This window comes from Acidovorax sp. GW835-FHT14B10 (assembly GCF_058793725.1).
The window spans coordinates 53,886-109,190 of the sequence record NZ_JBXAGC010000006.1 but is presented as its reverse complement, the minus strand read 5'-3'; the positions used below and the strand labels follow the sequence as shown (position 1 = coordinate 109,190).

General features: G+C 65.2%; 52 protein-coding genes, 1 tRNA gene, 1 other RNA gene, 1 pseudogene and 1 riboswitch (2 of these 56 running past the window's edge). Of the genes and pseudogenes, 41 read left to right on the top strand and 14 right to left on the bottom strand.

All coding sequences use genetic code 11. The annotated features are described in order from the left end of the window. The 5 genes from arsC to AC1Q5S_RS06850 all read left to right on the top strand — a co-directional run. Positions 1-55: the end of an arsenate reductase (glutaredoxin) gene (gene arsC / locus AC1Q5S_RS06870; RefSeq protein ID WP_003460267.1), read on the top strand. 368 nt of this gene lie to the left of the window's left edge; only the last 55 of its 423 coding nucleotides appear in the window; the start codon falls outside the window, past its left edge; the stop codon is at positions 53-55. Further along, on the top strand, positions 48-770 hold the full coding sequence (gene arsH, locus AC1Q5S_RS06865; protein WP_003460266.1) for an arsenical resistance protein ArsH: 723 nt from the start codon (positions 48-50) through the stop codon (positions 768-770). The genes arsC and arsH overlap by 8 nt, the downstream gene beginning before the upstream one ends. A 388-nt stretch (positions 771-1,158) precedes the next feature. Further along, positions 1,159-1,251 (top strand) — tRNA-Leu (locus tag AC1Q5S_RS06860). A gap of 283 nt (positions 1,252-1,534) precedes the next feature. Further along, positions 1,535-2,170 (top strand): DUF6806 family protein, encoded by a 636-nt coding sequence (locus tag AC1Q5S_RS06855; RefSeq protein ID WP_303833609.1) that lies wholly within the window; start codon positions 1,535-1,537, stop codon positions 2,168-2,170. Between the two features lie 76 nt (positions 2,171-2,246). Further along, positions 2,247-2,765, top strand: coding sequence for a M48 family metallopeptidase (locus tag AC1Q5S_RS06850; protein ID WP_303833610.1), 519 nt, complete (start codon positions 2,247-2,249; stop codon positions 2,763-2,765). A gap of 61 nt (positions 2,766-2,826) precedes the next feature. On the opposite strand, the gene murI is transcribed toward AC1Q5S_RS06850, so the two are convergent. After that, positions 2,827-3,687, bottom strand: coding sequence for a glutamate racemase (gene murI / locus AC1Q5S_RS06845; protein WP_303833611.1), 861 nt, complete (start codon positions 3,685-3,687; stop codon positions 2,827-2,829). Between the two features lie 98 nt (positions 3,688-3,785). After that, on the bottom strand, positions 3,786-5,354 hold the full coding sequence (locus tag AC1Q5S_RS06840; RefSeq protein WP_303833612.1) for a fumarate hydratase: 1,569 nt from the start codon (positions 5,352-5,354) through the stop codon (positions 3,786-3,788). A gap of 204 nt (positions 5,355-5,558) precedes the next feature. Here AC1Q5S_RS06840 and fumC point away from each other — a divergent pair, with 204 nt between their 5' ends. Next, positions 5,559-6,965 (top strand): class II fumarate hydratase, encoded by a 1,407-nt coding sequence (fumC, locus tag AC1Q5S_RS06835; RefSeq protein WP_303833613.1) that lies wholly within the window; start codon positions 5,559-5,561, stop codon positions 6,963-6,965. A 110-nt stretch (positions 6,966-7,075) separates the two neighbouring features. Here fumC and proX read toward each other — a convergent pair whose 3' ends face one another. The 4 genes from proX to AC1Q5S_RS06815 all read right to left on the bottom strand — a co-directional run bounded on the left by proX (position 7,076) and on the right by AC1Q5S_RS06815 (position 11,855). Further along, positions 7,076-8,089: a glycine betaine/L-proline ABC transporter substrate-binding protein ProX gene (gene proX / locus AC1Q5S_RS06830; RefSeq protein ID WP_303833614.1), complete on the bottom strand. Its 1,014-nt coding sequence runs from the start codon at positions 8,087-8,089 to the stop codon at positions 7,076-7,078. Positions 8,090-8,160: 71 nt separating this feature from the next. Continuing rightward, the gene (gene proW / locus AC1Q5S_RS06825) at positions 8,161-9,417 is read right to left on the bottom strand and encodes a glycine betaine/L-proline ABC transporter permease ProW (protein WP_303833615.1); all 1,257 of its coding nucleotides are present in this window, start codon (positions 9,415-9,417) and stop codon (positions 8,161-8,163) included. Beyond that, entirely contained in the window at positions 9,414-10,670 is a 1,257-nt protein-coding gene (gene proV / locus AC1Q5S_RS06820; RefSeq protein ID WP_303833616.1) for a glycine betaine/L-proline ABC transporter ATP-binding protein ProV, read from the bottom strand. The genes proW and proV overlap by 4 nt, the downstream gene beginning before the upstream one ends. A gap of 585 nt (positions 10,671-11,255) precedes the next feature. Next, entirely contained in the window at positions 11,256-11,855 is a 600-nt protein-coding gene (locus tag AC1Q5S_RS06815; protein WP_303833617.1) for a TIGR00645 family protein, read from the bottom strand. Positions 11,856-11,997: 142 nt separating this feature from the next. Here AC1Q5S_RS06815 and acs point away from each other — a divergent pair, with 142 nt between their 5' ends. Together acs and AC1Q5S_RS06805 are read left to right on the top strand one after the other, a co-directional pair. Continuing rightward, positions 11,998-13,992: an acetate--CoA ligase gene (acs, locus tag AC1Q5S_RS06810; RefSeq protein ID WP_303833618.1), complete on the top strand. Its 1,995-nt coding sequence runs from the start codon at positions 11,998-12,000 to the stop codon at positions 13,990-13,992. A 184-nt stretch (positions 13,993-14,176) separates the two neighbouring features. After that, the gene (locus tag AC1Q5S_RS06805; RefSeq protein WP_303833619.1) at positions 14,177-14,644 is read left to right on the top strand and encodes a LapA family protein; all 468 of its coding nucleotides are present in this window, start codon (positions 14,177-14,179) and stop codon (positions 14,642-14,644) included. A 140-nt stretch (positions 14,645-14,784) separates the two neighbouring features. Here the strand turns inward: AC1Q5S_RS06805 and AC1Q5S_RS06800 are convergent, their stop codons facing one another. Beyond that, the gene (locus AC1Q5S_RS06800) at positions 14,785-15,090 is read right to left on the bottom strand and encodes a c-type cytochrome (protein WP_303833620.1); all 306 of its coding nucleotides are present in this window, start codon (positions 15,088-15,090) and stop codon (positions 14,785-14,787) included. A 116-nt stretch (positions 15,091-15,206) separates the two neighbouring features. Here AC1Q5S_RS06800 and AC1Q5S_RS06795 point away from each other — a divergent pair, with 116 nt between their 5' ends. The 3 genes from AC1Q5S_RS06795 (at position 15,207) to lgt (ending at position 18,406) form a co-directional block, all read left to right on the top strand. Then, entirely contained in the window at positions 15,207-15,449 is a 243-nt protein-coding gene (locus tag AC1Q5S_RS06795; protein ID WP_303833621.1) for a TIGR04438 family Trp-rich protein, read from the top strand. A gap of 88 nt (positions 15,450-15,537) precedes the next feature. After that, on the top strand, positions 15,538-17,394 hold the full coding sequence (gene ilvD / locus AC1Q5S_RS06790; protein WP_303833622.1) for a dihydroxy-acid dehydratase: 1,857 nt from the start codon (positions 15,538-15,540) through the stop codon (positions 17,392-17,394). A 190-nt stretch (positions 17,395-17,584) separates the two neighbouring features. Next, positions 17,585-18,406 carry a prolipoprotein diacylglyceryl transferase gene (gene lgt / locus AC1Q5S_RS06785; protein WP_422202765.1) on the top strand — a complete coding sequence of 274 codons (822 nt, stop codon included), beginning with the start codon at positions 17,585-17,587 and terminating at the stop codon, positions 18,404-18,406. 58 nt (positions 18,407-18,464) lie between these two features. Here the strand turns inward: lgt and AC1Q5S_RS06780 are convergent, their stop codons facing one another. Beyond that, complete coding sequence (locus tag AC1Q5S_RS06780) at positions 18,465-19,259, bottom strand: plasmid replication/partition related protein (protein ID WP_422202764.1); 795 nt, start codon at positions 19,257-19,259, stop codon at positions 18,465-18,467. A 318-nt stretch (positions 19,260-19,577) separates the two neighbouring features. Between AC1Q5S_RS06780 and AC1Q5S_RS06775 the strand changes: the two genes are divergently transcribed. The 5 genes from AC1Q5S_RS06775 (at position 19,578) to AC1Q5S_RS06755 (ending at position 25,286) form a co-directional block, all read left to right on the top strand. Next, on the top strand, positions 19,578-20,246 hold the full coding sequence (locus tag AC1Q5S_RS06775; RefSeq protein WP_422202763.1) for a GntR family transcriptional regulator: 669 nt from the start codon (positions 19,578-19,580) through the stop codon (positions 20,244-20,246). Then, positions 20,243-21,724 carry a malonyl-CoA decarboxylase gene (locus AC1Q5S_RS06770; RefSeq protein WP_422202762.1) on the top strand — a complete coding sequence of 494 codons (1,482 nt, stop codon included), beginning with the start codon at positions 20,243-20,245 and terminating at the stop codon, positions 21,722-21,724. Before AC1Q5S_RS06775 ends, AC1Q5S_RS06770 begins: the two co-directional genes overlap by 4 nt. 50 nt (positions 21,725-21,774) lie before the next feature. Continuing rightward, complete coding sequence (locus AC1Q5S_RS06765) at positions 21,775-22,767, top strand: Bug family tripartite tricarboxylate transporter substrate binding protein (RefSeq protein ID WP_303833627.1); 993 nt, start codon at positions 21,775-21,777, stop codon at positions 22,765-22,767. Between the two features lie 143 nt (positions 22,768-22,910). Beyond that, on the top strand, positions 22,911-23,714 hold the full coding sequence (locus AC1Q5S_RS06760; RefSeq protein ID WP_422202760.1) for an enoyl-CoA hydratase/isomerase family protein: 804 nt from the start codon (positions 22,911-22,913) through the stop codon (positions 23,712-23,714). 6 nt (positions 23,715-23,720) lie between these two features. Next, the gene (locus AC1Q5S_RS06755; RefSeq protein WP_422202759.1) at positions 23,721-25,286 is read left to right on the top strand and encodes a malonate--CoA ligase; all 1,566 of its coding nucleotides are present in this window, start codon (positions 23,721-23,723) and stop codon (positions 25,284-25,286) included. 105 nt (positions 25,287-25,391) lie between these two features. Here AC1Q5S_RS06755 and AC1Q5S_RS06750 read toward each other — a convergent pair whose 3' ends face one another. Beyond that, entirely contained in the window at positions 25,392-25,835 is a 444-nt protein-coding gene (locus tag AC1Q5S_RS06750; protein ID WP_422202758.1) for a universal stress protein, read from the bottom strand. Between the two features lie 104 nt (positions 25,836-25,939). On the opposite strand from AC1Q5S_RS06750, the gene AC1Q5S_RS06745 reads away from it, so the two are divergent. The 9 genes from AC1Q5S_RS06745 to AC1Q5S_RS06705 all read left to right on the top strand — a co-directional run bounded on the left by AC1Q5S_RS06745 (position 25,940) and on the right by AC1Q5S_RS06705 (position 33,975). After that, complete coding sequence (locus AC1Q5S_RS06745; protein ID WP_422202757.1) at positions 25,940-28,381, top strand: heavy metal translocating P-type ATPase; 2,442 nt, start codon at positions 25,940-25,942, stop codon at positions 28,379-28,381. Continuing rightward, positions 28,381-28,518 (top strand): cbb3-type cytochrome oxidase assembly protein CcoS, encoded by a 138-nt coding sequence (ccoS, locus tag AC1Q5S_RS06740; protein WP_303833934.1) that lies wholly within the window; start codon positions 28,381-28,383, stop codon positions 28,516-28,518. Before AC1Q5S_RS06745 ends, ccoS begins: the two co-directional genes overlap by 1 nt. Positions 28,519-28,582: 64 nt before the next feature. Next, a complete protein-coding gene (gene ccoN, locus AC1Q5S_RS06735; RefSeq protein ID WP_422202756.1) occupies positions 28,583-30,022 on the top strand; it encodes a cytochrome-c oxidase, cbb3-type subunit I in 1,440 nt (479 codons plus the stop codon). Positions 30,023-30,040: 18 nt separating this feature from the next. Continuing rightward, complete coding sequence (gene ccoO, locus AC1Q5S_RS06730) at positions 30,041-30,673, top strand: cytochrome-c oxidase, cbb3-type subunit II (RefSeq protein ID WP_303833930.1); 633 nt, start codon at positions 30,041-30,043, stop codon at positions 30,671-30,673. A gap of 12 nt (positions 30,674-30,685) precedes the next feature. Further along, positions 30,686-30,823 carry a cbb3-type cytochrome oxidase subunit 3 gene (locus AC1Q5S_RS06725; protein ID WP_026435691.1) on the top strand — a complete coding sequence of 46 codons (138 nt, stop codon included), beginning with the start codon at positions 30,686-30,688 and terminating at the stop codon, positions 30,821-30,823. A 24-nt stretch (positions 30,824-30,847) separates the two neighbouring features. After that, entirely contained in the window at positions 30,848-31,762 is a 915-nt protein-coding gene (ccoP, locus tag AC1Q5S_RS06720; protein ID WP_303833925.1) for a cytochrome-c oxidase, cbb3-type subunit III, read from the top strand. Between the two features lie 70 nt (positions 31,763-31,832). Then, positions 31,833-33,278: a cytochrome c oxidase accessory protein CcoG gene (ccoG, locus tag AC1Q5S_RS06715; RefSeq protein WP_422202755.1), complete on the top strand. Its 1,446-nt coding sequence runs from the start codon at positions 31,833-31,835 to the stop codon at positions 33,276-33,278. 74 nt (positions 33,279-33,352) lie between these two features. Then, on the top strand, positions 33,353-33,625 hold the full coding sequence (locus AC1Q5S_RS06710) for a FixH family protein (protein ID WP_303833921.1): 273 nt from the start codon (positions 33,353-33,355) through the stop codon (positions 33,623-33,625). A 56-nt stretch (positions 33,626-33,681) separates the two neighbouring features. After that, positions 33,682-33,975, top strand: coding sequence for a hypothetical protein (locus AC1Q5S_RS06705; protein WP_303833919.1), 294 nt, complete (start codon positions 33,682-33,684; stop codon positions 33,973-33,975). A gap of 22 nt (positions 33,976-33,997) precedes the next feature. On the opposite strand, the gene fnr is transcribed toward AC1Q5S_RS06705, so the two are convergent. Then, positions 33,998-34,720, bottom strand: a complete 723-nt coding sequence (fnr, locus tag AC1Q5S_RS06700) for a fumarate/nitrate reduction transcriptional regulator Fnr (RefSeq protein WP_492238565.1) — start codon at positions 34,718-34,720, stop codon at positions 33,998-34,000. Between the two features lie 190 nt (positions 34,721-34,910). Between fnr and hemN the strand changes: the two genes are divergently transcribed. The 4 genes and pseudogenes from hemN to AC1Q5S_RS06680 all read left to right on the top strand — a co-directional run bounded on the left by hemN (position 34,911) and on the right by AC1Q5S_RS06680 (position 39,988). Continuing rightward, entirely contained in the window at positions 34,911-36,293 is a 1,383-nt protein-coding gene (gene hemN, locus AC1Q5S_RS06695) for an oxygen-independent coproporphyrinogen III oxidase (protein WP_303833917.1), read from the top strand. 31 nt (positions 36,294-36,324) lie between these two features. Further along, positions 36,325-37,053, top strand: coding sequence for a sulfite exporter TauE/SafE family protein (locus AC1Q5S_RS06690; RefSeq protein WP_492238564.1), 729 nt, complete (start codon positions 36,325-36,327; stop codon positions 37,051-37,053). A 248-nt stretch (positions 37,054-37,301) separates the two neighbouring features. Then, positions 37,302-37,559: pseudogene (locus AC1Q5S_RS06685) on the top strand (phosphohydrolase); the annotation flags it as partial. Further along, on the top strand, positions 37,556-39,988 hold the full coding sequence (locus AC1Q5S_RS06680) for a putative bifunctional diguanylate cyclase/phosphodiesterase (RefSeq protein ID WP_492238563.1): 2,433 nt from the start codon (positions 37,556-37,558) through the stop codon (positions 39,986-39,988). The pseudogene AC1Q5S_RS06685 and the gene AC1Q5S_RS06680, both read left to right, overlap by 4 nt. A gap of 68 nt (positions 39,989-40,056) precedes the next feature. Here AC1Q5S_RS06680 and AC1Q5S_RS06675 read toward each other — a convergent pair whose 3' ends face one another. From AC1Q5S_RS06675 to AC1Q5S_RS06660, 4 genes are all read right to left on the bottom strand, one after another. Then, positions 40,057-40,872 carry a sulfite exporter TauE/SafE family protein gene (locus AC1Q5S_RS06675; protein ID WP_492238571.1) on the bottom strand — a complete coding sequence of 272 codons (816 nt, stop codon included), beginning with the start codon at positions 40,870-40,872 and terminating at the stop codon, positions 40,057-40,059. Positions 40,873-40,946: 74 nt separating this feature from the next. Next, positions 40,947-41,126, bottom strand: a non-coding RNA gene (gene ssrS / locus AC1Q5S_RS06670) — 6S RNA. An 82-nt stretch (positions 41,127-41,208) separates the two neighbouring features. Further along, positions 41,209-41,568, bottom strand: coding sequence for a cell division protein ZapA (locus tag AC1Q5S_RS06665; RefSeq protein ID WP_303833911.1), 360 nt, complete (start codon positions 41,566-41,568; stop codon positions 41,209-41,211). Continuing rightward, complete coding sequence (locus tag AC1Q5S_RS06660; protein WP_303833909.1) at positions 41,565-41,786, bottom strand: DUF904 domain-containing protein; 222 nt, start codon at positions 41,784-41,786, stop codon at positions 41,565-41,567. The genes AC1Q5S_RS06665 and AC1Q5S_RS06660 overlap by 4 nt, the downstream gene beginning before the upstream one ends. 36 nt (positions 41,787-41,822) lie before the next feature. Further along, positions 41,823-42,059, top strand: a riboswitch (cobalamin riboswitch). Positions 42,060-42,140: 81 nt separating this feature from the next. Here AC1Q5S_RS06660 and AC1Q5S_RS06655 point away from each other — a divergent pair. The 12 genes in view from AC1Q5S_RS06655 to cbiB are tightly spaced (at most 29 nt apart) and all read left to right on the top strand, a layout consistent with a single transcriptional unit that may run on beyond the window. Further along, positions 42,141-44,039, top strand: a complete 1,899-nt coding sequence (locus AC1Q5S_RS06655; protein WP_303833907.1) for a TonB-dependent receptor domain-containing protein — start codon at positions 42,141-42,143, stop codon at positions 44,037-44,039. Between the two features lie 12 nt (positions 44,040-44,051). Beyond that, the gene (locus AC1Q5S_RS06650; RefSeq protein WP_303833905.1) at positions 44,052-45,419 is read left to right on the top strand and encodes a cobyrinic acid a,c-diamide synthase CobB; all 1,368 of its coding nucleotides are present in this window, start codon (positions 44,052-44,054) and stop codon (positions 45,417-45,419) included. Beyond that, the gene (locus tag AC1Q5S_RS06645; RefSeq protein WP_303833903.1) at positions 45,416-46,009 is read left to right on the top strand and encodes a bifunctional adenosylcobinamide kinase/adenosylcobinamide-phosphate guanylyltransferase; all 594 of its coding nucleotides are present in this window, start codon (positions 45,416-45,418) and stop codon (positions 46,007-46,009) included. Before AC1Q5S_RS06650 ends, AC1Q5S_RS06645 begins: the two co-directional genes overlap by 4 nt. Before the next feature lie 4 nt (positions 46,010-46,013). Beyond that, positions 46,014-46,949 (top strand): ABC transporter substrate-binding protein, encoded by a 936-nt coding sequence (locus AC1Q5S_RS06640; RefSeq protein WP_092697772.1) that lies wholly within the window; start codon positions 46,014-46,016, stop codon positions 46,947-46,949. Further along, positions 46,946-48,031, top strand: coding sequence for a FecCD family ABC transporter permease (locus AC1Q5S_RS06635; RefSeq protein ID WP_208859701.1), 1,086 nt, complete (start codon positions 46,946-46,948; stop codon positions 48,029-48,031). Before AC1Q5S_RS06640 ends, AC1Q5S_RS06635 begins: the two co-directional genes overlap by 4 nt. Next, the gene (locus AC1Q5S_RS06630) at positions 48,032-48,850 is read left to right on the top strand and encodes an ABC transporter ATP-binding protein (protein ID WP_092697773.1); all 819 of its coding nucleotides are present in this window, start codon (positions 48,032-48,034) and stop codon (positions 48,848-48,850) included. It begins immediately after the preceding gene. Beyond that, the gene (locus AC1Q5S_RS06625; RefSeq protein WP_492238562.1) at positions 48,847-49,314 is read left to right on the top strand and encodes a hypothetical protein; all 468 of its coding nucleotides are present in this window, start codon (positions 48,847-48,849) and stop codon (positions 49,312-49,314) included. Before AC1Q5S_RS06630 ends, AC1Q5S_RS06625 begins: the two co-directional genes overlap by 4 nt. Then, complete coding sequence (locus AC1Q5S_RS06620; RefSeq protein WP_092697775.1) at positions 49,311-49,661, top strand: DUF2149 domain-containing protein; 351 nt, start codon at positions 49,311-49,313, stop codon at positions 49,659-49,661. The genes AC1Q5S_RS06625 and AC1Q5S_RS06620 overlap by 4 nt, the downstream gene beginning before the upstream one ends. Then, on the top strand, positions 49,658-53,782 hold the full coding sequence (gene cobN / locus AC1Q5S_RS06615; protein WP_422204025.1) for a cobaltochelatase subunit CobN: 4,125 nt from the start codon (positions 49,658-49,660) through the stop codon (positions 53,780-53,782). Before AC1Q5S_RS06620 ends, cobN begins: the two co-directional genes overlap by 4 nt. A gap of 29 nt (positions 53,783-53,811) precedes the next feature. Continuing rightward, positions 53,812-54,381, top strand: coding sequence for a cob(I)yrinic acid a,c-diamide adenosyltransferase (gene cobO, locus AC1Q5S_RS06610; RefSeq protein ID WP_303833894.1), 570 nt, complete (start codon positions 53,812-53,814; stop codon positions 54,379-54,381). A 5-nt stretch (positions 54,382-54,386) separates the two neighbouring features. Next, complete coding sequence (gene bluB, locus AC1Q5S_RS06605) at positions 54,387-55,094, top strand: 5,6-dimethylbenzimidazole synthase (protein WP_303833892.1); 708 nt, start codon at positions 54,387-54,389, stop codon at positions 55,092-55,094. Next, positions 55,091-55,305: the beginning of an adenosylcobinamide-phosphate synthase CbiB gene (cbiB, locus tag AC1Q5S_RS06600; RefSeq protein ID WP_303833890.1), read on the top strand. 772 nt of this gene lie beyond the right edge of the window; 215 of the gene's 987 nt are visible here — the first part of the coding sequence; its start codon is at positions 55,091-55,093; its stop codon lies off the right edge, out of view. The genes bluB and cbiB overlap by 4 nt, the downstream gene beginning before the upstream one ends.

Sequence of the window (55,305 nt, the reverse complement as noted above, 5' to 3'; positions counted from 1 at the left end):
GTTCAGCAAGGAGGACGGCGAAGCCGTCGTGGATACGGAGGGGCGCCGTGTCTGAAGCCTGCTCCGATCTGCCCAACCTCGACGTCGCACTGTTCCAGCCACCCGATGCCGAGCGCCTGCTGGCACCCGAGTGGGCCACGCATGCGCCGCGTTTCCTGTTGCTGTACGGCTCGCTACGCGAACGCTCGTACAGCCGGTTGGCAGCAGAAGAAGCGGCGCGTATCTTGCGCGCGCTCGGCGGCGAGACACGCATGTTCAACCCCTCGGGTCTTCCGCTGGTGGACGATGCCCCGGCCGATCATCCCAAGGTCAAGGAACTGTACGAACTCACGCAGTGGGCCGAAGGCATGGTGTGGTGCTCGCCCGAGCGCCATGGCGCTATGACCGGCCTGATGAAAACCCAGATCGACTGGATTCCGCTGTCGGTCGGCGCGGTGCGCCCGACCCAAGGCAAGACGCTGGCCGTGATGCAGGTTTCGGGCGGCTCGCAGTCCTTCAACGCGGTGAACCAGATGCGCGTGCTGGGCCGCTGGATGCGCATGCTGACCATCCCCAACCAGTCCTCGGTCGCCAAGGCGTGGCAGGAGTTCGATGATGCCGGGCGCATGAAGCCCTCGGCTTACTACGACCGCATTATGGACGTGATGGAGGAACTGATGAAGTTCACGCTGCTCACGCGCGGCGCGGCACCGTACTTGGTGGATCGCTACAGCGAGCGCAGGGAAAGTGCCGAGGAGCTGGCCAAACGCGGGCAGCAGGCGACAGTCTGATGCGGCGCCATCCACCTAATCGAGCCGTTTGCGGCGACCTCGTGGAATGCATCTGTCATTGCTTGACCGCCCGACGGGAAAAGAGGTTCCTGGAGTTCCATGGAAGCGAGTGGATGAATCTGTTGGCGGGGACGAAAAATTAGGCTACAATCTAGGTCTTCGCTGGCCACCTCGGCGAAGAAAGTGTTTGGGAAACAACGACTTACTGCTCTAGTAAACGTCTCGTTTCCCGCTCCAGATATGCAAGGGAAGCTTCGGCTTCCCTTTTTTCTTGGTGAGAGCGATATGTCGGCGGTGCTGGCATGGCCCTCGCTGGATACGACAGGGGCATTGCGTGTCCGCGCGCCCCGGGTTACGCTGCGATGCAGGTGTGCGTTGGGCAGCCGGCGCCCCGATGGTGAAATTGGTAGACACTGCGGACTTAAAATCCGCCGCTTTCCTGAAAAGGGGCGTGCCGGTTCGACCCCGGCTCGGGGCACCACGAAGAGCCTGTTCAATGTTTTTTTGGAGATCGCATTGGAGTGCAATCGGGAGGAGTGGATGCTACGGATGCGCCGCATGGGCTCATGCCCTTGCAAGCAGCCGAGGCGTCCAATCGCCCAATTTCCTCCAACCCTTCGGGCAAGTGCCTTGCCGGGCGGTCTGCGGCGTTGCGGCACTTGTTGATAGCCGAGCTATCAACCGCGCACCACGCCTAGCATCCCATCCCGGCAAGGTACTTGTGCGACTCCAAAAAGACATTGAACAGGCTCTAGGATTCAATCATGTCAAGTTACAACGCTCCCTTTGAAATTCATGTCCACGGACAGGTCCAGCTGCGTGCCGACGCGAGCTTCGAGCAGCTCCAGGATGCGCTCAAACCCCTTTGGAAATATGCTGGAGCCCGCTCGCTGGCCGATGGCGCGGCGAGCGCCTACGAAGAAGAGCCCGGCATCAAGTTCGACGCGCAAGAGCATATGTTGCAGATGTGCTGGACGGTGCGTGGCGATGAAGATTTCCGCCAGTCGCTCGATGAGATGTGCATGAGCCTCAACGAGCTGGCCGAACTGGGTGCCGCCATCGAGGTGACGTTCTATGACGCCGATTTCGACGAAGACGAGGAAGACGATGGCACCGAGTCGCGTGACGATTTCGTGATGCTGTTCGTGGGCCCCACGCCGGCGGCCATCATGCAGGTGCAGCGTGACCTGCTGGTGCAGGATGTCGTGAACATGATGGAGCGCCACTTTGACGGCGCCGAACTCGGTGGTGTGGTGGCCGAGATCGACAAGCTGTTCACGCAGCGCTTCGATGCCCTGGTCAATTCGCTGGAAATTGGTAAACCTCCGCGCGGGTCGGGTGGGCCAGGTGGCTCGGGTGGCGGGCACGGCGGCGGGCGCCGACCGCGCCATCTGCACTGAGAAACGCTGGTAGGGGCCGCGGCGCCACGGGCCTTGCGCTGCGTGCAACACACGTGCAGCCCCTGCGGGTGATTTGATGACAACCGATCTGCCTTACCTGCGCAGCTACCCTCCATCGCTGCAAGACCAGGCCCGGCATGTGCTGGGCCAGGGGCAGCTGGGTGCGGTGCTGCTGCGCAAATATCCCCAGCCCCACGCGGTGCGCAGCGACAAGGCCTTGTACGACTACGCCGCGGAACTCAAGTCCCGCTACCTGCGCAACGCAGGCACGGTGAACAAGGTGGTTTTTGACAGCAAGATCCATGTCGTGCGCCATGCGCTGGGGCTGCACACCTCGGTGTCACGCGTGCAGGGCAACCGCCTGGCGGCCAAGCACGAGATCCGCGTTGCGGCGATGTTCAAGCAGGTTCCGGACGAGTTCCTGCGCATGATCGTGGTGCACGAGCTGGCCCATCTGCGCGAAAAGGACCACGACAAGGCGTTCTACCAGCTGTGCGAGCACATGGAGCCGCAATACCACCAGTACGAGTTTGACGTGCGCCTGTACCTCACGCACCTGGAGCATGCGGGCGAGCGCTTGTGGGCGGCGCAATAGCGATCAATTAAATAGCTTCTGGCGCTTCATTCATAGCGCTATGGCCTGATTGGATCTGCATTCAGGGGATGGCAACGGTACCGCAGCAGTCGGGCGGCAGCTGCAGCCAGCGCGCTGCCGCCGCCTGCAATGGTGCGAGGGCACCCGTGGTGAGCAACCGGATGGGGACGGGTATCTGGGCGACCGCATCCTCTGGCGCCAGCAGCGCATCCTTGTGCAGCAGGCGCCGTGTCTGCCGGGCCACCGGTTCACCGGTTTCGATCAGCCGCACCTGCGGGCCCACCAATGCGCGCAGGTCGTCCACCACAAACACATAGTGCGTGCAGCCCAGCACCAGCGTGTCGATTTCGCCCGGTTCAGTGCCAAATTGGCCCATGGCGCTGATGTAGCGTGCGCAAAGCGCTCTGGTTTCTGTTGCGGACGGGTCGGTGGCCAGGGGCAGCGCCGTGCTGTGCTCGATGGCGCGGGCCAGACCATCGCAGGGCTGGACCACGAACTCGGCCTGCCCGGCCAGCGAAGTCAGCAGCCTGGAAAATTTGCCACTGCCCAGCGTGCTCCGCGTACCGATGACGCCGATGCACCCGGTTTGGCTCAGCGCGACTGCCGGCTTGAGGGCGGGTTCCAGGCCCACCAGCGGCAGGTCGGGCTGGCTGCTGCGCACTTCATGGATGGCGGCGGCCGTGGCCGTGTTGCAGGCCACCACCAGGGCCTTGATGTGGTGCTGCTCGCGCAGGTAGCGCGTGATGGCGTGGGTGCGGGCGCACACAAAAGCGTCGCCACGTGCGTCGCCGTAGGGCGCATTGCCGCTGTCGGCCAGATAGACAAAGCGCTCATGGGGCAATTCGGCCTGCAGTGCCTGCAGCACGCTCAGGCCCCCAATGCCACTGTCGAAAACGCCAATGGGTTGCGCGGCAAGGTTCATGGTGTCAGGGCGAACAAGAAAAGGCGGCATGGCGGCGGGCACCCGCTGTGCGCGGGTGGTGCCTGGGGGCGACAAACCCGCAGCCATGCCCGGCGGCATCAGGCGGCCGCGACTTCGATGCCCTTGAATTCGCCCGTGGCGATGCGCTTTTGCCACTCGGCCGGGCCGGTGATGTGCGCGCTGGTGCCACCCGAATCCACGGCCACGGTGACGGGCATGTCCACCACGTCGAATTCGTAGATGGCTTCCATGCCCAGGTCTTCGAAGCCCACCACCTTGGCGGTCTTGATGGCCTTTGACACGAGGTAGGCGGCGCCGCCCACGGCCATCAGGTAGGCCGATTGGTGGTTCTTGATGGACTCGATGGCCACGGGGCCGCGCTCGGCCTTGCCGATCATGGCGATGAGGCCCGTCTGCTCCAGCATCATGTCGGTGAACTTGTCCATGCGCGTGGCGGTGGTCGGGCCTGCGGGGCCCACGGCCTCGTCACGCACGGGATCGACCGGGCCCACGTAATAGATCACGCGGTTGGTGAAGTCCACGGGCAGCTTCTCACCCTTGGCCAGCATGTCCTGGATGCGCTTGTGCGCGGCATCGCGGCCCGTGAGCATCTTGCCGTTGAGCAGCAGCGTGTCACCGGGCTTCCAGCTGGCCACTTCTTCCTTGGTGAGCGTGTCGAGGTTGACCTTCTTGCTCTTGTTGTAGTCGGGCGTCCAGTCGACGTTGGGCCACAGGTCCAGGCTCGGGGGCGTGAGGTACACGGGGCCCGAGCCATCCATCACGAAGTGCGCGTGGCGCGTGGCGGCGCAGTTGGGAATCATGGCAATCGGCTTGCTGGCCGCGTGCGTGGGGTACATCTTGATCTTGACATCGAGCACCGTGGTCAGGCCGCCCAGGCCTTGGGCGCCAATGCCCAGGGCGTTGACCTTCTCGAACAGTTCCAGGCGCAGGGCCTCGACCTTGTCGAGCGCGGGGCCGCCGGTCTTGGCGGCTTCGGCCTTGGCCTGCAGCTCGTACATGTCCAAGTCGTCCATCAGGCTTTCCTTGGCCATGAGCACGGCCTTCTCGGCGGTACCGCCGATGCCGATGCCCAGCATGCCGGGCGGGCACCAGCCGGCGCCCATGGTGGGCACGGTTTTCAGCACCCAGTCCACCACGCTGTCGCTGGGGTTGAGCATGTACATCTTGGACTTGTTTTCCGAGCCGCCGCCCTTGGCCGCCACGGTGATGTCCACGGTGTTGCCGGGCACGATCTCGGTGAAGATCACGGCGGGGGTGTTGTCCTTGGTGTTCTTGCGGTCGAACTGCGGGTCGGCCACCACGCTGGCGCGCAGGGTGTTGTCGGGGTGGTTGTAGCCACGGCGCACGCCTTCGTTGATGGCGTCGTCCAGGCTGCCGGTGAAGCCTTCCCAGCGCACGTCCATGCCCACCTTCAGGAAGACGTTGACGATGCCGGTGTCCTGGCAGATGGGGCGCTGGCCGGTGGCGCTCATCTTGCTGTTGGTCAGGATCTGGGCGATGGCGTCCTTGGCGGCGGGGCTTTGTTCGCGCTCGTAGGCACGGGCCAGGTGCGCGATGTAGTCGGCGGGATGGTAGTAGCTGATGTACTGCAGCGCGGCGGCGATGGACTCGATCAGGTCGGCTTGGCGAATGGAGGTCGTGGTCATGGCAGGTGGGGTCAGTGGGGAAAATCGCGAACCCGAATTATCCCCCTGCGGGCTTGTGCGGCGCTGTCAGGGGTTGATCGAGGCTCCCGTGGGCGGTGGTGGCGCCCCCGGGGGGTGGCGCAGAACCGGGGGAGGTGGGTATGCTGCGGCCTGGTGGCTCGAACCTTTCTTCATTCGCTCGCAGAGCGGCAAGGCACAACCGTGATGACATCCCGACCTGAAGTGGCCGCAGTCCGCACCGAAAAAGACAGCTTCGGCCCCATCGACGTGCCCGCCCAGCGCCTGTGGGGCGCGCAGACCCAGCGCTCGCTGCAGCACTTTGACATCTCGGGCGAGCGCATGGCGCCGGAGCTGATCCGCGCCCTGGCCCAGGTCAAGCGCGCCAGCGCCTATGTCAACAACGCGCGGGGCCTGCTCGATACCGCCAAGACCACGGCCATCGTGGCGGCGGCCGACGAGGTGATCGCCGGCGGCCACCTGCAGGAGTTTCCTCTGGTGGTGTGGCAGACCGGATCGGGTACCCAAACCAACATGAACATGAACGAGGTGCTGGCCAACCGCGCCAGCGAGCTGCTGGGTGGCCCGCGCGGCGAGGCGCGGCTGGTGCACCCCAACGACGAGGTGAACAAGAGCCAGTCGAGCAACGACGTGTTCCCCACGGCCATGCACCTGGCCGCCGTGGATGCGCTGGTGCACCGGCTGCTGCCCGCCCTGCAGCAGCTGCGCGCCACGCTGGCGGCCAAGGCAGCAGCCTTTGACGGCATCGTCAAGATTGGCCGCACCCACCTGCAGGACGCCACGCCGCTCACCCTGGGGCAGGAAATCTCGGGCTGGGTGGCGCAGCTGCAGCACGGCGAGCAGCATGTGCGCGCCGCATTGCCGCACCTGTGCGAGCTGGCCCTGGGTGGCACCGCCGTGGGCACCGGGCTCAATGCCCCTGCCGGCTATGCCGTGGCGGTGGCCCGCGAACTGGCCGACCTGACCGGGCTGCCCCTGGTCACCGCGCCCAACAAGTTCGAGGCCCTGGCCAGCTGCGATGCGCTGGTGCATGGCCACGGTGCGCTCAAGACCCTGGCGGCCAGCCTGATGAAGATTGCCAACGATGTGCGCTGGCTGGCCAGCGGGCCGCGCAGCGGGCTGGGCGAGATCACCATCCCGGAGAACGAGCCGGGCTCGTCCATCATGCCGGGCAAGGTCAACCCCACGCAGTGCGAGGCGCTGACCATGCTGTGCGCCCAGGTCATGGGCAACGACGTGGCCATCAACATCGGCGGGGCCTCGGGCAATTTCGAGCTGAATGTGTTTCGCCCCCTGGTGATCCACAATTTTCTGCAGAGCGTGCGCCTGCTGGCCGACGGCATGGCCAGTTTTAACCACCATTGCGCCCAGGGCATCGAGCCCCACCGCGCGCGCATGGCCGAGCTGGTGGAGCGTTCGCTGATGCTGGTGACGGCCCTGAACACGCACATCGGCTACGACAAGGCCGCGCAGATCGCCAAGAAGGCCCATGCCGAAGGCAGCAGCCTGCGCGACGCGGCGATGGCCTCGGGCCATGTCACGGCCGAGCAGTTTGACGCCTGGGTGGTGCCCCAGGACATGGTGGGCCGATAGCTGAAAATACCCAGGACACGGTGTTTCGCTGGGTATGGTGCTATATAAAAAATAGCTCAATGCGCTTATGGATAAAGCGCTGCAGGTTGATGTGATTGAACTTTTGCGCGCTATTTCGCCGCCGCAAGCGCCTGCGCGATCCAGCCGTCAAAAGTCTTCTGGTGTGCCTTGATCCAGCCATCGGTGTGGCGCGCCACATCGCTGGCCTTGTTTTCGCCCCGGCCCATGCGCAGGTTCTGGGCGTTGATGTCGGCCACCGGCAACTGCATCACCTCAAACAGCCGGGCGGCGGCCGGGTTCTGCTCGGCAAAGGCCTTGTTGGCCACGATGTGCTGCTGGTTCACCTTGAAGCCATAGTTCTTGCCGTTGGGCAGGCGGGTGTCCTCGCCTGCCGCAGCGGGGGTGTCGGGCACTTCGAGCCAGACCACATCGGTGCCAGGGCGCAGCACGGCGCTGACCCAGTAGGGTGTCCAGGTGTAGTAAAGGATGGGCTGGCCCTGCTTGAAACGGGCGATGGTGTCGGCAATCAGCGCGGCGTAGCTGCCCTGCTTGTGGCTGATGGAGCCACTCAGCTGGTAGGTCTTGAGGTGCCGTTCGATGGCCAGCTCGCAGCCCCAGCCGGGGTTGCAGCCGGTCAGGTCGGCCTTGCCGTCGCCGTCGGTGTCAAACAGCTGGGCCAGCTTGGGGTCCTTGAGCTGGGTGAGGTGGGTGATCTGGTAGCGCTCGGCGGTCTTCCTGTCGATCAGGTAGCCCTGGGCGGCGTTGCCGGAGTACACGCCCTTGCGGTAGAGCTTGGTGTCGCCGCCGCTGTTTTGGTAGAAATCAGCGTGCAGCAGGTTCCAGTGGGTGGCCATGAAGGTGGCGTCGCCACTGGCGATGGCCAGGTGTTCGGTGGCGGGCTCCAGGTCCTTCATGGGCTGGACGTCATAGCCCAGCTTTTCGAGGGCGCGCGCGACCAGCAGGGTCTGGAAGGCCTCTTCGGCGAGCGAGCTTTTCAGGGGCTGCACGCGAACGCCCTTGCCGGGCAGGTTCTGCGCATGGGCGGCACCCGCCAGGCCAATGGCCAGCAGGCTGGTGGCGAGGGCGGTTCTGGCGGTGTGGGCAAAAAATGAGTGACTGGTCATGGCTGCGGACTCCTTGAATGGGGGATCGGAACAATCGACGGATGGGCGTGGCGGGCCAGGCCGACCGCCTTCTAGCGGCGCGCTGGCGCCAGCCGGGCCGGGGCGTCAGGCGCTGCCGAAGTTGCGGACGCTGTGGCGGTGGTCATGCGGCGCAGCAGGCGCCAGGCCAGGCCCGCGGGGCCGGTCTGCCACCAATGGCGCACGCCCCGGCGCGGCTGGCCCATGGCCTGGGTGATGCGGTCCAGCATGACGGCCAGCAGCACAATGCCCAGGCCGCCCACGGTGGCCAGGCCCATGTCCAGGCGGCCAATGCCGCGCAGTACCATCTGGCCCAGCCCGCCCACTGCGATCATCGAGGCGATCACCACCATCGACAGCGACAGCATCAGCGCCTGGTTGATGCCCGCCATGATGGACGGCATTGCCAGCGGCAGCTGCACCTTGACCAGCATTTGCCAGGGCGATGCGCCGTAGGCCCGCGCGGCCTCGATCAGGTCGGGGCGCACCTGGCGCAGTCCCAGGTTGGTCAGCCGCACCAGCGGCGGCAGCGCGAACACGATGGTCACGATCACGCCCGGCACGTTGCCAATGCCAAACAGCATCACCACCGGCACCAGGTACACAAAGGCCGGCGTGGTCTGCATGGCATCCAGAAACGGGCGCATCCAGCGCTGGGCGCGGTCGCTGGCTGCAAGCACAATGCCCAGCGGCAGACCGATCACGATGCAGAACGCCAGCGAGGTCAGCACCAGCGAGAGCGTGACCATGGCTTCGGACCAGATGCCCAGCAGGGCCACCACCATCAGCGAGGCCACGGTACCCAAGGCGATGGCGCGGCCCGCGAACTGCCACGCCAGCAGACCCATCAACGCCACCATGGCCAGCGTGGGCACGCTGGTGAGCAGGCTTTCCACCCAGGTGAGCGTGCCGTCAATCGGCGCGCGCACGGTCTGGAAGAACGGACGGAAGTTCTGCACCACCCAGCCCAGGCCTTCGTTGATCCAGGCCTGCACGGGCAGGGAGCCGTCCCACAGTTGCCCCACCTGCCAGGCGTCGGCTGCGGCATCACCGCCGGTCGAGGGGGTGGTTGTTGCTTGCGCCGGGGCATCCAGCCAGCTGCTGGCGCTGTCGGTGGCGGTCTCCGCCGGGGTGGCGCCCCAGGGGTCGGGGCTTTCAGCGGGGGTGGCCAGGACGGGCGCATCCGGCGCGGCTGCAGGCTGGTCCCACGGGGTGACGGCCGGGCTGGATTCGCTGGCTGTCGCCCACGGATCGGTATCGGCCGGCGGTGGCAGCACGGAGGCCTCGGGTGTGGGCAGTGCATCGTTCATGCGAGGCTCCTTTCTGGGGCACGGGTTGCCACGGGGAGCGGCGAGGGCGGAACCGGCGGGGTGTCGCGGTCCAGAAACTTCAGCAGGGTGGTTTTGCTGACGGCGCCCTGAAAGTGGCCTTGGGGCCCCACCACCGGCAGGGCGCAAGGCGCCTGTGCCACCTGGCCGAACAGGTCGGCCACGGCCGCGTCGGCGGCAATGGGCTCCACGTTGGACAAGAAGGCATGCTGCAAGCCCAGCGGCCCCACATGGCCGTCCAGCGCGGCGCGCAGCGAGTCGGCCGACACGGTGCCCAGGTAGCGCTGCGTGGGGCTGACCACGTAGGCAAAGTCGCCGTCCTGCTCCTCCAGCTGCTTGAGTGCGGCGCGCGAGCCCCGGTCGCTGTGCTCGGACACCACGGTGAAGCGCTGGCGCGCAATATCGCCTGCCTTGAACACGGCGGCGGCATCCACACCGCGCACGAAGCTGCGCACATAGTCGTTGGCGGGGTTGCGCAAAATGTCGTCGGGCGTTCCCACCTGCACCACCTGGCCGTCTTTCATGATGGCGATGCGGTCGCCGATGCGCATGGCCTCGTCCAGGTCGTGCGAGATGAAGACGATGGTGCGCCGCTTGACCTGCTGCAGGCGCAGCAACTCGCTTTGCATCTCGGTGCGGATGATGGGGTCGAGCGCCGAGAAGGCCTCGTCCATCAGCAGGATGGAGGGATCGGATGCCAGCGCGCGCGCCAGGCCCACGCGCTGCTGCATGCCGCCCGAAAGCTCGTCGGGGTAGCTCGCCCCCCAGCTGGCCAGGCCCACCTGTTCCAGCGCCAGCGCGGCTTGCGCCTGGCGTTCGGCCCGGCCCACGCCCGCCAGTTCCAGGCCGAGGGCGGTGTTGTCGAGCACGTTCATGTGCGGCATCAGTGCGAACGACTGGAACACCATGCTGATGTCCTTGCGCCGCAGGGCGCGCAGCTGGCTGCTGGTCAGGCGGCTGATGTCGGTGCCATCCACCAGAATGCGGCCGGCACTGGGCTCGATCAGCAGATTGAGCAGGCGCACCAGGGTGGATTTGCCCGAACCCGACAAACCCATGACCACGAAGATTTCACCGGCTTCGATGGTGAAAGTGGCGTCGAACACGCCGATCGAGTGGCCGGTGCGCTCCAGAATTTCCTGCTTGCTGCAGCCCTGGCGGACCAGCTCCAGTGCCTTCTGCGGCGTTTCGCCGAAGATTTTGAAGACATGGTCGATGGTGATTTTTTTGGCCACGTTGGTGGATCTCCCTCGTTGAACGGATGGAACACAGCCCTGTCCGCCATGGGCGGACAGGTTCGGAAACCAAGCGAAACCCTGATGCGGCGGCCAACCCCGGCTGCGATCAGCACGGAGGACGGTGCGTAAGGTAGAAGCCTGGCGGCGCCAGGTCGGCCCGGATGGCACGCAAGGTGGTGCGCAAGGGCCTGAGGGGTGTTCCGCGGGAGCCGGGGTGGGGACTCCTGGACCACGGTTGCCACCGGGCGCAGGCACGGTGGCGGGGCATCAGGGCCGAAACTTCGGCGGACTGGAGTGACCGCAAGGGCCACGCCAGTGAGACATTCATCCCGAGTTCGGGTGAATTACCTGCGTTGCAGGTGGTTAATCAGCTTTGAATTATATGAATTTGGTGTTTTTGAGTCAAAACACTGGTTATTTTCATTGTGGTAGTCGCGCGCTGGAACAACCCAATGAACTCCCCCGCATACCCCGGGATGTCGGTCGGCCCTCTCCGTGACAGGTATTCTGATGCTATTAAAAAAATAGCTGCTAGCGCTTTATTCATAAGCGCTAACAGCTAATTTCGTTCAAAACCAGAAGTTAATGCCTGTCGTGGCCGCTGTTGAGCAGCTTGTCGGTGTAGGCAATGGCCAGTGCGCTGGCCAGGAAGACCACATGGATGATGGTCTGCCACATCAGCACCTTCACGTCGTAATTGGCGGCGTTGATGAAGGTCTTGAGCAGGTGGATGGAACTGATGCCGATGATCGACAGACCCAGTTTCACCTTCAGCACCGAGGCATTCACATGTCCCAGCCATTCGGGCTGGTCGGGGTGGTCGTCCAGGCCCAGCCGGCTCACAAAGGTTTCATAGCCGCCCACGATCACCATGATGAGCAGGTTGGAGATCATCACCACGTCGATCAGCGCCAGCACGACGAGCATGATCACGGTTTCGTTCAGTGCGGTGATCTGCACCTCGGGCTTGTAGCCGATGCTGGTGACCAGCGCCTGCAGCGCCGTCTGGCTGCCGAACACGGCCTCGACCAAGTGCGACAGTTCCAGCAGGAAATGCCATACGTACACGGCCTGCGCCGCAATCAGCCCGAGGTAAAGCGGCAACTGCAGCCAGCGGCTGGCAAAGATCAGCGCGGGCAGCGGACGCAGGGGAGACGGGGCTTTGGGCGTGGGGGTGGACATGAAGGCCTGTGCAGGAAATGAAATGAGGCCAGATTTTAGGTTGTGCATGGGCGCACAGGTTGTAAGCTGAAGCCCGTCAGTGGCTTGTAAGTGGGGTGGCAGACAGTACCGCCCAGTTCCATCAGACCCAGGAGACAACACCATGAGTTCGCCCAATTCCTCGATCGAGTCCGTGCTGGTTGAAAACCGCGTTTTCCCGCCCTCGGATGCGATTGCCAAGGCCGCCCGCATTTCGGGCATGGCGGGTTACGAAGCGCTGTGCGCCGAGGCCGACAAGGATTTCGAGGGTTTCTGGGCCCGCCTGGCGCGCGAGAATCTGCAATGGACCAAGCCCTTCACCCGCACCCTGGATGGGTCGAACGCGCCGTTCTTCCAGTGGTTTGCCGACGGTGAACTCAATGCCTCGGCCAATTGTCTGGACCGCCACATCGGCACCCCCACCGAGGCCAAGACGGCCATCATTTTCGAGGCCGACGACGGCGCGGTGACCCGCATCACCTACAAGGAACTGCTGGCCCGCGTGAGCCAGTTTGCCAACGCCCTCAAGGCCCATGGCGTGGGCAAGGGCGACCGGGTGCTGATCTACATGCCCATGACCATCGAGGGCGTCATCGCCATGCAGGCCTGCGCGCGCATTGGCGCCACGCACAGCGTGGTGTTTGGCGGCTTCAGTGCCAAGGCGGTGCACGAGCGCGTGATTGACGCCGGTGCCGTGGCCATCGTCACGGCCAACTACCAGATGCGCGGCGGCAAGGAGCTGCCCTTGAAGGCCGTCATCGACGAAGCGCTGGCCACCGGCGGCTGCGACACGCTGCGCCATGTGTTCGTGTACGAGCGCACCCCCACGGCGTGCAACATGGTCGAGGGGCGCGACAAGACCTTTGCCCAGGCATTGGCTGGCCAGAGCACCGAGTGCGCACCCGTGGCCGTGGGCGCGGAGCATCCGCTGTTCATCCTCTACACCTCGGGCTCCACCGGCAAACCCAAGGGCGTGCAGCACAGCACGGGCGGCTACCTGCTGTGGGCCAAGGTCACCATGGACTGGACGTTCGATCTGCGCCCCGACGATATCTTCTGGTGCACGGCCGACATCGGCTGGATCACCGGCCACACCTATGTCACCTATGGTCCGCTGGCTGCGGGCGCCACGCAGATCATCTTCGAAGGCATTCCCACCTTCCCGAATGCCGGGCGCTTCTGGCAGATGATCGAACGCCACAAGTGCTCCATTTTCTACACCGCCCCCACGGCCATCCGCTCGCTCATCAAGGCGGCCGAGGGCGACGCGGCGGTGCACCCCGCACGCTCCGACCTGTCGAGCCTGCGCATCCTGGGCAGCGTGGGCGAGCCCATCAACCCCGAAGCCTGGATGTGGTACCACAAGCACGTCGGCGGCGAGCGTTGCCCCATCGTGGACACCTTCTGGCAGACCGAGACCGGCGGCCATGTCATCACACCGCTGCCCGGTGCCACGCCGCTGGTGCCCGGCAGCTGCACGCTGCCACTGCCCGGCATCACCGCCGCCATCGTGGACGAAACGGGCAACGATGTGGCCAATGGCGCGGGCGGCATCCTGGTCATCAAGCGCCCCTGGCCCAGCATGATCCGCACGATCTGGAACGACCCTGAGCGCTTCAAGAAGAGCTACTTCCCCGAAGAGCTCAAGGGCTACTACCTGGCCGGCGACGGCGCCGTGCGCAGCGCCGACCGCGGCTACTTCCGCATCACGGGCCGCATCGACGATGTGCTCAACGTGTCGGGCCACCGCATGGGCACGATGGAGATCGAATCGGCCCTGGTGGCCAAGACCGACCTGGTGGCCGAAGCCGCCGTGGTGGGCCGCCCCGACGACGTGACCGGCGAGGCCATCTGTGCCTTCGTGGTGCTCAAGCGTTCGCGCCCCACCGGCGAAGAGGCCAGGCAGATCGCCAATGAACTGCGCAACTGGGTGGCCAAGGAAATCGGGCCGATTGCCAAGCCCAAGGACATCCGCTTTGGCGACAACCTGCCCAAAACCCGCAGCGGCAAGATCATGCGCCGTCTGCTGCGCAGCATCGCCAAGGGCGAAGCCATCACCCAGGACACCAGCACGCTGGAGAATCCGGCAATTCTGGACCAGTTGGCGCAGACCAACTGATCCAGAAGGGCGCTGCCAGGCGCCGGCGCGCGGCACTTCAGCCAAGCCCTTCAGTCCTGCGACGGCAGCACATTGCCGGTCGCTTCGGGGTTTCCGGCCGGGGTGGTGCAGCCATGGGGTACAACACGGTATCTGCTCCCCCGCGATTCCGGTTGGGGCGACAGTTGTCCAAAGGAGTACCTCCATGCAAATGCGATCGACCATCTTGCTTTTTATCGTGCTGGCCATTGCTGCCCTGGCCGCCCTGAATTGGGGGCTGCTGGCGGCTTCCACGCAGGTGTCATTGGGGTTGATGACCTTTGAGGCGCCTTTGGGGTTGCTCATGCTGGGCCTCACCACCCTGCTGGGCGTGTTCGGTGTGGCCTACGTGCTTTCCCTGCAGGGCTCGGTGCTGATGGAGGCGCGTCGCCACACCAAGGAGATGCAGGCCCAGCGCGAACTGGCCGACAAGGCCGAAGCATCGCGTTTCACCGAGCTGCGCAGCTTCCTGGAGGCGCAGCATTTGAAGTCCCAGGCGGATTTGCTGGCGCGCCTGGACAGCCTGGAGTCGCATCTGGCGGCAAGGGCCGACGAATCCGACAACACCACGGCTGCCTATGTGGGCCAGCTGGAGCAGCAATTGCGGGGGCGCCCCGGCACCAGCGTTGTCTGACATCCTGCGCGGCGTGGGTGGCGCGCCGCAAAAGCGGGGTGATGGATGCGGGTGGCACCCAAAACAATGGCCGCGTCTCCCGAGGGAAGAAGCGGCCAGAGGATGCAAAGCACTAGGCTTCGCAGCGGGAATGGGTCGAATTACTTCTGCGCCAGAACCCAGGCAGCCAGTTTCTTGGCGTCCGCTTCATTGACCTGGGCATTGGCAGGCATGGGAACCGGGCCCCACACGCCGGAACCACCCTTGACGATCTTGAGGGCCAGCTTGTCAACAGCGTCTTTCTGGCCAGCGTACTTGGCAGCCACATCCTTGTAAGAGGGACCGACCATTTTCTTGTCCACTGCATGGCAGGCCATGCAATTTTTCGAGGTGGCCAGTGCCAAGTCGGCCATTGCGGGAGCTGCCACCGACAGTGTCATGGCAAGAGTGATCAGGGTACGCTTCATGGTGGGGTTTCCTCTGGTTGAGTTACAGTGCTTCAACGAAATTGTAGTGATTTGGGTTGACATTTCCATGCCTTTTGTCAATTCATTCATCGGATTTGCATTTTTTGGAGTGCATCATGTACCTGTTAGGCCTGGGGCTCTTCCTGGCGTTGTTGAAGTACCTCGAAATCGGTCCGGTGGCCGCGTGGTCGTGGTGGTGGGTGCTGTCACCGTTTGCCATCACGGCCCTGTGGTGGGTCTGGGCTGACGCCACGGGTTACACGAAACGCAAGGCCATGGAGAAGATGGACCAGCGCAAGCAAGACCGCATCAACAAGCACAAGGAAGCGCTGGGGATCCAGCCGCGCAAGCCGCGCTAGGCATGGCGGCATTGCCTGGCCACCTCCCACCGCGATAATTGCGCAGACCTTGCCCTCCGAATTCAGATAACCCTACACCCATATCACGATGCCTGTTTACCGCTCCAAAACCTCCACCGCCGGCCGCAACATGGCGGGCGCCCGTTCGCTCTGGCGTGCCACCGGCATGAAGGATGACGATTTTCAAAAGCCCATCATCGCGGTGGTCAACTCGTTCACGCAGTTCGTGCCCGGCCATGTGCACCTCAAGGACCTGGGCCAGCTGGTGGCGCGCGAGATCGAGGCCGCTGGCGGCGTTGCCAAGGAGTTCAACACCATTGCGGTCGATGACGGCATCGCCATGGGTCACGACGGCATGCTGTACTCGCTGCCCAGCCGCGACATCATTGCCGACTCGGTCGAATACATGGTCAACGCGCACTGCGCCGACGCCATGGTGTGCATCTCCAACTGCGACAAGATCACCCCCGGCATGCTGATGGCCGCCATGCGGCTGAACATCCCCGTGGTGTTTGTCTCGGGCGGCCCCATGGAAGCGGGCAAGGTCAACAAGATCGACCCCACCACCCACGCCGTCACCTTCAAGAAGCTGGACCTGATCGATGCCATGGTGATGGCGGCCGACGATAAGGTGTCCGACGCCGACGTGGCCGAGATCGAGCGCTCTGCCTGCCCCACGTGCGGTTCGTGCTCTGGCATGTTCACTGCCAACTCGATGAACTGCCTGACCGAGGCCCTGGGCCTGTCGCTGCCGGGCAACGGCACGGTGGTGGCCACGCACGCCGACCGCGAGCAGCTCTTCAAGCGCGCCGGCCGCCTGGCGGTGGAGCTGTGCAAACGCTATTACGAGCAGGACGACAGCAGTGTGCTGCCCCGCTCCATGGGGTTCAAGGCGTTTGAAAACGCCATGACGCTGGACATCGCCATGGGCGGTTCCACCAACACCATCCTGCACATCCTGGCGATCGCGCAAGAAGCCGAAATCGACTTCACCATGGCCGACATCGACCGCCTGTCACGGTCCGTGCCGCAACTGTGCAAGGTGGCGCCCAACACCGACAAATACCATATCGAAGACGTGCACCGCGCGGGCGGCATCATGGCCATCCTGGGAGAGCTCGACCGTGCGGGCAAGCTGCATACCGACACGCCCACCGTGCACGCCAAAACCATGAAGGACGCGCTGGACGAATGGGATATTGCCCGCAACCCGTCGGATGCGGTCAAGACCTTCTACATGGCCGGTCCCGGCGGCATTCCCACGCAGGTGGCGTTCAGCCAGGCCGCGCGCTGGCCCAGCCTGGACCTGGACCGCAAGGGCGGCTGCATCCGCGCCAATGAACACGCGTTCTCCCAGGAGGGCGGCCTGGCCGTGCTGACCGGCAACATCGCCCTCGATGGCTGCGTGGTCAAGACCGCCGGTGTGGATGCCTCCATCCTGGTGTTCGAAGGCCCCGCCCATGTGGTGGAGTCGCAAGACGAAGCCGTGGCCAACATCCTGGACGACAAGGTCAAGGCCGGTGATGTGGTGATCGTGCGCTACGAAGGCCCCAAGGGCGGCCCCGGCATGCAGGAAATGCTCTACCCCACCAGCTACATCAAATCCAAGGGCCTGGGCAAAGCCTGTGCGCTGCTGACCGACGGACGCTTCTCGGGCGGCACCTCGGGCCTGTCGATCGGCCATTGCTCGCCCGAGGCCGCCGCCGGTGGCGCCATTGGCCTGGTGAAGAACGGCGACCGCATCCGTATCGACATCCCCAACCGCACGATCAACGTGCTGGTGTCCGACGAAGAACTGGCCCGCCGCCGCGCAGAGCAGGACCAACTGGGCTGGAAGCCCGCCCAGCCGCGCCCCCGCAAGGTGTCAGCCGCCCTCAAGGCCTACGCCAAGCTGGTGATGTCGGCCGACAAGGGCGCCGTGCGCGACCTGTCGCTGCTGGACTGACACCACTCGGCGTACAGGCGCCGTGTGCATGAACCCGCCGGCCGTTAGACCGGTGGGTTTTTTTATGCTCTGTTTTGAATAGCTGTTGGCGCTTATTTCGTAAGCGTTACAGGTCAATTTTCTTGGAATATCAGGGCATTTCCACTCTGGCTCCCCCCGGTGCGCCGTGCCGGGCACAATACCGCCCACCATGCTGACCTACCCCCACATCGATCCCGTCGCCCTGCAGATCGGCCCATTGGCCGTTCACTGGTACGGCCTGACCTATCTTGCCGCTTTTGGTTTGTTCATGCTGTTGGGCATCCGCCGCCTGCGCCATGAACCCTTTGCCTCCATCACCGGGCCGGGTGCCTGGTCGCGCCGGGATGTCGAGGACATTCTTTTTCTGGGCGTGGTCGGCGTGGTGGTGGGCGGGCGGCTGGGCTACTGCCTGTTCTACAAGCCGGGTTACTACCTCAGCCATCCGCTGGAGATCTTTGCCGTGTGGCAGGGGGGGATGAGCTTTCATGGCGGGCTGCTGGGCGTGATCGCGGCCATGCTGTGGTTTGCGCATTCGCGCAAGCGCTCCTGGTTGCAGGTGGCCGATTTCGTGGCACCCTGTGTGCCCACGGGGCTGGCGGCCGGGCGGGTGGGCAATTTCATCAATGGCGAGCTGTGGGGCCGTTTTGCCAGTCCCGACCTGCCCTGGGGCATGGTGTTTGCGCACAGCGGCTCGATGCAGCCGCGCCACCCGTCGCAGGTGTACCAGTTTTTGTTGGAGGGCCTGCTGCTGTTCGTGCTGCTGTGGTTGTATGCCCGGCGTGAACGCCGCCAGGGTCAGGTGGCGGCGGCATTTCTGGTGGGTTACGGCGTGTTCCGCTTCATTGCCGAGTATTTCCGCGAACCCGATGCCTTCCTGGGCATCCTGTCGCTGGGCATGAGCATGGGCCAGTGGCTTTGCCTGCCCATGATCGTGGGCGGTGTTGCGCTCTGGCTGTGGGCAGAACGCCAGCCCGTAGTGGCTCGAAAATAACGATGAAATTGGCCTTCAGCGCTTTATGGATAAGCACTGGAAGCTATTGAAAGCATAGTTATGGCCGTGCGCTGAGTTCGGCCACCTGCTGGCGTAGGGTGGCGTTTTCGGCCGTCAGTTCGGCCACGCGTTGCTGCAGGGCGGCCACGGTGTCGGGCGTGCCATCACCTGCGGACTCCACTGTTTCCTCGCGCGGCTTGCGCCTGGCGTCGCGCACGCGCTTGGCCGCCTGCTTGAGCTCGTCCTTGCCGGCGATGGCGGCCGCCACCTGCTCCTCGGCGGGCAGGCTGGCCACGGCGGCGGCGGCATTGAGCGAAATCGTGCCGGACTTGACCGCCGCCACCAATTCGGGGGCTGCCTGCTTGCGGATTTTTTCGATCATCACGACCTGGCTGCTGCTCAAGCGCGCCGCCCGGGCAATGGCTTCGCGGCTGTTCAGGGGCTCGGGTGCCGGTTCCGGGGAGGTCGCCGCTGCATCGTGCCCGGCGGATGCGGGTGCGGGGGCTGACGCTGCCAGGGCGGCGGCGCGCCGTTCGGCCACGATCTCGCGTTTGCGCAGGGCCAGCACGCCGCGCTGGAAGTCCGACACGCTGCGCCGGCCCAGGTGCTGGTCGATCATCCACAGATGCACGTCTTCCATCGACTGAAAGCGCGTGTTCTGCACCGTCTGGAAGGGCAGGCCATGCTTTTGGCAGATGCCGTAGCGGTTGTGCCCGTCCACCAGTACATCGCCCCACAGCACGAGGGCGTCGCGGCAGCCCTCGGTCAGCAGGCTGCGCTCCAGGGACTCGTGTTCCTCGGGGGTCAGTGGATCGATATAGGCTTTGAGGTCTGGGTTGATGACGATGTTCATGGAGTGCAACAAGGGGGAGCAGGGCAGGGGCGGCATTGTAGGTGCAGGGTATGCAGTGCTGGCCGTAGTGGGTGGTCTGGGCCTGGTGCAGCGGCCGGCAATGTTGCGTCGCCGCGTCGATCGACGGTTTTCGGGGGGATTGCTGGTAAGCCCTGATGGACTTATGGTTCGTCATTTCCAATAATTATCAGAAATTACATTCAATGTGTTCGTTTGAGATCACATTGGATGCGATTGCACGACGATCAACCCCAGGGCACCTGGCGCGGTGTATTTCACCCGCAGGTTCCCTGGCCCACCCAGGAGCCTTTGCTCGCCATGCGCACCGTTCCCAACTCTTTGCACGACGAAGCCGCAACGCGGCTGCGCGAGCAGATTTTTGCGGGTTCGTTGCCCCCGGGCAGTTTTCTGGACGAGGCGGCCCTGTGCGAGCGGCTGGCCATTTCGCGCACCCCGCTGCGCGAGGCGCTCAAGGTGCTGGTGGCCGAGGGGCTGCTGCGCCACGAGCCGCGCCGCGGCTGTTTTGTGGCCGAGGTCACCGAACGGGATCTGGACGAAATTTTTCCCGTGATTGCCCTGCTGGAGGGCCGTGCGGTACATGAAGCCACCTGCCGCGCGGGCGCCGCCGATGTGGCCGCGCTGCAGGTGCTGCACCTGCGCCTGCAGTTGTGCGCGGACGAGGGGCGCATCACCGACTACTACGGGGTCAATCACGCCATCCATGAGGCGTTCATCACGCTGGCCGACAACCGCTGGCTGGCCCAGGTGATTGGCGATCTGCGCAAGATCCTGCGCCTGGCACGGCTGCAGCAATTGCATGCGCCGGGGCGCCTGCAGCAGAGCCTGGCCGAGCACCTGGCGGTGTTTGAGGCCCTGAAACGCCGCGACAGCGATGCCGCCGAAGCGGCCATGCGCACCCATTTGCTGCACCAGCGCGAGGCGCTGCGTGACGTGGCCCACCATCACCACTCCAGGTTGAACCCATGACCAACACCACTGAATGGATCTCCCGCAGCGTTTCGCGCCTGCGCTCCGTCGCACCCGCCCCTGACAAAGCGCCCAAGGCCACCAAGGCGGTCACCGACAAGCACGCCACCGATGGCACCGCCAAGGCCCCGGCGCCGCGCTCCACGCACGAGCGCCTGCAGGCCACGCTGCGCCGTGGCAGCGAGTCGCTGTCGCCACGCGCCTTGCGCCGTCTGCTGGCCGATCTGCAGGAAGTGGTGGCGCCGCAGGTGAGCGAGCTGGAGGGCGGCCGCCGCGCCCAGGCCGTGGCGGCGTGGTACAGCCAGGCCGAGCTCGAAGAACGCCGCGACATGTGGCTGCTGCTGTGCGAGCAGTTTGCCCCCGACGCCACGCGCTTCCAATCCGCGCGCCAGCGCTACGAGGCCGCCGCCGGCACGGCGGACGAAGGGCAGGCCGAAATCAGCCTGCGCCGGGCGCTGGTGTCGCCGCGCACGCGGCTGATGCAGCGCTTTGCGGTGTTCCCCGAGGGCATGCGCTTTCTGGTGGACCTGCGCGCCGAGCTGCTGCCCCAGCTCAAATCCGACAAGCGCCTGGTGGCGCTCGACGCCGATCTGGAGCACCTGTTCTCCACCTGGTTTGACGTGGCTTTTCTGGAACTACGGCGCCTGTCGTGGGATTCCCCGGCGTCGTTGATCGAAAAGCTCATCAAGTACGAGGCCGTGCACGACATCCGCAGCTGGGCCGATCTGAAAAACCGGCTCGACAGCGACCGGCGTTGCTACGGCTTCTTTCACCCCCGCCTGCCCAACGAGCCGCTGATCTTCGTGGAGGTGGCGCTGGTGGACCGCATCTCGTCCAGCATCACGCCACTGCTCGACGAGGCGGCGGCCCCCGCCGACCTGGGCAAGGCCACCACCGCCATCTTCTACTCGATCAGCAACACGCAGCCGGGGCTGCGCGGTGTGAGCTTTGGCGATTCACTCATCAAGCATGTGGTGGAAACGCTCACGGTCGAATTTCCGCGCCTGCGCACCTTTGCCACGCTGTCGCCGATTCCCGGCTTTCGGGCCTGGCTGGGCAAGAACGCGGGCGCCATGCTGCAGCGCCTGGACGACAAGCGGCGCGCCGAACTGGGCCGGGCCGTGGGGGCCGAGCTGCCCGATGCCGCGCACCTGCTCGCCGCCACGGACAAGGCGCTGGAGCTGGATGCACGCTCGCCCGTGCGCCAGATGCTGCTGGAATGCGCCGCGTACTATCTGGGCCGCGCGCTGCACGACGGCAAGCCCGTGGATGCGGTGGCGCGCTTTCACCTGGGCAACGGTGCGCGGGTGGAGCGCCTCAACTGGGCCGGCGACCCCTCTGCCAAGGGCGTGAAACAATCGTATGGCCTGATGGTGAACTACCTGTACGACCTCAAGCGCATCGACAAGCACCGCGGCCTGCTGGCGCAAGGCAAGGTGCCCATGTCGGGAGACATCGACAGCCTGTGCCGCGGCTGATGGGCAATCGGCAGGGTTTTTTCCACTTTTACAACGACGGGAGACAATGAATGAAAGAACAGTGCATGCAACGCCGTACGCTGCTGGCAAGTGCCGCCGCCGCAGGTCTGGCGATGGTTTCAGGTGCCAGCTGGGCGCAGGCAGGTTGGCCCACCAAGCCAGTGAGCCTTGTGGTGCCGTTTCCTGCCGGGGGTGGCACCGACGCCTTTGCCCGGCCGCTGGCCGCGCAGTTTTCCAAGGTCACGGGCAAGACGCTGGTGATCGACAACCGGGGTGGGGCAGGCGGCACCGTGGGCGCCAGCTACGCGGCCAAGGGCGCCCCGGATGGCTACACCCTGTTCATGGGCGCCGTGCACCATGCCATTGCGCCCAGCATGTACCCCAAGCTCGACTACGACATCGAGAAAGACTTTGTTCCCCTGGCGCTGCTGGCCAATGTGCCGCAGGTGCTGGTGGTCAACCCCAAGGCGGTGCCGGTCAGCAACTTCAAGCAGTTTCTGGAGCACGTCAAGCGCAACCCCGCCAAGCTCAACTATGGCTCGGCAGGGGCCGGCACCTCGCACCACCTGGCCGGTGAGCTGTTCAAGCAGCAGACAGGTACCTTCATCACGCACATTCCCTACCGCGGCGCGGGCCCCGCGCTGCAGGACTTGATCGCGGGCAATGTGGACATGATGTTCGACGGCCTGGGTTCTTCGGCCACGCACATCAAGAGTGGCCGCATCAAGGCGCTGATGGTGTCGGGCAGCAAGCGCAACCCGGCGTTTCCCGATGTGCCCTGCGCCGCCGAGCTGGGCCTGCCCGACTACACCGTGACCACCTGGTACGGCCTTTGGGCCCCCAAGGGCACGCCGGCCGATGTGCAGGCGCGCATCATCGAAGATATCCGCCGCATCGGCACGGCCGACGAGATCAAGACCATCTGGGCCAGCAACGGCGCAGATTACGGCGGCATGACGCAACCGCAGTTCGCGAGCTTCGTCGGCGCCGAGGTGAAGCGCTGGGCGCAGGTGGTCAAGGCTGCTGGCGCGAAATTGGATTAACCCCCTGTGGCGCTGTGCGCCTTCCCCCTGAAGGGGGCCGCCACCGGTGGCCCGGCAAAGCCGGTTCCACGGTGGCACTGGTTTGCGGGCATGCCTGTTTCACCAACGGCGTGCTGTGCTCAACTTGAAAGGTCATCAACAATATGTCGGGTGAAGTGGTGATGGATGTCGGCGAGCGTGGCGTGGTGCATGTCACGCTGCGCCACACTGGCCGGCTCAACGCAATGTCGCGTGCCATGTGGCGCCAGTTGCGCTCTGTTTTTGAGGGCATCCAGCGCAATCCGGAAGCGCGCTGCGTACTCATAGAGGGTGCCGACGGTGCCTTTTGTGCTGGCGGCGACATTTCCGAGTACCCGGCCTTCCGCTTCGATGCCGCCGCGCTGCGCGACTTCCACGAAAACGATGTCTGGGGCGGCCTGCAGGCCATGCTCCAGTGCGATGTGCCCATCGTGGCGCACATTGCCGGCGCCTGCATGGGCGCGGGCGTGGAGATTGCCAGCTGCTGCGATATCCGCATTGCCGGCAGCAGCGCGCGTTTTGGTGCGCCCATTGCCCGGCTGGGTTTCCCCATGGCGCCGCGCGAAGCGCAGCTGGTGGCGGACGCGGTGGGCAACGTCACCGCACGCCAGATGCTGCTGGAGGCCGCCACTTTTTCTGCGACCGAGATGCTGGCGCGCGGATTTCTGAGCCGCGTAACCGAACCCGGCCTGCTGGCCGCCGATGCGCTGGGCACGGCCTGCCGGGTGGCCGCGCTGGCGCCTGGCGCAGCACGTCTGAACAAGCAGACTTTTCGGGCACTCAAAGTGCCTATGGCGACCGATGGAAAATTGCCTGTTGCTATTGAAATGATAGTGCATGGCACGCCCGACCCCTATGCCTATGCCAACAGTGCCGAGCACCGTGAAGGCATTGCCGCCTTCCTGGCCAAACGTCCTCCTGTTTTCTGATTTGCCATGAAAAAAACGAACAGCAACTCCAATCTGTTTTGCGCCCTGCGCGCTGCTTTCCCTCGGGATCTGGACCAGATCGCCGTCGAAACCACCTCGCCCCAGGGCGAGCCGCTGCACTACACCTGGCGTGACCTCGACCATGCCAGCGCGCGCATCGCCAATCTGCTGGCGTCGCTCAAGCTGCCCGAGGGCAGCCGTGTGGCGGTGCAGGTGGAAAAGTCGGTCGAAGCCATGCTGCTGTACCTTGCCACGCTGCGCGCAGGCTATGTGTTCCTTCCGCTCAACACGGCCTACCAGAGCGGCGAGATTGAATACTTCGTGGGCAATGCCGAACCCGCCGTGGTGGTCTGCACACCGGGCAACTTTGGCTGGGTGTCCAAGATCGCCTTCAAGGCGGGCACGCAGCATGTGTTCACGCTGGGCGATGACCGCACCGGCAGCCTGCTGGAGCGGGCAGCACACCACAAGGACGAGCATGTCCCCGTGGCGCGCAATGCGGACGACCTTGCCGCCATCCTCTATACCAGCGGCACCACGGGCCGCAGCAAGGGCGCCATGCTGACGCACGGCAACCTGCTGTCGAATGCGCAGATGCTCAAGGACTACTGGGGTTGGAAAACTGGTGACGTGCTGATCCACGCGCTGCCCATCTTCCACGTGCATGGCCTGTTCGTGGCCATTCACGGCGCGTTGATCAACGGCAGCAAGATGATCTGGATGGCCAAGTTCGACCCCAAGGCCGTGCTGGCCGCCATGCCCCGTGCCACCGTGTTCATGGGCGTGCCCACGCTCTATGTGCGCCTGCTGGCCGAGCCGGGCCTGACCAAGGAGGCTGCCAAGAACATGCGCCTGTTCATCGCAGGCTCGGCCCCATTGCTGATCGAAACCTTCACCGAATGGCAGCAGCGCACCGGCCACACCATTCTGGAGCGCTACGGCATGAGCGAGACCATCATGCTCACCTCCAACCCCTATGCGGCCGATGCACGCCACAAGGGCCAGAGCGAGCGCCGTGGTGCCACGGTGGGCTTCCCGCTGCCCGGGGTGGGCCTGCGCGTGGTGGACGATGCCAACAAGCCGCTGCCCGTGGGCGAGATCGGCAACATCCAGGTCAAGGGCCCCAACGTGTTCAAGGGCTACTGGCGCATGCCCGAGAAAACAGCCGAGGAGTTCACCGCCGACGGATGGTTCAAGACCGGCGATGTGGGCAAGGTGGACGAGCGCGACTACGTGAGCATCGTGGGCCGCAGCAAGGACCTCATCATCAGCGGCGGCTACAACGTGTACCCCGCAGAGATCGAGGGCTTTATCAATGAGATGCCCGGCGTGGCCGAGAGCGCGCTGGTGGGCGTGCCCCACCCCGACTTCGGCGAGGTCGGCGTGGCCGTGGTGATCGCCAAGCCCGGCGCGCCACTCCATCCTGAGGCCATTGTGGCTGCGCTCAAGTCACAGCTCGCCAACTTCAAGATTCCCAAGAAGTGTTTTGTGGTGCCCGAGCTGCCCCGCAACACCATGGGCAAGGTGCAAAAGAATTTGCTGCGCGAACAGTACAAGGGCTTGTTTGCCTGAACGCCCAGCGGTCCGGACATCAGGAACGGGGCCCTTGCGGCCCCGTTCTGCTTCTGTTTTCGTATCCCTGGCGCTTGTCGGTCAAGCGCCAGAGGCCAATTTTCCTTAACGCAGCACCAGCACCGGAATGTGCGAGTGCGTGAGCACATGCTGGGTTTCGCTGCCCAGCAGCAGGCGCTTGATGCCCTTGCGGCCGTGTGAGGCCATCACGATCAGGTCGCACTTGTGCTTTTTGGCGGCCGAGATGACGGCTTCGGCCACCAGATCGGACTTGGCTACTACGGCCTTGACCGTGACGCCTTCAGCGTTGCCCTGGGCCTTCACCTTGTCCACCAGCGCCTGGGCGGCGTCGCCCCACTGCTGCTCGATGCGCTTCACGTCAACCATGTCCACCGGCATGCCACCTTCAAAATAGCTGCGCGGGTAACGTGGGACCACCTTCAGTGCTACAACCGTGGCGCCCACCAGGGCGGCCAGCGACAGGCCGGCCTCCACCGCCTTGTCGGAAAGTGCGGACCCATCAGTGGCCACCAGAATGCGTTTGTACATGCTTGACTCCTCGTAGTAGGGATTGTGAGAGCTTAGAGAGGATCATGTTTTTCGGCTTGATCCACGTCAATGTAAGTGTCATGCTTAGCCGATAGGCTCGCGCCATGTCCACGAACTCCTCTACTTTGCCAGATATGGCGCCCCATGTGCTGCTGGACGACCCGCAGGAGTGGGCGGCCTTCGGGCGGTTGCGTCGGCCTGCGGGCAGCGGGACGCAGGATGCGGTGGCCAGGCAGTCCGTGCCCGGGGCGCTCGCCGAGGTTTCGCCCGATGCCGTGTGGGAGTCGAATGTGGTGCTGGAGGGCATGCACTGTGCGGCCTGCGCCCTCACCATCGAAGATGCATTGCGGTCCGTTCCGGGTGTGGAGCAGGTGGATGTGAGTGCCGCTACGCACCGTGCGCGCGTGGTGTGGCGGGCGAGCCGGGTCCTTCCTTCGCAGTGGATGGCCGCGGTGCAGAAGGCGGGCTACCGCGCCTTGCCGGCGATGGATTCCCATGCGCGCGCGCAGCGCCAGCGCGAAAACCGGCGTGCGCTGTGGCGCTGGCTGGTGGCGGGTTTTTGCATGATGCAGGTCATGATGTATGCGTGGCCCGCCTACGTGGCGCAGCCGGGGGATCTGACGGGCGAGATGGAGCAGCTGCTGCGCTGGGCCTCGTGGGTGCTGACGCTGCCCGTGGTGTTCTTTGCCTGCGGCCCCTTTTTTACCAGTGCGCTGCGCGACATCCGCCTGCGCCGCGTCAGCATGGACCTGCCGGTGGCCTTGGGCATGGCCATCACTTTCGTGGTGAGCACGGCAGGTACGTTTGACCCCGCAGGAATCTTTGGCCGCGAGGTCTATTTCGACTCGCTGACCATGTTCGTCTTTTTCCTGCTGACCGGCCGATGGCTGGAGCTGCGCCTGCGGGACCGCACGGCCGGTGCACTCGAAGCCGTCATGAACCGCCTGCCCGACAGCGTGGAGCGGCGCGGTGCCGATGGCGTTTTTGCACGCGTGGTCACGCGCCGGCTGGCCGTGGGGGACACCATTCGCGTGCTGCCCGGCGAGGCCTTTCCTGCCGACGGCTGCATCACAAGCGGCAGCACACAGTCCGATGAAGCCTTGCTCACCGGTGAATCCACGCCCGTGGCGCGGCCCTTGGGCAGTCAGGTGACGGCGGGCAGCTACAACCTGCAGGCCCCGGTGGAGGTGCGGGTGGAGGGCGTTGGCGGGCAGACCCGGTTTGCCCAGATTCTGGCCCTGATGGAAAGCGCCTCGCTGCAAAAACCCCGGCTTGCGCAACTGGCAGACCGCATCGCACGGCCCTTCCTGCTGGCGGTTTTGCTGGCGGCCGTTCTGGCGGTGGCCTGGTGGTGGCCGTCAGACCCCGGCCATGCGCTGATGGTGGCCGTGGCGGTGCTCATCGTTACCTGCCCCTGCGCCCTGTCGCTGGCCACACCGGTGGCCATGCTGACATCGGCTGGCACGCTGGCCCGCCATGGCGTGCTGGTGCGCAACCTGCAAGGGCTGGAAGCGCTGGCCAGCGTGGACACCCTGGTGTTCGACAAGACCGGCACACTCACCCGGGACGGCATGGCCGTGCAGGCAGTCCGCTGCGCACCGGGCCTGGAGCGTGACGATGTGCTGGCGCTGGCGGCCACGCTGGCGCGGCAATCCATGCATCCGGCATCCCGCGCCATCGTGTCCGCGGCTTCTGGGTCCAGCGCGCGCTGGAGTGCGGTGAATCTGCGCGAGGATGCAGGCCTGGGGTTGGCGGCCGAAATACATGACGCATGGGGCACCGTGCCCCCGCGTTGGTTGCGGCTGGGTTCTGCCCGGCATGCCGGCGTGGCTGCGCAGGATGGCGGGGAAGCGCTGCAGGTGGTGCTCTCGGAGCAGGGGAGCGATGGCCAGTTCGCAGAGCTGGCACGTTTCGACGTGATCGAAGATGTGCGGTCCGAGGCGGCTGACGTGGTGCATGCCTTGCAGCAGGTGGGCGTTGCGGTGCAGATTTTGTCGGGCGACCGGCTCGGCGCGGTACAGCGGGTGGCCGCGCAGGCGGGCATCTCCCAGGCAAAGGGCGAATGCAGTCCCCAGGACAAGCTGGCTGCCTTGCAGGATCTGCAGGCACAGGGGCGCCAGGTGGCCATGGTGGGCGATGGCCTCAACGATGGCCCGGTTCTGGCGGGGGCGAATGTGTCGTTTGCCTTTGGCCGCTCGGTGCCGCTGGCCCAGGCGCGCGCTGATTTCGTGGTGCTGGGCGGCAGTTTGTCGCTGGTGCCGCAAACTGTGCTGCTGGCGCGCCAAACCTTGCGTGTGGTGAGGCAAAATCTAGGGTGGGCTGTGGGCTACAACGCGCTGTGTGTTCCCCTGGCGCTGGTTGGCTGGATGCCTGCCTGGCTGGCTGGGCTTGGCATGGCGCTCAGCTCGCTGCTGGTGGTGCTGAATGCCGCCCGTTTGTCGCGCGCCTTGCCCGGTGTGGAGATGTCGGCCCTGAACCTGCCTGAACAGGCGAAAGCCACCGTCCGCATGACCTCTGCTTCCCCATCTTCTCTGGACCTGGCCTGATGGACATCCTGTATTTGCTGATCCCTTTGTCGGTCATTTTGGTGCTGATGATCCTTGCAGGCCTGTGGTGGGCGATCTACCAGGGCCAGTTCGAGAGCGTGGAGCAAGAGGGTGAGCGCATTCTTCGCAATGATTGACATGCGTCAATGTCGAATAACCCTACTTAAATAAAACTATTCCTGCATTAAAACGAGGTGCCCGATGGATTCTCCAAAAACAATGACTGCGCACTACAGCGACACGGTTGTGCGTCAGTTTTCTATCATGGCCGTGGTATGGGGGGTGGTTGGTATGCTGGTAGGCGTATTCATCGCCGCACAGCTGGCGTGGCCAGAACTCAATTTCGGTATTCCCTGGCTGAGTTACGGGCGCTTGCGTCCGCTGCACACCAACGCAGTGATCTTTGCGTTTGGTGGTTGCGGGCTGTTTGCCACCAGCTATTACGTGGTGCAGCGCACCTGTCAGGCGCGGCTGTTCGCGCCAGGCTTGGCGGCGTTCACGTTCTGGGCCTGGCAACTGGTGATTGTGGCGGCGGCGATCAGCTTGCCACTGGGCTACACCCAGGGCAAGGAATATGCCGAGCTGGAATGGCCGATTGACATCCTGATTGCGGTGACCTGGGTGTCCTATGCCATCGTGTTCTTTGGCACGGTCGGCACGCGCAAGGTCAAGCACATCTATGTGGCCAACTGGTTCTTCGGCGCCTTCATCCTGGCCGTGGCCTTGCTGCACATCGTCAACAGCGCGGCCATTCCCGCTGGCTTCATGAAGAGCTACTCGGCCTACGCGGGCGTGCAGGACGCCATGGTGCAATGGTGGTACGGCCACAATGCCGTGGGCTTTTTCCTGACCACGGGCTTCCTGGGCATGATGTATTACTTCATTCCCAAGCAGGCGGGCCGTCCGGTGTACAGCTACCGCCTGTCCATCGTGCACTTCTGGGCACTGATCTTCACGTACATGTGGGCCGGCCCACACCACCTGCACTACACCGCGCTGCCCGACTGGACGCAGTCGGTGGGCATGGTGTTCTCGCTGATTCTGCTGGCCCCCAGCTGGGGCGGCATGATCAACGGCATCATGACCCTGTCGGGTGCCTGGCACAAGCTGCGTGACGACCCCATCCTGCGTTTCCTGATCGTGTCGCTGTCGTTCTACGGCATGTCCACGTTCGAAGGCCCGATGATGTCCATCAAGACCGTCAATGCCCTGAGCCACTACACCGACTGGACCGTGGGCCATGTGCATTCCGGCGCGCTGGGCTGGGTGGGCCTGATCACCATGGGCTCGCTCTACTACATGGTTCCCCGTCTGTTCGGCCGGGAAAAGATGCATTCCATCAGGGCGATCGAGCTGCACTTCTGGATGGCCACCATCGGCATCGTGCTGTACATCGCCGCCATGTGGATTGCCGGCGTGATGCAGGGCCTGATGTGGCGCGCCATCAACCCGGACGGCACCCTGACCTACACCTTCGTTGAAAGCGTGAAGGCCACCTATCCGTTCTATGTCATCCGCGTCGCCGGTGGCCTGCTGTACCTGGGCGGCATGACCGTCATGGCCTGGAATGTGTGGGCGACCGCTATTTCTGGTCGCTCTGTCAAGGTGGCCATTCCCGCCGTGAACGCTGCGCACGCCTGAGCCCGAAGGAGCCCATTCATGTCTGATAACAACCAAAATGCTTCTGGCGGCTTCTCCCACGAGAAGGTGGAAACCAGCAATTTCCTGATGATCGTGCTGATCCTGCTGGTGATCGCGATTGGCGGCCTGGTGGAAATCGTTCCCCTGTTCTTCCAGAAATCCACCACCGAGGCGGTGACCGGCGTGCAGCCCTACTCGGCACTGCAACTGATGGGGCGTGATGTATACATCCGCGAGGGTTGCTACAACTGCCACTCGCAGATGATCCGTCCGTTTCGCGCCGAAACCCTGCGTTATGGCCATTACTCCGTGGCCGGTGAGTTCGTGTACGACCATCCATTCCAGTGGGGTAGCAAGCGCACGGGCCCCGATCTGCATCGCGTGGGTGGCAAGTACAGCGACGAATGGCATCGCATTCACCTGAACAATCCGCGTGACGTGGTGCCCGAATCCAACATGCCTGCGTACCCATGGCTGGAGAAAAATGCCATTGATCCAGCCGATGTGGCGCCGCGCATGAAGGCCTTGCGGACCGTGGGCGTGCCTTACACCGACGAGCAGATCGCAGCGTCTGCCGCCGACGTGAAGGGCAAGACCGAAATCGATGCCTTGGTGGCTTATCTGCAAGTCATGGGCCGCGCGCTCAAGTGAAGGAGATTCGCCATGGACATCACGACCATGCGCATCGTCGCCACATTGGCATCGATGGCCTGTTTTATTGGCATCTGGGTCTGGGCCTACAGGGGCCGCAACAAGTCCCGGTTTGATGAGGCAGCCCGGCTGCCCTTCGAGCAAGATTGACCTTCACCAGAACGAGAACACCCCATGAGTGACTTCACCAGCAATTTCTGGTCGGTCTTTGTGACCACGCTGACCTTGGTCGGCATCATTGCCTGCGGCATTCTGCTTTGGATGGCGGGCCGCAAGAAGGTTATGGCCACGGCCGAAAACACCACTGGCCACGTTTGGGACGAGGACCTGGTCGAAATGAACAACCCCCTGCCGCGCTGGTGGGTGTGGCTGTTCGTCATCACCATCGTCTTCGGCCTGGGCTATCTGGCTGCCTATCCCGGTCTTGGCACCTTTACGGGCAAGCTGAACTGGACGCAAAAGGGTGAATACGAGGCTGAAATGGCCAAGGCCAAGACGGAAATCGAGCCGCTGTATGCGCGTTTTGCCTCCATGAAGCCTGAAGACGTGGCCGTGGATCCGCAGGCCCATGCCATCGGCGAGCGCTTGTTCATGAACAACTGCGCCCAGTGCCATGGTTCCGATGCCCGCGGCAGCAAGGGATTTCCCAACCTGGCAGATGCTGACTGGCTGCATGGTGGCACCCCCGAAAAGATCCGTGAAACGCTGGAGAAGGGGCGCATCGGCAATATGCCCCCCATGGCTGCCGCAGTGGGTTCACCGGAAGACGTGCGCAATCTGTCGCACTATGTGCTGAGCCTGTCCGGCAGCCCGCATGATTCGTTGCGGGCATCGCTGGGCAAGACCAAGTTCGTGGCGTGCGCTGCCTGCCACGGCAACGACGGCAAGGGTAACCAGGCTTTGGGCGCCCCCAACCTCACGGACGATATCTGGTTGCATGGATGGGGCGAAGCGGCCATCACTGCCATGATCAACAATGGCAAGGTGAACGAGATGCCCGCACAGGCTGACAAGCTGACCGAGGCACAAATCGGGGTGCTGGCATCGTATGTGTGGGGCTTGTCCAACAAGCCTGCCGCAGCCCGATGAACTCGGAGTGGCTCCAGTTCCGACTGGGGCTGCTTTGAAGTGCTAGTTATCCGCTTCCATAGTCCGCACCATGAAATCATCCGACAAGGCGCCGCGCAAGGTCATTCCCATCGCGGCGGCCACACCCGAGCCGTCGGTGGAGGGTGAACTTGTCTCCCTTTACGAGGCCCAGAAAAAAGTTTACCCACGATCGATCAGTGGGTTCTTTGCGCGTTGGCGTTGGGTCATGGTGTTTCTCACGCAGCTCGTTTTCTATGGGTTGCCCTGGCTGGAGTGGGGCCAGCGCCAAATGGTGCTGTTTGACCTTGGTGCCCGTCGGTTCTATATTTTTGGGCTGGTTCTGTACCCACAGGATTTCATCTATCTCACGGGGTTGCTGATTATTTCAGCGCTCTCGCTGTTTCTGTTCACTGCGGTTGCGGGTCGTCTGTGGTGTGGTTTTGCCTGTCCACAGACGGTCTATACCGAGATGTTCATGTGGATAGAGCACAAGATCGAAGGCGACCGCAGTGCACGTCTGCGATTGGATGCCGGTCCCTGGACCTTTGAGAAGATTCGCAAGAAGTTTCTGAAGCAGACGGTCTGGGTTGCTGTTTCCCTCTGGACGGGTTTCACTTTTGTCGGGTATTTCGTGCCGATTCGGGAGCTGGGTCCCGAGTTGTTGGCTTTTGCTGGTACCTGGCAGATTTTCTGGGTGTTTTTCTACAGCTTGGCCACTTATGGCAACGCCGGCTTCCTTCGGGAGCAGGTTTGCAAATACATGTGCCCCTATGCGCGTTTCCAGAGCGCAATGTTCGATCGCGATACCCTCATCGTGACCTATGACGAAGCCCGCGGCGAGCCGCGCGGGCCCAGGGTCAAGACGGTGGACTACAAGGCCAAGGGTCTGGGCGAATGCATCGACTGCACCTTGTGTGTACAGGTGTGTCCCGTGGGCATCGACATCCGCAAGGGTTTGCAATATGAATGCATTGGCTGCGGTCTTTGCGTGGATGCCTGCAATACCGTGATGGACAAGATGCATTACCCCAGAGGGTTGATACGGTATTCAACCCAGAATGGTGTTCTGCATCGCTGGACTCAGTCGCAAATCTGGCGACATGTCTTGCGTCCTCGCGTGCTCATCTACACCGCGGTTCTGGTGGCTTTGTGCGTGGGCATGCTGGCGAGCCTGACCACGCGTACCCCCCTGAAGGTGGACATCGTGCGTGACCGTGCCGCCTTGTCCCGCATTGTTGCGGGAGGCAAGCTTGAAAATGTCTATCGACTGCAGATCATGAATGCCACAGAGGCTGCGCAGCGCTACCGCATTACTGCGAGCGGGCTGGATGGCATGGAAGTGGCGTCAGAGCAGGAGGTTGACATTGGTGCCGCAGAATCCCGTTGGGTAGCGGTGCGGCTGCAGATCCCGTATGGATCTGCGGCCCCTGGTTCCCATGCGATTCATTTCGACATATCTGCACTGGAAAGCAGCGGCAAGGTGAGTGAGAAATCCATATTCCTGGTGCCACGCTGAGTCAATTGAATGAAGGTCACGCTGGGCGCTGCATGGCGTCTTGTGGTCTGTATGCTGATACCTGAGGAGTTTTCATGCCAACCAGCCCCGTTATTACTCCCGAACCCCGGCCATGGTGGAAGTTTGGGCATGTCTGGCTGGTGATTGCCGGACCGGTCATTGTGGTGATTGCCGGCTTCATTACGTTGTGGCTTGCCATGAGTCGGCCGGACCCCGTCGTCGAGGAGGACTATTACCGCAAGGGGATGGAGATCAACCAGACGCTGGCACAGCCAGAGAAAAGCTTGGCCCCTGCGCTCAAGGGCCGCAACCATGCGGCAACACCTGCCGTAGATCAGCCTCGCTGAACCAGAGTCCAACTGGTCGCATGCACACGCCCTCCGCAACCCCAAGGAAACACACGATGTGGACACAACGCCTGATGTGGATTGCCTGGCCCGCTTTTCTGGTGGCCGGGATCCTGGAAATGCTGGTTTTCGCCATGGTGGATCCACAGGATCTTCATTGGTTCGGTCAACCATTGACACTGTCTCGCCAGGGGGTCTATACCCTTGCGTTCTTTGCGTTCTGGACCATTACCATGGCTGCCAGCGCGCTGACGACGCTGCTCTCCATGTCCCCCTTTGAACTCAACCGCTGCCCCGTGCCTCCGGATGCTCGACCGGGCGATTGTCGCAAGGCATCGTCATGCCCGTGACGGTTAAATACCTGAACAGCGATCAGTGACAAGCCTGCTGGTTGTTGACAATGCGCTTGAGTGCATCGGTGTCCAGAATGCGGACATGGCGTTGTTTGACTTCCACCGTGCCATCTTCCACAAACTTCGAGAACGTGCGGCTGACCGTCTCCAGCTTGAGTCCAAGGTAGCTGCCGATCTCTTCCCGTGTCATTCGCAATACCAGTTCGGACTGCGAGAACCCACGGGCATGCAGGCGTTGCACCAGGTTGAGCAGGAACGCAGCCAGGCGCTCTTCTGCGCGCATGCTGCCCAGCAAAAGCATCACGCCGTGTTCACGAACGATTTCCCGGCTCATGATCTTGTGAACGTGGTGTTGCAGCGCCGTGACTTCGCGCGATAGTTCTTCGATGCGATCAAAGGGCATGACACACACTTCGGCATCTTCGAGGGCGACTGCGTCACAGGTGTGATGGTCGTTGACGATGCCATCGAGTCCAATGATTTCACCCGCCATCTGAAAGCCTGTGACCTGGTCGCGCCCATCTTCGGTAGCGACGCAGGTCTTGAAAAACCCGGTGCGAATGGCATAGAGAGAAGTAAACGACTCTCCATTGCGAAAGAGAGTACCTCCCCGCTTGATTTTTCGCCGCACTGCCACGATATCGTCAATGCGTTGCAACTGCTGCTCGTTCAGGCCTACGGGCATGCACAGTTCTCGCAGGTTACAGTTGGAGCAGGCGACTTTGATGGATTGCGGGTTCATGGGCACTGGGACCTGGACAGGTCAGGGTAATTGGCTTGTATCTGCTGGGACTCCATTGTCCCGCAGTGCACGCGTGGTGGCTGACTTGAATCAAATTGTCCCTCCTGTGCCCATTCGTCTTCTTGATTAAAGTCAAGGACGTGGATCAAAGGGTACGGCACAGTATCAATGCACGCAAGGATATTTTCCCATGACCTCTGTTACCCCAGAACTTCTGCGCCGTTTTGACATACCAGGACCGCGCTATACCTCCTACCCCACGGCTGACCGGTTTGTGGAGGCTTTTGGGCAAGAGGACTATGTCTTGGCGCTGTCACAGCGCCGGCTTGGCGCTACGGCCATGGCACTGCCTCTGTCGCTGTATGTCCACATTCCGTTTTGCGAATCGTTGTGCTACTACTGTGCCTGCAACAAGATCATCACCAAGCACCATGACCGTGCCGACGTGTATTTGCGCTACCTCAGCCGCGAGATTGATCTGCACACGGCCCACTGCGGCACCGGACAGGTGGTCAGCCAGTTGCACCTCGGGGGCGGCACGCCGACCTTCCTTTCGGATGACGGACTGCGCCAGCTCATGGCAACGCTGCGGCGCAGTTTCACCTTTGCGCCGGGTGGTGAGTATTCCATCGAGGTGGATCCTCGCACGGTCACTTCGGATCGGCTGGCGGTGCTGGCGGAACTGGGCTTCAATCGATTGAGCTTCGGTGTGCAGGATTTTGATGCCGAGGTTCAGAAGGCGGTGCACCGCATTCAGCCCGCAGAGCAGGTGTTTGCGCTGGTGGAAGCGTCTCGTGCGCTGGGCTTTGAGTCGGTCAATGTGGATTTGATTTACGGGCTGCCGCGCCAGACCCCCGAGTCGTTTGATCGCACGCTGGCACAGGTGGCCCAATTGCGCCCCGACCGAATCGCTTTGTATGCCTACGCCCATTTGCCCGATCGTTTCAAGCCGCAGCGGCGCATCATCTCGACAGAATTGCCCGCTGCATCAGCCAAGGTGACCATGCTTTCGCGTTCGCTGGACGCCTTTATTGATGCCGGTTACGTCTATGTAGGCATGGACCACTTTGCCTTGCCTACGGATGCGTTGGCGGTCGCCAAGCGGCAGGGGCGCCTGCACCGCAATTTTCAGGGCTACAGCACCCAGCCCGACTGCGATCTCATCGGCCTGGGCGTATCCGCGATCGGCCGGGTGGGCGCGACCTACAGCCAGAACGCCAAGTCGCTGGAGGAGTACTACGACCATCTGGATCAGGGGCGGTTGCCCGTGGTGCGAGGGTTGGCGCTGAATCGTGATGACCTGGTGCGCAGGGCCGTCATCATGGCGCTGATGTGCCAGGGGGAGGTCTTGTTTGAGCCCATGGATCAAGCTTGGCTCATTGATTTTCGGAGGTATTTCGCGCCGGAACTGGAGCAGTTGGAGTCAATGGCCGAGCAGGGGCTCGTTGCGTTGACTGCCGAGGGCGTCAAGGTAACGCCCATGGGCTGGTTCTTTGTGCGCGGCATCGCCATGGTGTTTGACCGCTATTTGCAGGCTGACCGCAATCGGGCCCGGTTTTCGCGCATCATCTGATACCCATCATTCGAGCTGTGCCCCGGTCTTCATGCTTGCACCCCTTGCCGTAACGGCTTTGCTCATGGGGCTCGCTGGCGGGCCCCATTGCTTGGCCATGTGCTCCGCGCCTTGCAGTGCGATCATCGGCCAGGAGGCGGTGTGCTCGCAAGCGGGCAGCCCCGTCTCTCAGCCGGTTCAGTGGTTTCCCAAAGGTGGAACCTCTCGCCGGCTGTTCGCGTTTCACTTCGGGCGTCTGGCGGGCTATGCCGGGGCGGGCGCCCTGGCAGCGCTGGCCATGGACAGTCTGGCATGGGTGACCCAGCAAACCATGGCCTTGAGTCCGGTATGGACCCTGATGCATGTGGCGGTCATGGCCTGGGGTTTGATGATGATGGTGCAGGCGCGACAGCCTGCGTGGGTAGAGCAGGCCGGGCGCACGGCCTGGCGCCGCGTGCAACCCTTTGTCCGTGCGCCGGGTGGACTGCTGGTGGCGGGCGGGCTTTGGGCACTCATGCCATGCGGATTGCTTTATTCGGCCCTGCTGGTGGCAGCGCTCAGCGGTAGCGTGTTGCAGGGCGCTGTCACCATGGTGTTTTTTGGCGTGGGGAGTGGATTGTGGCTGGTGGGTGGACCCTGGCTGTGGGGGCGGCTGCGTTCACGCATCAACGCGGTGCGAGCCAGTTGGGGCACCCGGCTGGCGGGTGCGCTGCTGGTCGGGGTGGCGGGATGGGCATTGTGGATGGATCTGGTTTACAAACCCTCTCTCTGGTGCCGATAATTTCAGTGGGAAGTACCTTGGGGTCACTCTGGCGGGTGGTGTCACGCCAGAACTTCATTGTTGGGATTGCGGTGCGCAATGGCCTGGGTGGCGGCGATAATCCTTGTAACCAAGGGTGGTGCGCATGTCGCCATGTTTCTCCATGCATGCCGTGAAACTCCGTGAATTCTTTCCTTTTTATTGAGACCGGCCAGCTTCGCATCGGCATGTATGTCCAGCCCGGCGTGGGCTGGATGCATCACGCATTCAACGACCGTTACGGCGTCGTCGTGTCGGTCAATTCGACCAGACCGCTGAGGCCCAAGGTCATCGTTCATGATGCCCGGGTGCCCAAGGACGAAGCCCCCGTGCTGGACCTTGAGGCCATGCCCTCGCTGGCTATACGGCGCAACCTGAAGCCTGCGCAGTTGCCGCGCGATGCGCTCGACTATCTGTCTCCGCGCCAGCGGATCTGCTATTTCTTTGAGCGCGCTGTAGATCCTGGTCCTGACGAGGTGCACGCATGAACCCGCTACCACCGCAGTCTTGGCTGGATGGCCTGCAGGAAGCGGTGTGGCTCGTGGATGGCGGCAGCTTGAGCATCGTCCAATCGAACAAGGCGGCAGAGCGACTGGTGGGCATGTCCGGGGAGGACATGGTCGGCAAGGCGGTGACAAGCCTGGCGGCAACACCCCAGGACTGTGCATTCTGGTCCGAGCCATTGGCCACTCTTGCGAAAGGCATTCACTCCCACACCAGCGTATGGCGGGCCGATGGTGTGCTGGTTCCGGTCGATCGGCGTGTGACCTGTGTACAGCACGACGGCGCTCCAGCGGTTTTGATGCTGACGATGCTGGACCGCAGTGCCCAGGAGGCTGCCCAGCAGGAACTGGAGACCCTGCTGTCGGAATTGCGTTCCACCCTGGATTCCGCAGCCGATGGCATGCTGGTGTGTGGGCTTGACGGAGGCGTGCGCGCCTTCAACCAGCGGCTGGCGCACATCTGGAGCATCCCCCGCGAACTGCTGTTGCAGCGCAATGACACGGCGGTGCATGAGCACCTGGCCTCCCGGGTGGTGGATCGCAAGCACTACCAGGAACGTCTGAGTGCCATTGAGCGCGATCCGCTGCTGGAGAGCACCGACATCTTCCAGTTGTACGGCGGCATGACGGTGGAGCGTCGCGTTGTTCCGCAGCTTCACCAGGGCCACCCCGTGGGGCGCGTGTATTCCTTTCGGGATATCACCCGGCAGGCCGAAGCGCAGGCCAGCTTGCGCCTGGCGGCGCGGGTTTTCGATGCCAGCCTGGATGCCATTTTCATTGCAGACAGCAGGCATCATCTGATGCGCATGAACCGGGGTTGCGAGCGACTGCTGGGCCCTTGCGCAGCCGCTTTGGAGGGTTGCATGGCAGCGTCCCTGTTCGGCAGTGGTTCGGATGCCTCCTTCATGGAGCAGGTGCAGGCGGGTTGGGAAAGCGATGGTTTCTGGGAGGGTGAGCTCTGGCTGCCCCGTGACAATGGTGCTTACTGTGCCGTGCATCTGTCGTGGGTTGCCTTGCGCGATGACGATGGCCGGCTGATGCAGAGCATTGGTTTCATGCGAGACCTGACGCAGCAGCACGCGGCCAAAAAACGCATCGAGGAACTGGCGTACAGCGATGTCCTGACCGGTTTGCCCAATCGGCTGCTTCTTTCGCAGAGGGTGGAAACCGCTATCCAGGGCGCTCGCGCCAGCGATACGGGCTTTGCCATCCTTTTCCTGGACCTGGACCGGTTCAAGATCATCAATGACTCGCTCGGCCATCACTTCGGTGATCGCGTATTGCAACTGGTCGCCGAGCGTCTGCAGGCTTGCCTGCGGCAGACGGACATGCTGTGCCGGCTTGGTGGCGATGAGTTCGTGATTTACCTGCATGGCGCCGACGCTGTCGTGGCCGAAAGCGTGGTGCGCCGGATGCTGGAGGGCATGCTGAGCCCCTTCTTGCTGGATGGCATGGGCTTTTCCATCCAGTGCAGCATTGGCATGGCGCTGTATCCGCAGGACGGCACCACCCTGGACGAACTCATCAAGCAGGCCGATACGGCCATGTACCGCGTCAAGGAGCGGGGGCGTGGCAGCTATGGCTTCTACCAACCGCAGATGAACGCCAACCTGCTGTCGCGCATGAAGCTGGAGCACGCCATGCGCCAGGCGCTGGGCGAGCAGCGGATGGCCGTGCACTATCAGCCCCAGGTGAACCTCGCTACCGGCCGGATCGTCGGCGCGGAAGCACTCATCCGATGGACCGACCCCGAGTTTGGCGTGGTATCTCCCGCGCAGTTCGTGCCGTTGGCGGAGGAGTCGGGCTATATCGTGACGCTGGGGGCGTGGGTCATGGAGCAGGCCGTGCGGGAGGCGGCGCAGTGGATGCACGAGGGCATGCCCATTGTGGTGTCCGTCAATGTGTCTGCGCTGGAGTTTCGCCAGGCCGGTTTCGTCGAGCGCCTGACGCGCCTGCTGGCTGTGCACCAGTTGCCGCCGACCTTGCTGGAGCTGGAACTGACCGAAACCATCCTGCTGCAGGACGCGCAGGAAATGGAACTGCGATTGTTCTCACTGGCCGCGCTGGGTGTGGTCCTGGCCATTGACGATTTCGGCACGGGCTACTCCAGCCTGGCCTATCTGAAGAAGCTGCCCATCGACAAGCTCAAGATCGACCAATCCTTCGTGCGGGGACTGCCGGAGGATGACGGCGACCGCGCCATTGTCAGCGCCATCGTCAGCATGGGGCATGCGCTGCATATCGAAGTGGTGGCCGAGGGCGTGGAAACCGTTGGACAACGTGCCATGCTGCAGCAGCTGCAGTGCGGGCACTTTCAGGGATTCCTGTGCTCACCGGGCTTGCCAGGCGCCGAGTTCCGTCAATTGCTGTTCAACTCCAGCCACGGGCTGGCGCAGTTTGCACCGGTCGAATAATCGGGGTTCACCGGTGGTGCCAGCGGTGGGTGGCTCGCTGACCTTGTTGGTATCGGAGGGGCGTCGTCTCAGAAAGCCGCCACACCCTTCCAGAGCATGTAGGCCGCCAGCATCAGCAGCAGGCTGGCAAAAACACGTTTGAGTTGTTTCACCGGCAGCTGGTGCGCCGCCCGCGCACCCAAGGGTGCGGTCAGCACACTGCAGGTGGCAATGACGGCCAGTGCAGGCAACCAGATGTAGCCCAGCGAGCCAGATGGCAGGCCTGCCACAGACTGACCGCCCACCGCATACCCCACCACATTCGCCAGGGCAATGGGAAAACCCAGCGCGGCGCTGGTGGCAACGGCGTTGTGAATGGCCACGTTGCACCATGTCATGAACGGCACGCTGACAAAACCACCGCCTGCGCCCACCAGGCCAGACAGAAAACCAATCACCCCCCCGGCCGCCAGTTGTCCGCCGGTTCCCGGCATCTGCCGGGACGGCGCAGGCTTCTTGTTCCGAAACATCTGAAAGGCCGAGAAGCTCACGAAAAGCCCAAAGAAGATCGCAAGAAACGCCCCCTTGAGCAACGCAAAAACGCCCAGGCTCGCCACCAGCCCGCCGATCACGATGCCTGGTGCCAGCCTTCGCACGATGTCCCAGCGCACGGCACCTCGCTTGTGGTGTGCGCGAACGCTGGAAACGGAGGTGAACATGATGGTGGCCATGGAGGTGGCAATGGCCATCTTGACCGCCAGGTCGGGGGTCACTTGCTGGTGACCCAGGATGTAGGTCATGAAAGGCACCAGCAGCATGCCGCCGCCAATGCCGAGCAGGCCTGCCAGAAAGCCGGTGCCCAGACCGAGGATTGCGAGTTCAACAACCAGAAGGGGTTCGAGCATCATGCCAAGAAGTCCGGGGGTACTGAATGTGCCGCATCTGCGCAGGGGGTGCCTGCGCCGACGGGAGAGCAAAGAGGGTGTCTGCAAGTGCCACCGGACCGGCATCCTGAACCGGGGGTTCAGGTGGGCGAGGGCAGCCAGGCGTTGGGTTCATCTGACGCGAGATGATCACGCTCACCGGGCGATGTACCAAGCCCGTGCTCAGTGAGCATTGGTTCAAGGAAATATAAAGCCCGGCAGCACCGCAGACGCCTCTATTGTAGGCGTTGACCGCTCGGACTGCAGGTACTGCCCGATGCCAAGGTGGCAACAGAGGGCGCGCTGCACGCCCGTTCCTCAGAGCAGGCGCCCGTCTTCGCCCAGGGCGCCATCCAGGCGCTGCACGAGTGCCTGCAGCCGCAGGGCATCCGCGCTTGCGTTGAAGGGCTGGCTGGCGGGTTCGCTGGGGTGGGGCAGGGCGGCTGGATGAATGTGCGCAGCCGCCAGGTCGGCAGCTTCCCGGTCGGCGATATCAAATGCCAGGTTCAGCGCCGCCAGCACGGCAATGCGTTCGCGTGCCCGCACCTTGCCGGCATCGCGGATGCGCGTCATGGCGGTGTCCACGCGCTCCACCGCTTCCAGCAATCGCGACTCGTGCCCCTCGGGGCAGGACAGCAGATAACTTTGCTGCAGTATCTGCACCTCGATTTGCTTCATTCGGCGTCCTTGGGAGGGGGAGATGGGGGCAGGCGTTCGAGCAATGCATCCACCCGGGCGCGGGCGGCGCTCAGGCGCGATTTGAGGGAGTCGCGCTCCTGCGTGAGGACCGACACTTGGCTTGCCAGCAGGGCATTGGTGCGTTGAAGTTCCGCGTGGCGCAAGAGCAGGCGTTCAACGCGGTCGGCGATCTGGTCGATGGTGGAGGGAGCTTCCATACAGCCCGCAATTGTAGAGGGGTGCACCTGGAATGCCCTTAAAATCACGCCGTTGGTGCTCGCGGTGTGGTTCACATACCGCAGTTCAACGGGAAGCAGGGAGGTTGCACCAGCCATGGTGTGCCCAGCCTGCGCTGCCCCCGCAACGGTCAGCGGACGAATCACTTGATTCCCTCTCCATTCACAAGCCACTGGGCGCCTTGAACAAGCACCTGGGAAGGCATTGGAGGGCGTTCCGCCAGCCCGGATACCGGCCAACACGGTGGTTTCGCGCGCCTTTGGAGGCGTGCAAGGCCTTGTCTCCCACATGCTGGCGGGGAAGCCGGCTCGGGTAGTTTGTTGACGATGATTCCTATGAAAATCCGTACCCCTCGTGCGCGCCGTGTTGCGCCGCTGTGCCTGCGCCCCTGTGTGCTGGCGGTCCTGTCTTGCGTGTCCGCCCATGCGGTGCAGGCGCAGCCGCTCGCAGCGCCCGTACTGGTGGCGCAAAACGCACGCATGCCTTCGCTGCAAGACACGGTGGTGACCGCCACGCGCACCGAGCAGCCCCTGGCCGATCTGGTGGCCGACGTGTCGATCGTGGACCGTGAAACCATTGAAGCCAGCGGTGCCACGGGCCTGGCCGACGTGCTGGCGCGCCTGCCGGGCATCGAGATTTCGCGCAATGGCGGCGTGGGCAATGCCAGCAACGTTTTTCTGCGGGGAGCCGAATCGCGCTTCACGGCGGTCTATATCGACGGCGTGCGCATTGATTCTCAATCCACGGGTGGTGCGCAGTGGGAACAGATTCCGCTGTCGCAGATCGACCGCATCGAAGTGCTGCGCGGCCCTGCCGCTGCGGTGTATGGTTCCGACGCCATTGGCGGCGTGATCCAGCTTTTCACCCGCCGGGGCGAAGGACCCGCCAGGCCCTACGTGGGCGTGGGCGTGGGCAGCCAGGGCACCCGCAAGATCGAGGCCGGTGTGAGCGGCGCGGCCGGACAAGAGGGGGCGTTCGATTACTCGCTGGGCATTGCGCGCGAAATCAGTGATGGCTTTGACGCCAAGGTCAGCGGTTCCCACAACCCCGACCGCGACAACTACCGCAGCACCTCGGGCAACGCCCGGCTGGGTTTTCGCATCGACGCGCGGCACCGCCTGGACGCCACGCTGCTGGCCAGCCGCCTGAACTCGGGTTATGACAATGTGTCCTACAAAGCGGCCCGGCCCGTCGATGACCGCAACCTGAGCCGCTTGCGCACGGCAGGCCTCACCTGGGCGGCGCAATGGTCGGATGCCTACAGCATGCGCGTGTCGGTCACCGATTCGGCCAGCCGCTACGAAACCACGCCATCGCCTTACCTCACCGAGACAAAGCTGCGCGGCTATCTCTGGCAGAACGATTTCCGCTGGGGAGCCCATCGCTTCAGCGCCGCCCTGGAGCGCCGTGAGGACGCGTTGCAGAACGCTCCCATCGACAGCAGCCGGTCGCAGGATGCGCTGGCGCTGGGCTATGGCTACAACGCCGGTCGCCATACCCTGCAGCTCAATGTTCGCCATGACTCCGACAGCGAGTTCGGCGGCAAGGACACCGGCAGTGCGTCCTACGGCTATGCCTTCGCTCCGCACTGGCGCGCCACGGCATCCGTGGGCACGGCTTTCCGGGTGCCCACCTTGTACCACCGCTTCAGCGAATACGGCGTGGCCACGCTGCAGCCTGAAAGCAGCCGCAACGCCGAGCTGGGCCTGCGCTATGCGCAAGACCGCAGCAGCTTCTCGGTGGTGGCTTACCGCAACCGGGTCTCCAACCTGATCTCGTTTGTCGGTGCAGGCACTTGTGCATCGGCTTTCGGTTGCTATGCCAACACCGCCCGCGCGCAGTACGAGGGAGTGACGTTTGCCGGGTCGTACCAGCTGTCGGGTGTGCAACTGCATGGCTCGCTCGACCTGCAGAATCCACGCGACCTGGGCAGCGGCAAGCAGCTGGCCCGCCGCGCCAAGCGCCATGCCACCGTGGGCGCCGATACGCGCATCGCCGACTGGACGCTGGGCGCCGAGGTGCAAGCCTCCGGGCAGCGTTTTGACACCGTGGCCAACACCCAGGTGCTGGGCGGCTACGCCCTGGTCAACCTCTACGCCAGCACCCGCATCGCCCGCGACTACACCCTGCTGGCCCGCGTCGACAACCTGGCCGACAAGGACTACCAGTTGGCCCGCACCTACGCCACGCCCGGCCGCACGCTGTATGTCGGCGTGAAGTGGGCGCCTCAGTAAGTGCAGGTTGCCATGTCTGCCTTTGCCCGTTGCCCCGCGCTCCTGATCGCCGCCCCCGCCTCGGGCCAGGGCAAGACCACGGTAACTGCCGCCCTGGCGCGGCTGTACACGCGCAAGGGCCTGAAAGTGCGCGTCTTCAAGTGCGGGCCGGATTTTCTCGACCCGCACTGGCACCAGCTCGCCAGCGGTGCGCCGGTGCACCAGCTCGACCTGTGGATGACCGGCGCGGCTGACTGCACCCAGCGCCTGCACGCAGCGGCGCAGGAGGCCGACCTTCTCCTCATCGAGGGCGTGATGGGCCTGTTCGACGGCGATCCCAGCGCCGCCGACCTGGCTGAGCGCTTCGGCGTGCCGGTGCTGGCGGTGGTGGACGCCTCCGCCATGGCCGGCACCTTTGGTGCACTGGCGTTTGGCCTGCAGCACTATCGCCCAGGCCTGCCCTGGGCGGGCGTGCTGGCCAACCGGGTGGGCAGCGCGCGCCACGCCGACATGCTGCGGTCCGGCCTGCGGGCACCCGAAGACTGGCTGGGTGCGCTGATGCGGGTGACTGCCAGCGCCGATGCGGGCGCTGCCCGGTCTGCAGGGGCCTTGCTGCCCGAGCGGCACCTGGGCCTGGTGGCGGCGCACGAGCTGTCCGACAGCCAGCAGCGCCTCGATGCCGCCGCCGATGCGCTGGAGGCCACGCCGCTGGGGCAGATGACCGCCCAGGAGTTGCAACGCTGGGCGGTGGATTTCCCCGCGCCCGTGCACTTGCCGGCCGTGCCCGCCTTGCTCGCTGGGCGCACGGTGGCCGTGGGGCGGGATGCAGCGTTCTGCTTCATCTACGACGCGAATATCCAGCTGCTTGAGCAGATGGGCGCGCGCGTGGTGTTCTTTTCGCCCCTGCGCGACACCGCCTTGCCCGCCTGCGATGCCGTGTGGCTGCCCGGTGGCTACCCCGAGCTGCACACCGCGCAGATCGCGGCCAACACCGGCATGCAGGCCAGCCTGCGCGCGCATGTGGCAGCCGGCAAAGCCCTGTGGGCCGAGTGCGGCGGCATGATGGCGCTGATGGAATCGATCACGCTGACCGACGGCAGCACGGCACCGCTGTGGGGGCTGCTGCCTGGCCATGTCAATCTGCACAAGCGGCTGGCCGCGCTGGGGCCGCAGCAGGTGGACGTGGCGGCGCACACGCTGCGCGGCCATACCTTCCACTATTCGACCAGCGACAGCAGCGCGCCAGTGGTGGCTCGCACGGTCCGGCCCGGCGAAGCGCCTGCGCCGGCGGCTGGCGAGGCGCTGTACCGGCAGGACAGCCTGCACGCGAGCTACTTCCATGCGTGGTTTCCCTCCAGCCCCGAGGCGGCGGCCCATCTGCTGGGCGGAGTGCCTGCATGACCGTGTCGCCATCGCCCATCACCACCGAACTCATCCTCGGTGGCCAGAAAAGCGGCAAGTCGCGCCGTGCCGAGCTGCTGGCGCGCGACTGGCTGGCGCAATCGGGCGCGCACCGCGCCGTGCTCATCGCCACGGGGCAGGCCTGGGACGACGAGATGCGCGAGCGCATCGCCCGCCACCAGCGCGACCGCGCCCTGCGTGTGCCCGGCCTGCAGACCGTGGAAGAGCCGCACGATCTGGCCGCTGCCGTGGCGCGCCTCGGCACGGCGCACACCCTGGTGGTGGTGGACTGCCTTACGCTGTGGCTGACCCACTGGACCATGCCCATGGGTGCGGAAACCATGGACTTTGAACAGAAACAGGCTCTGGCGCATGGCTGGAAAGCGCAGGCAGCCATGTTTCTGGAAGCAGTTCGGCAATCCCCGGGCCCTGTGGTTCTGGTGGGCAACGAAATCGGCCTGGGAGTCATACCGCTGGGGCGCGAGGTGCGCGCCTTTGTCGATGCCCTGGGCACCCTGAACCAGCGGGTGGCCCAGCTGTGCCCCCGCGTCACCCTGATGGCAGCGGGCCTGCCCTTGACCTTGAAATGAAGCCATGAAACCAACTCCCGTGCGCCGCATCCTGTGGGTGATCGCCATCCTTGTCGCGCTGGGCCTGCTCATGGCGGGCCTCGCACAGGCGCAGGCATCCGCCCAGGCCATCCAGGTCACCGACGACCGGGGCCGCACCGTCACGCTGCCGCGGCCGCCCCAGCGCATCGTGAGCCTGCTGCCTTCGCTCACCGAAACCCTCTGCGCGCTCGACCAGTGCCACCGGCTGGTGGGCGTGGACCGCTATTCCAACTGGCCCGAGGCCGTCACGCGGCTGCCCCAGGTGGGCGGTGGGCTCGATCCGAACATCGAAGCCATCGTGGCCCTGCGGCCCGATGTGGTGGTCATGGCCACCTCGTCGCGCGCGTCGGCCCGGCTCGAATCGCTGGGCCTGACCGTGGTGGCGCTGGAGCCCAGGAGCCACGCCGACGTGCAGCGCGTGATGGGCAAGATCGGCCAGGTGCTGGCCGTGCCCGATGCGCTGCGCGTATGGCGCCACATCGATGCGGCGGTCGAGGCGGCGGCGCAGTCGGTGCCCCCTGCCGCCCGCAACGCACGCGTGTACTTCGAGGTGAATCGCGGGCCGTATGGCGCGGGCACCTCGTCCTTCATCGGCGAGACCCTTGCGCGCCTGGGCGCCCGCAACATCCTGCCGGCATCGCTGGGGCCTTTCCCCAAGCTCAACCCCGAATTCGTGGTACGGGCCGACCCTGACCTGATCATGATCAGCGCACGCAGCGTGGACGGCCTGGCCGAGCGTCCCGGCTGGAGCAGCCTGCGTGCCCTGCGCGAGCAGCGGCTGTGCGTGTTCTCCCCCGAAGAGGCGGACATTCTGGTGCGGCCTGGGCCGCGCATGGCCGAGGGCGCGCGCCTCATGGCACGCTGCCTGACCAGCAAGACGGTGCCTGCCGCCCGGGGCACTGCGGCGGGGCGTCCATGAGCCTGTCTGTGGCACGGCGCGGGCGCTGGCTGGGGTGGGCGCTGGTGGCGGCCAGCATGCTGCTGGTGCCGCTGGGCACGGGCGTGGGCAGCGTGGGGCTGGAGAACCTCTGGCCCGCGCTGTGGGGCGACGGCTCCGACTCCGCCTCCCGCGCTGCCCGTGATATGGCCTGGCAGATCGTGTGGGACATCCGCCTGCCGCGCACGCTGGGCGCCTGGTGCGCCGGGGCCTTGCTGGGCCTGGCGGGCGCCGTGGCGCAGGGGCTGTTTCGCAATCCGCTGGCCGACCCCTACCTGCTGGGCAGTGCCTCGGGTGCCTCGCTGGGCGTGGCCACGGCGCTGGCGCTCATGGGTGGCGGGGCGGGCATGGTGGGCAGCGCCAAGGGCGCGGCGGTGACCCTGGTGTTTTCCGGCCATTGGCTGGTGCGCCTGGGCCTGACGGGTGCCGCGTTCGCCGGTGCCGTGCTGGCGGTGCTGCTCACGCTGGCGCTGGCGCGCGGGGTGCAGCACACGCTGCGCCTGCTGCTGGCGGGCGTGATCGTGGGGGTGGTGCTGGGCGCGTTCACCTCGCTCATCCTGCTGCTGTCGCCCGATTCGCTGCAGGCCATGCAGGCATTTCTGCTGGGCTCCACCGGCTTCGTGGGCTGGACCTCATGCCTGCTGATGGCGGGGGTGTGGGGGCTGTGCCTCGTGGCGGCCTGGGCGCTGTCGCGCGTGCTCGATGGACTGGCGCTGGGCGAATCCACGGCGCACAGCCTGGGCCTGCCGCTGGCGCCGCTGCGCGCCGCTTTGGTGGCGGTGCTGGCGCTGGCCACCGGCACGGCCGTGGCGCAGACGGGCCTGATCGCCTTTGTGGGCCTGGCCGCGCCGCACCTGGTGCGCGCGGTGGCCAAGGTGCCGCACGGCCGCCTCATGGGGCTGGCCAGCCTGATGGGGGCGGTGCTGCTGGCGGCGGCCGACCTGCTCGCGCGCGGGCTCATCGCCCCGCAGGAGCTGCCGGTGGGTGTGCTCACCGCCGTGCTCGGTGGCGGCTACCTGCTGTGGCTGATGCACCGGCGCACGGGGCCAGGGGGGCTGCTGTAAATGGCAAACGCTCCTGAAAAAATAGCTATTGGCGCGGATGGAATCAGTGCCAGCATTGGAAAATCCCCCATATTGCATGGCGTGACGCTGCAGCTGCCGGCGGGCCGCTGGACCAGCATCGTGGGCCCCAACGGCGCTGGCAAGTCCACACTGTTGCGCGCGCTGGCGGGTCTCATGCCCTGCAGCGGCAGCGTGCATCTGCTGGGCCGCCCCCTGGCGCAATGGCACCGCGGTGAGCGTGCACGGGCGTTGTCGTGGCTGGGCCAGAACGAGGTGGCCGCCGATGATCTCATGGTGTACGACGTGGCCATGCTGGGCCGCCTGCCGCACCAGCCCTGGTTGTCACCGCCCAGCGGTACCGACCACGCCGCGGTGGAGCAGGCCCTGCGCGCCACCCAGGCGTGGGACTGGCGCCACCGCGCGCTGGGCCAGCTCTCGGGCGGCGAGCGCCAGCGCGTGCTGCTGGCCCGGCTGCTGGCGGTGCAGGCCCAGGTGCTGCTCATGGACGAACCCCTGGCCAACCTCGATCCGCCGCACCAGGCCGACTGGCTCTTGCTGGTGCGCGCCCTGGTGGCGCAGGGCACCACCGTGGTCAGCGTGCTGCACGAGGTGTCGCTGGCGCTGCAGGCCGATGACATGGTGGTGATGGCCGCGGGCCGGGTGCTGCACCACGGCGCCTGCGACGCCGCCGCCACCCAGGCCGCGCTGGAGCAGGTGTTTGACCACCGCATCCATGTGCGCCAGCTCGACGGCATGTGGATGGCGCTGCCATCCCTGCAGCGCAAGAACAACCAAGGAACCAAGGACGTGCCAGCATGAATATCGAATCGGGTTTTTCGCAGGTGGCGCAGGCGTTGCTGTGGCCGGTGCTGGTGCTGGTGGGGCTGGCGTTCGTTTACGCGCTGTGGTCGGGCGGCGCCACGCTGATGGAGGCCTGGCAGCGCTGGCGCCAGCCGCAATACCGCTCGCTGTGCGTGGCGCCCGGGCTGTCGATGGAAGAACTGGAGCTGCAACTGGTGCGCCAGGTGGAGCCCGTGCGCCTGCTCAGCCGCCTGTCGCCCATGCTGGGGCTGATCGCCACGATGATTCCGCTCGGCCCTGCGCTGCAGAGCGTGGCGGCGGGCAACGGCCAGCAGGCGCTGGCGGTGTTCAGCGGCGCCTTTGCGGGCGTGGTGCTGGCGCTGGCGGCTGCGTCGGTGGGGCTGGTGGTGTACTCGGTGCGCCGCCGCTGGCTGCTGGCCGAGCTGCTGGTGGTGCGCAAGGAGCGGGGGGTGGCGCAATGACCCTGAAGCACCTGAGCGTTCTGGCCGAGGACGACGACGACCCGATGCTGTCCGCCGTGAACCTGGTGGACGTGTTCCTGGTACTCGTCGTGGCGCTGCTCACGGCCGTGGCCGTTCAGTCGCAGACCAGTGCCCAAGAGCGCGTCACCATCATCCGCAACCCCGGCCAGCCCGACATGGAAGTCGTGGTGCGCGAGCAGGGCAAGGAAGTGCGCTTCAAGGGCGCGGGCAGCGCAGCGCAAGGGCAGGGCGTGCGCGCGGGCGTGGCCTACCAGCTCGAAGACGGCAACATCGTCTACATCCCCGAAACCGGCGTGGCACCCGCAGCCGATGCCGCCAGGCCATGATGAAACTGGTGCTGCGCGCGGCACTGTGGTGCCTGCTGCTGGCTGTGCCCCTGGTGCAGGCCGCGCCGTCTGCACCGGTGCTGCTGTGGCTGACCTCCGACATCACCACGGCCACGCGCACGGCCATGGTGCAGCGCCTGGCCACTGAGGCAGGCCTGGGCTTTGCGCACATCGACTACCCGCTCGCAGGCCCGGCGGTGCTGGATGCCGCCCAGTCCCAGCAGTTGGAGCGCGCGCTGGCGGGCGCTGCGCTGGTGTGGGTGGATGTTCCACACGCCAGCGTGGAAGCGCGCCTGCGCCGCATGGTGGGCCCCGCACTGGACGCCCCTGACGCGCGCACGCCCGGCCGCGTGGTCTGGGTGCCTGCGGGCACCCCGGCGGCCGACTTGGCGGGGCTGGATGCGCCTGCCCGCATGGTGGCCTACCTGCAGGCCGGCGGCCCGCGCAACCTGCAGCACGCCATGGCCCTCGCGCGTGCCGTGGTGGCGGGCGCGGCCCTGCCGGCCTTGCCTGCGCCCGAGATCCTGCCCGCCCGCGGCATCTACCACCCCGACGCCCCCGGCCTGCTGCCCAACGCCGCAGCGCTGGAGCAGTGGCGCGCAGGGCAGGGGGCCTTGCGCGGCCTGCCCGCCGTGGCCGTGCTGGTGCACCGCCACCATTTCGTCGACGGCAGCACCGAATGGCTCGATGCCTGGCTGCGTACCTTTCACCGGCAGGGCCTGTTCGCCTATGCGGCCTTTGGCCAGCAGCTCACGGCGCAGACCCTGGCCGAGGTGCTGGAGCTGCCCGCCGCCAGCGGTGCCAGTGCGGGCCGCCTGCATGCCTCCGCCCTGGTGCTGCACCAGCTCGTGTCCCAGGCGGCCGCGCTGCAGCCGCTGTTGGCGCGCTGGGGCGTGCCGCTGCTGGCCACCCAGCCCTACCGCGCGGGCGATGCCGCCGCATGGGAGGCCAGCGACACGGGGCTGTCGCTGTCCGACGTGCCGTTCTATCTCGCGCAGCCCGAGGCCGCCGGTGCCATCGATCCGATCCTGGTTGCCGCCCACGGCGCCGAGGGCCAGGCTTTCCGCCTCATCGAACGCCAGGCCCAGGCCGTGGCCGCCAAGGCGCGCCGCCTGATCGCGCTGCAGATGAAACCCGCCGCCGACAAGCGCCTGGTGGCCATGGTCTACAACTACCCGCCCGGCGGCACCAACTTCGGTGCCTCTTTCCTCAACGTGCCGCGCAGCCTGGAGCAGGTGTCTGCCGGTTTGGCAGCGGCCGGCTACCGCACGCAGCGCGTGCCCGAGCAGGGCTGGATCGACGGTCTCAAGCCTCTGCTCGCTGCCTACTACCCCGGCGCCGACCCGCGCGCGCTGCTCCAAAACGGCCAGGCTGCCGCGCTGCCGCTGGCGCGCTACGCGCAGCACCTGGCCACCTTGCCCCAGGCCGTGCGCGAGCGCATGAATGCGCACTGGGGCCTGCCCGAGAAAAGCCGCTATGTGGTCGATTGGCAGGGCGAAAAAGTGTTCGCCATCCCACGCCTGCAGGTCGGGCGGCTGGCCGTGCTGCCCCAACCCCCGCGCGAAGAGACGCTGCGCCTGGGCCAGAACCCGTTCATGCACAAGTCCAAGGCGCCGCTGTCGCACCACTACCTGGCGGTGTACCTGTGGGCACAGCTGGAGGCCGATGCACTCATCCACTTCGGCACCCACGGCACGCAGGAGTGGGCTGGCGGCAAGGCGCGCGCGCTCGACGTGCACGACGACGCGCTGCTGCCGCTGGGCGACCTGCCCGTGGTCTACCCCTACATCGTGGACAACCTGGGCGAGGCGCTCACGGCCAAGCGCCGGGGCCGCGCCGTGCTGGTGAGCCACCGCACGCCCGTGTTCGCCCCGGCGGGCTTCGAGGCGCGCATGGCCCACATGCACGAGGTGATGCACGAATGGGAAACCGTGGACGAAGGCCCCACGCGCCGCGCGCTCGAAAAGCAGCTGGTGGCGCAGTTCGTGGAGCACCAGCTGCACCGCGACCTGGGCTGGAGCGCCGAGCGCATCGCGGCCGACTTCAGCGGCTTCCTCGAAATCCTGCACCCCTACCTGGACCAGCTCGCGCAAAGTTCACAGCCCAAGGGCCTGGCCGTGTTCGGCCGCGTGCCCGCGCCCGAGCAGCGGCGCGAGACCATCCTGCAGGCACTGCGCAAACCGCTGATCGAAGCGCTGGGCGAGGACATCGACGAAGCCTTCCTGATCCAGCACGATGCCGTGCTGGCCGCGCGCCCCGCGCGCTGGCTGGAGGTGGCCCTGCAGGACGCTCAAGCGGCCAGCGTGCTGGACCTGCGCCCCGCGCTGCCCGCGCAAGCTGCATCCGATGTGGTGCGCGCCGAAGACCATGTGCCCAACCGCGCCGCGCGCCAACCCATCGACACGCCCGCGCTGCTGCAACTGGCGCAGCGCGCACAGGCGCTGGACCGGCTGCTGGCCACCGAGGGCGAGATGCCCGGACTGCTGGCAGGGCTGGAGGGCCGCTTCCTGCCCGCCGCCTACGGTGGCGACCCGATCCGCAACCCCGACAGTCTGCCCACGGGCCGCAACCTCACGGGCCTGGACCCGAGCCGCCTGCCCACGCGCCAGGCCTACGCCGTGGCGCAGACGCTGTTCAACGACTGGTTCAAGGATTACCAGGCGCGCCATGGCGGCCAGGCGCCGCAGCGCATGGCGCTGTCGCTCTGGGCAGGTGAAACCCTGCGCCACCAGGGCATCATGGAAGCCCAGGCCCTGGTGGCCCTGGGCATGCGCCCGGTGTGGGACGACTCGGGCCGGCCGGTGCGCGTGGAGACCATCGCGGCCGATGAGCTCCAGCGCCCGCGCGTCGATGTGCTCATGAGCATCACCGGCTCCTACCGCGACCAGTTCCCGGCGCTGATGGCGCTGCTGGACCGCGCCGTGGCCCAGGCCGCCACGGCCGAGCCCGGCAACGTGGTTGCGCGCCACACCGCGCAGATCAGCCAGGAACTGCGCCAGCAGGGCGTGCCCCGCGCGCAGGCCGAGCAGTTGGCGCGTGCGCGCGCGTTCGGCAACGCGGTGGGCGACTACGGCACGGGCATTTCCGACGCGGTGCAAAGCGACGGCCTGCAGACCAACGATGCCCGTCTGGGCGCGATGTTCCTCGCGCGCATGAGCCAGCCGTATCTGGAGGGCGAGCCCGTGACGGGCGTGGCGGGCGGCACGGCGGCCAAGGCCCTGGGTGCCCACCTGCGCCGCACCGATGCCGCCATCCTCTCGCGCAGCTCGCACCTGTACGCCATGGTCAGCTCGGACGACCCGTTCCAGTACCTGGGCGGCCTGTCGGCCGCTGCCCGCGTGGCGGGCCGCCCGCAGGGGCTGGAGCTGCATGTGGCCCAGCTGCAGGATGCGGGCGAGCCCACCACCGAGACCGCGCAGCGCGCCATCGCGCTGGAGATGCAGTCGCGCTACCTGCACCCCGGCTGGCTGCAGGCGCAGAAGGCCGAGGGCTATGCGGGCACGCTGCAGGTGCTCAAGGCCGTGCAGTTCGCCTGGGGCTGGCAGGCCGTGGCGCCCGATACGGTGCGCAGCGACCACTGGCAGAGCTTCTACGACGTGCTGGTGCGCGACAAGCACCGGCTGGGCCTGCCCGAGTGGCTGAGGGAGCACCCGCAGGCCTATGCGCAATCGCTCGAACGCCTGGTGCAGGCGCAGCGCCAGGGCTATTGGCAGGCCGATGCCGACACGCAAAAGCAGCTCGCACAGACCTACCAGGAACTCACGCGTGCGGCGCCGCTGGCGGCCGAACTGCCCGGCGTGCGCCGCTGGGTGGATCAGGCCGCGCAGGGCGCAGCCCCCGCCCCCCCGGGCATGGCAGTGGCCACCCCGCCGTCTGCCGACCTGCCTGCGCCACCGCACCAGGCCGACACCCCCGCGGCCACACCCGCAGCGCCCGCCATGGGCGTGCTGCTGGAGCGCCAGCCCGAGCGCGAAGCCGCCGTGACCCCAACCGCACCACTGGAGCGCATGGCCGGCATCGTGGCGCTGCTGGTCGTCGCCCTCGTGGTGCTTGCTGGCGCTGCCTGGCAGGCCCGCCGCCCGTTTTCCCTGTCCCCACAGCCGCCATTGGCCGGTCTGTGACACCCACCCTGTCTGAAAGAATGCCCACCATGCAGATCGAAACCCCACCCACCGAGAAACGCTACGAAAAGGCCGAGGGCGAGCGCCGGGGCCTGGTCATCGTCAACACCGGCGACGGCAAGGGCAAAAGTACGGCGGCCTTTGGCCTGGCGCTGCGTGCGCATGGCCGGGGCAAGGCCGTGAAGATCTACCAGTTCATGAAGGTGCCCACGGCGCGTTTTGGCGAGCACCGCATGTTCGAGCAGATCGGCATTCCCATCGAAGGACTGGGCGACGGTTTCAGCTGGAAGAGCCAGGACCTGGAGCACTCCGCGCAACTGGCGCGCGACGGCTGGGAGAAGGCGCGCGCCGCCATCCTCTCGGGCGAGTATTTCATGGTGGTGCTCGACGAAATCACCTACCCGCTGATCTACGGCTGGCTGCCGCTCGATGGCGTGCTGCAGACCCTGCGCGAGCGGCCCCGTGACGTGCATGTGGTGCTGACCGGCCGCCGCTGCCCGCCCGAAATCGTCGCGCTGGCCGACACCGTGACCGAGATGCAGATGGTCAAGCATGCGTTCAAGGCGGGTGTGCCGGCACAGCGCGGCATCGAGGACTGATGGTGATGGCGCAGCAGGGCTCGGATAGCGCGGCCCCATCTTCCCAGGCCTTTGCGCCGGGCGATGCCCGGGCCGTGTACCGGGCGATCTTCGAGCGGCGCGACATGCGCCACTTTGCCGGTGGCCAGGTGCCAGACGACGTGCTGCGCCGCCTGCTGCAGGCCGCGCACCATGCGCCCAGCGTGGGCTTCATGCAGCCCTGGCGCTTTGTGCGCGTGACCGACCGCGCCCTGCGCGAGCAACTGCACGGGCTGGTCGAGGAGGAGCGTCTGCTCACGGCCCGCGCCCTGGGCGAGCGCGAAGACGAATTCATGCGCCTGAAGGTGCAGGGCCTGCTGGAGGCCGCCGAGGTGCTGGCGGTGTCGCTGGCCGATGGCCGCGAAAAGCACATCTTTGGCCGCCGCACCCTGCCGCAGATGGACCTGGCCTCGGCCGCCTGTGCCATCCAGAACCTGTGGCTGGCGGCGCGTGCCGAGGGCCTGGGCATGGGCTGGGTGTCGCTGTTCGACCCCGTTGCCGTGGCCCGCCTGCTGCAACTGCCCGCGGGCGCCGAGCCGATCGCCTTGCTGTGCCTGGGGCCGGTGCCGGCGTTCTACGCCGAGCCCATGCTGGCCCAGACCCGCTGGGCGCAGCGCCAGCCGCTGCAGGCGCTGGTGTTCGACAATGCCTGGGGCCAGGCGAGCAGCCTGTTTGAAGAAGGGCCGGTGCCATGAATCTGGAAGCTGTGGGGTTGCCCCTGTCGGTGGGGGCCGCATTGTCGGGGGCGGTGGCGTTGTGGCTGGCGGTGTGGCTGGACCGGCTGGTGGGTGAGCCGCCCGAGCGCGCGCACCCGGTGGTGTGGATGGGGCAGGCGCTGCGCTGGTGGGGCGAGCGGCTGGCGCCGTTGTCACCCAAGGCGCAAGACTGGAAATGTTTTTGGGCTGC

Bases quoted from the DNA above. Each gene is read 5' to 3' on its own strand.
- AC1Q5S_RS06855 (WP_303833609.1), top strand. From the start codon at position 1,535: ATGTCAAGTTACAACGCTCCCTTTGAAATTCATGTCCACGGACAGGTC.
- AC1Q5S_RS06850 (WP_303833610.1), top strand. From the start codon at position 2,247: ATGACAACCGATCTGCCTTACCTGCGCAGCTACCCTCCATCGCTGCAA.
- murI (WP_303833611.1), bottom strand. From the start codon at position 3,687: ATGAACCTTGCCGCGCAACCCATTGGCGTTTTCGACAGTGGCATTGGG.
- AC1Q5S_RS06840 (WP_303833612.1), bottom strand. From the start codon at position 5,354: ATGACCACGACCTCCATTCGCCAAGCCGACCTGATCGAGTCCATCGCC.
- fumC (WP_303833613.1), top strand. From the start codon at position 5,559: ATGACATCCCGACCTGAAGTGGCCGCAGTCCGCACCGAAAAAGACAGC.
- proX (WP_303833614.1), bottom strand. From the start codon at position 8,089: ATGACCAGTCACTCATTTTTTGCCCACACCGCCAGAACCGCCCTCGCC.
- proW (WP_303833615.1), bottom strand. From the start codon at position 9,417: ATGAACGATGCACTGCCCACACCCGAGGCCTCCGTGCTGCCACCGCCG.
- AC1Q5S_RS06815 (WP_303833617.1), bottom strand. From the start codon at position 11,855: ATGTCCACCCCCACGCCCAAAGCCCCGTCTCCCCTGCGTCCGCTGCCC.
- acs (WP_303833618.1), top strand. From the start codon at position 11,998: ATGAGTTCGCCCAATTCCTCGATCGAGTCCGTGCTGGTTGAAAACCGC.
- AC1Q5S_RS06805 (WP_303833619.1), top strand. From the start codon at position 14,177: ATGCAAATGCGATCGACCATCTTGCTTTTTATCGTGCTGGCCATTGCT.
- AC1Q5S_RS06800 (WP_303833620.1), bottom strand. From the start codon at position 15,090: ATGAAGCGTACCCTGATCACTCTTGCCATGACACTGTCGGTGGCAGCT.
- AC1Q5S_RS06795 (WP_303833621.1), top strand. From the start codon at position 15,207: ATGTACCTGTTAGGCCTGGGGCTCTTCCTGGCGTTGTTGAAGTACCTC.
- ilvD (WP_303833622.1), top strand. From the start codon at position 15,538: ATGCCTGTTTACCGCTCCAAAACCTCCACCGCCGGCCGCAACATGGCG.
- lgt (WP_422202765.1), top strand. From the start codon at position 17,585: ATGCTGACCTACCCCCACATCGATCCCGTCGCCCTGCAGATCGGCCCA.
- AC1Q5S_RS06780 (WP_422202764.1), bottom strand. From the start codon at position 19,259: ATGAACATCGTCATCAACCCAGACCTCAAAGCCTATATCGATCCACTG.
- AC1Q5S_RS06775 (WP_422202763.1), top strand. From the start codon at position 19,578: ATGCGCACCGTTCCCAACTCTTTGCACGACGAAGCCGCAACGCGGCTG.
- AC1Q5S_RS06770 (WP_422202762.1), top strand. From the start codon at position 20,243: ATGACCAACACCACTGAATGGATCTCCCGCAGCGTTTCGCGCCTGCGC.
- AC1Q5S_RS06765 (WP_303833627.1), top strand. From the start codon at position 21,775: ATGAAAGAACAGTGCATGCAACGCCGTACGCTGCTGGCAAGTGCCGCC.
- AC1Q5S_RS06760 (WP_422202760.1), top strand. From the start codon at position 22,911: ATGTCGGGTGAAGTGGTGATGGATGTCGGCGAGCGTGGCGTGGTGCAT.
- AC1Q5S_RS06755 (WP_422202759.1), top strand. From the start codon at position 23,721: ATGAAAAAAACGAACAGCAACTCCAATCTGTTTTGCGCCCTGCGCGCT.
- AC1Q5S_RS06750 (WP_422202758.1), bottom strand. From the start codon at position 25,835: ATGTACAAACGCATTCTGGTGGCCACTGATGGGTCCGCACTTTCCGAC.
- AC1Q5S_RS06745 (WP_422202757.1), top strand. From the start codon at position 25,940: ATGTCCACGAACTCCTCTACTTTGCCAGATATGGCGCCCCATGTGCTG.
- ccoS (WP_303833934.1), top strand. From the start codon at position 28,381: ATGGACATCCTGTATTTGCTGATCCCTTTGTCGGTCATTTTGGTGCTG.
- ccoN (WP_422202756.1), top strand. From the start codon at position 28,583: ATGGATTCTCCAAAAACAATGACTGCGCACTACAGCGACACGGTTGTG.
- ccoO (WP_303833930.1), top strand. From the start codon at position 30,041: ATGTCTGATAACAACCAAAATGCTTCTGGCGGCTTCTCCCACGAGAAG.
- AC1Q5S_RS06725 (WP_026435691.1), top strand. From the start codon at position 30,686: ATGGACATCACGACCATGCGCATCGTCGCCACATTGGCATCGATGGCC.
- ccoP (WP_303833925.1), top strand. From the start codon at position 30,848: ATGAGTGACTTCACCAGCAATTTCTGGTCGGTCTTTGTGACCACGCTG.
- ccoG (WP_422202755.1), top strand. From the start codon at position 31,833: ATGAAATCATCCGACAAGGCGCCGCGCAAGGTCATTCCCATCGCGGCG.
- AC1Q5S_RS06710 (WP_303833921.1), top strand. From the start codon at position 33,353: ATGCCAACCAGCCCCGTTATTACTCCCGAACCCCGGCCATGGTGGAAG.
- AC1Q5S_RS06705 (WP_303833919.1), top strand. From the start codon at position 33,682: ATGTGGACACAACGCCTGATGTGGATTGCCTGGCCCGCTTTTCTGGTG.
- fnr (WP_492238565.1), bottom strand. From the start codon at position 34,720: ATGAACCCGCAATCCATCAAAGTCGCCTGCTCCAACTGTAACCTGCGA.
- hemN (WP_303833917.1), top strand. From the start codon at position 34,911: ATGACCTCTGTTACCCCAGAACTTCTGCGCCGTTTTGACATACCAGGA.
- AC1Q5S_RS06690 (WP_492238564.1), top strand. From the start codon at position 36,325: ATGCTTGCACCCCTTGCCGTAACGGCTTTGCTCATGGGGCTCGCTGGC.
- AC1Q5S_RS06680 (WP_492238563.1), top strand. From the start codon at position 37,556: ATGAACCCGCTACCACCGCAGTCTTGGCTGGATGGCCTGCAGGAAGCG.
- AC1Q5S_RS06675 (WP_492238571.1), bottom strand. From the start codon at position 40,872: ATGCTCGAACCCCTTCTGGTTGTTGAACTCGCAATCCTCGGTCTGGGC.
- AC1Q5S_RS06665 (WP_303833911.1), bottom strand. From the start codon at position 41,568: ATGAAGCAAATCGAGGTGCAGATACTGCAGCAAAGTTATCTGCTGTCC.
- AC1Q5S_RS06660 (WP_303833909.1), bottom strand. From the start codon at position 41,786: ATGGAAGCTCCCTCCACCATCGACCAGATCGCCGACCGCGTTGAACGC.
- AC1Q5S_RS06655 (WP_303833907.1), top strand. From the start codon at position 42,141: ATGAAAATCCGTACCCCTCGTGCGCGCCGTGTTGCGCCGCTGTGCCTG.
- AC1Q5S_RS06650 (WP_303833905.1), top strand. From the start codon at position 44,052: ATGTCTGCCTTTGCCCGTTGCCCCGCGCTCCTGATCGCCGCCCCCGCC.
- AC1Q5S_RS06645 (WP_303833903.1), top strand. From the start codon at position 45,416: ATGACCGTGTCGCCATCGCCCATCACCACCGAACTCATCCTCGGTGGC.
- AC1Q5S_RS06640 (WP_092697772.1), top strand. From the start codon at position 46,014: ATGAAACCAACTCCCGTGCGCCGCATCCTGTGGGTGATCGCCATCCTT.
- AC1Q5S_RS06635 (WP_208859701.1), top strand. From the start codon at position 46,946: ATGAGCCTGTCTGTGGCACGGCGCGGGCGCTGGCTGGGGTGGGCGCTG.
- AC1Q5S_RS06630 (WP_092697773.1), top strand. From the start codon at position 48,032: ATGGCAAACGCTCCTGAAAAAATAGCTATTGGCGCGGATGGAATCAGT.
- AC1Q5S_RS06625 (WP_492238562.1), top strand. From the start codon at position 48,847: ATGAATATCGAATCGGGTTTTTCGCAGGTGGCGCAGGCGTTGCTGTGG.
- AC1Q5S_RS06620 (WP_092697775.1), top strand. From the start codon at position 49,311: ATGACCCTGAAGCACCTGAGCGTTCTGGCCGAGGACGACGACGACCCG.
- cobN (WP_422204025.1), top strand. From the start codon at position 49,658: ATGATGAAACTGGTGCTGCGCGCGGCACTGTGGTGCCTGCTGCTGGCT.
- cobO (WP_303833894.1), top strand. From the start codon at position 53,812: ATGCAGATCGAAACCCCACCCACCGAGAAACGCTACGAAAAGGCCGAG.
- bluB (WP_303833892.1), top strand. From the start codon at position 54,387: ATGGCGCAGCAGGGCTCGGATAGCGCGGCCCCATCTTCCCAGGCCTTT.